The organism is Corynebacterium falsenii (genome assembly GCF_020099275.1).
GTDB classification, from domain to species: domain Bacteria; phylum Actinomycetota; class Actinomycetes; order Mycobacteriales; family Mycobacteriaceae; genus Corynebacterium; species Corynebacterium falsenii.
The window spans coordinates 2,592,216-2,648,652 of the sequence record NZ_CP083646.1 but is presented as its reverse complement, the minus strand read 5'-3'; the positions used below and the strand labels follow the sequence as shown (position 1 = coordinate 2,648,652).

Here is a 56,437-nt window from a genome sequence, read left to right as displayed (position 1 = left end):
GCTGTCGCTCCGCTCGGTGCCGCGTTCGGAGCCGTGCTGCAGGCCGTATCTCCGCTGCTCCCCGCGTTAGGGCAGGTTATTGCGGTATTGGGAACCGCGCTGGCTAGTGCACTTACTGCGGCAGCTCCGATGATCTCTAGCTTCGCAACCTCGCTATCCAACATCAGCCCAACGCTGCTGGCTGTAGGGGCAGCGATAGCCGGTGCGGTCGCTGTGTTCGGGTCGTTGGTGGGGCCGATCATGAGTGTGCTGAACGTGGTGCGCATGATCGGGCCAGTATTCGGATTGTTGTCCGGCCCCCTCGGGCTGGTCGTTGGAATAATTGGTCTGGTCATCGCCGCGTTTACGCAGGTGCCTGGTGTTATGGAGCCGTTGAAGGGCGCGTTCATGTCGATCGTGGAGTCTCTGAATCCGTTGATCACGATGCTTCAGACAGTGGCGCAGCAGTTGATGGCCGCGTTGATGCCAGTGATTGTCGCTATGGTACCGGTGATTATCCAGATTGCTGGCACGCTGGCTCAGGTCATTGCGGTGCTGACGCCGATTATTTCCACGATTGTTCAGTTGGCTGTGACCATCGTTAGCGCGCTTATGCCAGTGATCACTGCGCTGCTGCCGGTGATAGGCAGCCTGGTGAGCGTCTTCGGCTCGATCGTCACTGCTGTCGCTCCGGTGATCTCGATCATTGTGAGTGTCATTGCAGCTTTCGCGTCGCTGTTGGCGGGCATCATCGGCTTCGTCGCGTCGGCGTTGGCGTCGATTCTTGGCTTCGTGACGGGTGTGATCGCCGGGTTCGCCTCGATGATCGGCGGCGTGATTGGCATGGTCGCGGGTTGGATTTCAACGCTTATTGGGTTCTTCTCCCGATTGGTGATGACTGCCGTGAGCTTCATGAGCAATATGTGGGGCTCCATTGTCGGGGCGTTCAGCAGTGGTGTGTCCACTGCTGTCGCGGTGGTGTCGCAGATGCCGGGCCGGGCGCGGGCAGCACTGGGGAATGTGGGCTCGATTCTTGTGGAGTCCGGGCGTGCACTTATTCAGGGCTTCATTAATGGCATTAAGGCAATGATCGGTGCGGTGGCTAATGCCGCTAAGTCTGCTGTTCAGGCGGCGCGTGACTTCTTCCCGTTCTCCCCAGCGAAGCGCGGGCCGTTCTCTGGTCGCGGTTGGGTGCTGTATTCCGGCTTGTCGATCGGTGACGCTTTCGCGGAGGGCATTCTGCGGTCTGGTGGGGCTGCTGCGTCTGCGTCGCAGGCGTTGATGGACAGCGCTGCGGCGAACCTGTCTGGCTACCGGGCGGATGTGTCTGGCGTGGCCGGTGGCGCGTCGGGGCCTGGTGGCGGGGATTACTCGATCAACATTGGCACGATCGTCGCGGCTGATGAGACGCGCCCGCTGCGTGCAGCCGAGGAACTGCAGCTTAAGGCGGAGATTCGTGGAGGTAGGCGATAATGCAATCTGATGAGCGGTTGACGGTGGAGTGGCTGGATCGGAACGGTAAGACGTGGGATTTAACCGCGGGTACGGAGGGCGTTCTGCTCGACGTGGGACAGTCCGATTTCACCCTGTCCCCGATCGAGCACACCTATGTTCGCGGTGGTACGCAGTGGGCTGGTGCGCAGGTGCGCCGCGCGGAGCCGTCCCTAAAGTTGCTGGTTGCGGATGAGAAGACGGGCACGGAGTACTACCGCCTGGCCGATGAGTGGTGGTCGGAGGCCAATTCGCCTTTCGACACGGGCGTGCTACGTGTGACACGTCCCGATGGTGAGATCCGTGAGCTTGTCTGCAGGCTGCGGGACACACCCGGTACGACGTACCCCTATGATCCGGGTTCGGGTATTGACGAGAACCTCGGCGAAGCGTGGCTGCTCACGTCCCCGGATTCGTATTGGTCTGGCCCGGAGCAGTCGGTACGGTTCGCGTCGAACGCCGTGGCGGGCTCGGGCACCCCGTTCTACGGCCCTTCCGGTAAGGGCTGGCCACTGTACATCTCGTCCGCGTCGGCGGCTAAGGACCTTTTCATCTCGAATAACGGCCAGGGCCCGGTGTGGCTTACGTGGACGCTGGTGGGTCCGATGAGCACTGTCCGGTTCGGTGTGGAGGGCGGTCTGCTGGCCTATAGCGGGTCGATTCCAGCGGGTGAGCAGGTCGTGGTGTCCACGAAGCCTGGTAACCGCTTCGCCGTGGAGGCGGGCAGTGGGGAGAACCGGTACAGCAAGCTGAGTGGTACGTACGCGCCTATGCCAGTGGGGGATCGTCTTCCGCTGACGATTATCGCGGAGGGCATGACCACGGAGTCGGCCGTGATTGTCACTGCGCGTGAGCAGTTCGCCCGCCCGTTCTAGGAGGAAAGCTAGTGAGCACTGTGTATAACACGCCGCGTGGGCGGACGTACGATCCGATGCAGGTCGAGCTGTGGGAGTGGGATGGCACAGGACCCCTGGGGCGGGTGGAGCTGTCGGAGAAGATCGAGGTGACGTGGGCTGATCGCACGTCCGGGACGGTGGTGTTGGACACTCCGCTGACGTGGCTGACGCGGCAGTGCCTACCGGCTGACGGCCGGGTGCTGGTCGTGGTCACTCTGAACGGTAAGCGGCACATTTCCAGCGTTGTCGAGGCGCAGCCCTATGCTGACGCGGATAGCCGGAATGATCCGCGTATCCGTATCACCACGGCGTCATCGTGGTCGCTGCTCGATGGTGAGCTGATACCGCCGGTGCCAGACCAGCCCCTGAATTTGCAGCAGTCAGCGGAGGAATACGTACTGACCGACCGCCTAGAGACCGTCATCAAGCGCCTGGTTCAGATCGGCGCGGATCGGGTCGGGCACCCTATCGCGGTCATGCCGGATGCGCGCCGGGGTCCGCAGGTCACTATCCGCTCTCGCAATGACACCGTGGCTGACCTGGTGGAAAAAGCGCTGGTGGGTACCGGCTACCGGTTGAAGCTCGACGCGTGGTTGCCCGGCGACGATCCGATCGGGCAGCTGTCTCTGACGCGCCCCACGATTGTGGCGGATGTGGTGCCGTACCGGGAGCAGCCCGGCCTGGTGTGGTCTGGCCTGTCCGAGGACCTCGACCAGTGGAAACTCACGCATTCGAGGCCTACGAAGACACGCCTGATCGTTGGTGACAGGGGTGAGAAGACGGAGCAGAAATTCGTGCAGGTTGTGTCCAGCACGGAGCCTGTCAGCCCGTGGGCGCGGCGTGAGGGCTACGCGGGGGCGAGCTCGGAGGGTCAGATCCTGCAGGATGTGGGTGAGGCGGAGCTGGCACAGGCAGCGGGCTCGGTCGACCTGGACGCGACCGTGACGCCAGCCACGGCGTGGGAGTTCGGCACGGACGGCAAATTTCCACGCCAATATGACGTGGGGGACGTGGCCACTGTGGTGCTGCCAGGGGTGGGGGAGATCAGTCAGGTCATCACGGAGGTCACGGCGGTGCTCACGCCTGTGTCGATGACCGTCACACCAAAGGTCTCCACGCCTGATACTAAAGATCGATCGCTCTACACGACGGTGATGGAGCTGGACAAGAAGCTGGACGAGCAGTCCCGGAGGTAAAACCATGGCAATCACGGCACTGGCCACGTCGAATACGACGATCGGGCCCGCCCAGTTCGCGGATATGCAGGAGATTCTGTCGGCGCGGTTCAAGGTCGACTCTCCGACTGATCTGCGGCCGTCGACGGGCAGTAACCGGACTGTGAGCATTTCAGCGGGCGCTGGTTTTGCCGGTGGTAGCCGGATCCGCTCGACGGGTACGGAGACGGTGACGTGTGATGCACAGAGTTCTGGGTATCGGTACGACGCGATCTGCATCCGGATCGACTGGTCTACCGCGTCGCAGTCGCTGGTCGCTGTGAAAGGCAGCTCGACAAGCGTCCCGGTTAACCGCTCGTCTGCGCCGAACCAGTCGCAGATCAACCGGATTCCCGGCGTGATGTATGACGCGCTTATTGCCACGGTGCGTGTGTCTGCAGGCTCTACGACGGTATCGTCGCTCACTGATTATCGGCTGTGGGGCGGTGATGGCGGCCCGTATCGCACGAGCGCGGAGGCGCTGGCCTCTCCGAGCATGATCGACGCCCGTGTGGGCACACTGCTCACCGTGGATAAGCAGACATACACGAAGCGCCTGGATGACGACGGGGTGTGGCGCGATGTGTCCACGGCCTCGAACCCGTGGAAGACATGGAATCCGGTGCTTCGCTACTACGGATCGAATACCCCTAACGGGACGTCCGGTGGAACTGTCGCTGGCCTCGGTAATGGTGGCACCGCTAGCGGCCGCTACCGTGTAGTCGACGGCATGCTCGACGGCTACATCTACATCCAACCAGGGGCGACAGGTGCTACCTACGGTGACGGTCCAATGACCGTTGACCTGCCTGTGGCCTGCTCCGGGTGGCAACCGGATACCTGGTCGATGGGTCACCTTTTCACTTTCGGCTATGGCGGTGATGGCTCGTACGACTGGCATGCTGAGTGCTTGATCAAGGCGGGGTGGACGCGCGGCATGCTGTGGACAAATCGCAGGATCGATGATGCTCGACTGTGGCCGTATGTCTGTCAGACACCGAATGGCGGTCCGGGAACTGGCACGCCTTTTATCCTCGGCGGGTACCCGGTAGGTACATTTACGTTCCACATTAACTACCCGGTGGAGGGTTAGTCATGAGCGGTAGCCACCAATGGGAACCGTACAGCTGGGAACCAGTGCACTACGTAGGGCGGGATTTCCGGGTCACCTATGGATTCGCCGGGGACGTGCAAGAGCTCGTAGCGATCATCGGAGAGCAGCGCTATAGCTTCGAGGTGTCCAACGGCATAGCTGAGGTGATCATCCCCGCCACCGTGATGGACGCGGTACCGGATCGCACCGAAGCAAAAATCGAAATCAAGACCGGTGGCCAGTGGCACCTCATGTGTCTGGGCCACCTCACGCGGCGATAGGAGGCAGGGCAGTGGCTATACCAGTGTCGAGGTCAGAGCCCATGGTGGTGGGTGATGCGATGCTGTACCCGTCGCCGGGGCCAGCGGGTCCACGCGGCCCGGTGGGTCCGAAGGGTGAACCTGGCCCGGCGTCCTCTGGCCCCGTGATGTGGACGGGGCAGGGTACACCGCCGGATGTGATACCGGGCTCTAAGCCGGGCGACACCTGGCTGGATACCACGACGGGCGATATTTACGAGCTGGAAGAGGGATAAAACGATGGCATGGACGCAGAAGGGCAATCTTAGAGGCCCCAAGGGTGAGCCGGGGCCCCAGGGACTGCAGGGCCCTAAGGGCGATCGTGGTCCGCAAGGTCCTGCGGGCGTAGACGGTAAGTCTGTGTCTGTCGCTGGACAGGTTGACACGTATTCGCAGCTGCCGACCAATCTCACGCCAGAGGATGCAGGTAAGGGCTACATTGTCAACACCGACGGTGACCTCTACGTGTGGACAGGCACGGCGTTCCCACCGGAAGGGCGCGGCGTTGATTTCGTCGGCCCTGCAGGCCCGGCAGGCCCGGCGGGTCCAGCTGGTCAGCAGGGTATCCAAGGCCCCCAGGGTCCCGAGGGCCCGGCTGGTAGTGCTGGCCCTAAGGGCGAACCTGGTCAGCGTGGCTCGAAGTGGTTCACCGGCACGGGCACGCCTGGTTCCATTTCTGGTGCGCTCGCAGGGGATTTCTATCTAGATACCGCTAGCGGAACCGTGTACGAGCTGAGCTAGGGGGTTGGTATGGCATGGGTGAGTAAGGGCAACATCCAAGGCCCGCCCGGCCCGCGGGGAGCAGATGGGCCTCAGGGGCCCGCTGGCGTGATGAGCGATGACCAGAAGCTCGCGCTTTTCGGGTCTACGTCGTACACGAGGAAGCCTCACGGATCTTTGGTGTGGTCCGGGCCGTGGTACAACCCCCCGGGCAACGCGTTCACCCGGCTACGCGCCGGCGGCACTGAGCGGATGGTGGTGTCCCGGAACCAGAATGGCTGCGCTTTCGCACCGACGGGCGGTGACGCGTACCTGTATGCCCCTGTCAACGGCATCTACAACCTGTCAGCGGCGCAGACGTGGGGTAACGACCAGGGGGCTCGCGGTATCGGTTTGTCGACGTCCACGGCAGCGGGCGACCAGGGGGTGCTGTTGTGGCAGGACTTCGGATTTGGGCGTATCACGGTAACCTCCCGCTGCCTGTATCTGGCGGCTGGGACAAGGCTGTACCCGTGGGTGTGGGCGCCAACGAATGCTGGCATGTCGCCGCAAGACCGTGGTGTAGTCAGTGAGTACAGCATCAGCTTCATCGGCGGGTACTAGGGTCCGATTTTCGGCAATAGGAGCCGTCGAGAACAACCCCCAGGACTGCACCTGGGGGTTAACTCATGGGCATGGTTAACTACCCGCTCAAAGAGGGCACCTACACTCTCAGCTCCGGCTACGGGCCACGCTGGGGCGCATTCCACGCCGGGCTGGACTTCGCAGCACCACTCGGCACCCCGATCTACGCCGTGGCAGACGGGGTGATTGTCCAGGGCGCTGACCGTGCGCCGGGGAGCGTGTCCGGTTTCGGAAACTGGATCTGGCAGGACTCACAAGCCACCCATGGCGTGGACTTCATCTACGGCCACATGCGCCACCACGAGATCTACGTCCGTGCCGGGGATCGTGTCACAGCCGGGCAGCTTATCGCCCGCGTCGGCAGCGAAGGAGGCTCCACCGGCCCACACCTCCATTTCGAGGTGTGGGGACCACCGGGTCGCACGGGCGGCAAACACCAAGACCCCGCCACGTGGCTACACGCGCACACCCAGCAAACCCCACCCCAAGGAGGCACAGTGACGATCTTCGGCGTTGACGTATCCGAGCACCAGGACGGGATGAGCCTCGCCCGAGCCAAAGCGGAGGGGATTGACTTCGCGATTATCCGGCTGTGTGACGGCACCTACCGCGACCGGGTGTTTGCATCGCACCTCGCGGACGCGGAATCCGCAGGGCTGCTCACGGCTACCTATTGGTATCTACGAGCGCCCAGCGAGGGCACCAGCATCGCCCAGCAGGTCGATGTCATCGACCAACAAATGTCAGGTCGGCGCGATCTACCCGTGTGGATCGACGTGGAGTCCGTCGCCCCTGACGGGCGGAAGCTACTCACCAAAGATGACGTGTGGGCAGCGAAGCGCGAACTGGAAGCCCGTGGCTACCGCGTGCCGGGGATCTACTCCGGAGCGTGGTACTGGGAGCGGATGCCCGGAGGGGAGCCGTCGATGGACGGCCTCGGCGCACTCTGGGTATCCAACTACGGGAGGAACCGCACCGCACCCTACCGGGAGGCCTACGTCGGTGATGGTGGAGACCAACATCCCGGCTGGTCCTACCCGCTAGGCGACCGCAAGCCTGACATTCTGCAGTACGGATCCAACGGCCAGGTCGCTGGATTCATCGTAGATGTGAACGCCTATCGGGGCACCCGCGACCAACTCGCAGCGATTTTCAACGGAAATGCCGCACAACCACAACCACCTCAAGGAGGAAACATGACTGAACTATCCGGCGTATCCGCCGCAGCACTCAACGACGCGAAGCTCGCGGCTATTGAATCAGTTGATCGGCTACGCGCCCAGGACGCGCCGATCACCAGCATCGTCAACCCCGATGTGAAGTTCTCCCCGCGAGACCTCGCGGCGGTGCAAGACCTCAACGGCTGGTGTGCGCTGATCCTGGCGAAGGCCATTGCCCGGAAGCTGGGGCTTGACCCGGAGACGATCATCTCGACCGCGATTGCAGATGATCGTGCACGCACAGGAGGGAAGAAGTAAATGGAACCTCAGAGCGCTTTCAGCGTCGCCGTGTCCGAGTATCTGGCCACGCAGCCGTGGGCAGTGCGGCGCAAGGACACGATCGTGGCCGTGGCTGGCGGTGTCGCGCAGCTCGCGCAGATAGCTACCGTCCTGGCGGTCGGGGCGCCGGAGTGGGTGTCGCTGGTCATCGGTGCTGTGATCGTGCTCGCCCAGGCAGTGGTGCACGCGTTTACGCCTGGGGCTATCACTCCGTCTATGGCCCCACGCTTGGAGGCCGCGTACGTGGAGACCGCCCCGGCCCAGTTCAGTGACGATGCCCTACGGGACTCCGCTGCGTATGACGAGTCCGCGCGGTCGTACGGCAGGCACGCGGCTTAGGATGTGTAGTCATGGTCATGCACAGGATAAAGACCGCTAAGTCCAGTGATTGGGTGGGGCTGCTCATTGTCTCCCTGGCGTGCCTGCTCAAGGGGGTCACCTACTTGCCTTTCGCGGTGGATGATGGGCCGATACCGGCTGTGGAGCGGTGGATTCCCACGTGGATAGCAGCCGCGGTGTGGATCGGAGTGGGCCTGCTGGGGCTATTGGCTGTGTGGCGACGCCGTGGCGGGCCGTTGATGGTCGGCGCTGGTACGTCCCTGCACGTGCTGTGGGGGCTGCTGTATATGGGCGCGTGGCTGTCCGGTGCTAGTGAGCGCGGTTATGTCACATCCATCTTGTATTTCGCATTCGCGGCTATGGTGCTGTGGGGATATGGTCGCGGGCCGCAGGGGGTGAGCGCGTGAATTGGGATGTACTGTGGGTCCCGCTCGCTGGGGTTATCTCTGGCCTGATCGGCTACCAGGGGACGCGGTTGTCTGTCCGGTCTGATACGCAGGCGAAGCTGCATGCTGCGCGTGGCCCGGAGTGGCAGGCGATGTTTGACGAGATGCAGGAGTGGACGGAGACGCGGCTGAAGGAGCGCGACAAGGCTATCGGCCAGCTGGAGTCGAAGGTGTCAGTACTGGAGGATAGACTGGACTATTTGGGGCGAAAGTATCGGCATGCACTGGATCACATTCGGGCGTGGCGTCGGATGCATGGCTCGGGTCCGGCGGTGCCTGCATCAATCCGGGATGATTTGGAGTAGCACTGCACACCCAGCTGTGGTGTGTCATACTGTTTTCGCGCGGATCCCCCGCCGCGCACACGCCCCCACCGGGTTGAGCTTATCCCCCCGCTGCTCCCTGGTGGGGGCCTTTTCTTATTTCTCCCACGGCATCAGCTCGAAATCGTGTTCCTCGCGCAGCTCATTGACCTCCGATAGATGCTGCTCAAACCGCTTGATTGCTATCGCTACGCCACGGTAGGTGAGGTCGTACTCGCGGCCGAGCGCACTGTAGGACTCGCCGGCCGCGTGTTTGTCGCGCATTTCTTGTCCGCGTGGGCCTTTTCCGCTGACCCGGTAGGCGTGGATGCGGGTGCACCGCTCGTCACTACACCGATGGGCGAAGTGCGCGCCCTCGAACTCTCGTCCGCAGATGATGCAGGTGAACCGCTGGGTGGGCTTTGTTTTGCCGCCGAGGTTTTTCAGCGCACGATCAGATAGCTGCGCCCTCGATGCGCCGCGCATGGTCTCGAACTCGCGGGCGTGCGCCGCTTTGGTGGGGTCGCGCTTTTCCTCGAGCTTCTTCCACCCCGCCCCGCCGACACGTGCCCTCGCGCGGGCGGACATTTCCTCACGAGCCATCGCCGATGTCAGACCACGCGATAAGAGTAGGCCGTGCTTGATCTTGTACTCGCGGGGGCTGATGTCATGCGCCATGCGCACGTGCGCGCCCAGTCGGCGTTTCCACTCTCCGCACTCGTGGCACAAGACGGTGTGGCCGTCCTCGTCGAGGATGCCATACCGGCCATGGCCGGATGGGTCGCCGATCTCCGGCTCGACGATCAGATGCCCCGCCCGGGCTTGCCTGTAGTGGCGTAGGCAGTACCCCGTGGCCACGGCCTCGTGATGGCAGCGGGGGTGCATGCACATGGCCATGCTTACTGCTCCATGAGCTTGCGCACGCCGGTCTTGGAGAGGTGCCCGGCTGCTGCGACGTCGGCGACGGTCGCTCCCGCGCGGATAGCAGCGCGCACTGCCTGGTTCCGCTCGTCGCGGGCGGCGTCGTAGCTGTCTTTGAGATCGTCGGCGCGTTGGGCGAGTTCCTCGAGCTGGGCGAGTTCCTGCTCGCCGTAGTCCCCGGCGTTGTGGGCGGATTTGACGGATTCGATGAGGAAGTCGGCGTCTTCGTTGCTGATGTCGTCGCGGTCGATCGTGCGGTTTTCGAGGGTCTCGAGCTGACTGATGTAGGTGTCTAGTGCGTCGCCGATGGCGGCTTCGTCCATGTCGATGATGTGGGTGATGGTCTTGATGATCTGGGTGTCGGTGTAGGTGCTCATTGTCTAGTCTCCTTGGATGGTGGTGGGGGGTTAGGCGGCGAGGTTGTCGTAAGCGTCGAGGATCTCGTAGACGAAGGCGTCGCCGATGGTTTCGCGGGCGATGATCTCGGTGGGGAGGATGAGGGAGCAGCCGAGGTGTTCGTCTTCGTCTTCTTCGTCGGAGTAGGGGCCGTCGATTTCGAGTAGCTCCCAGTCGTCTTGGAAGGGGATTCCTGTCTGGGCGAGGTATTCGGCGAGTTCTTCGCGGGAGTTGCAGACCGAGACGCCGTGGCGGGTGTCCTCGAGGTCGTTCCAGGAGGTGCTGGTCTGGTTCTCGGGGTCGAGGATGTCGGGGCGGTCGGTGGGCTGGATGCGGAAGAAGCTCATTTTCTTTTCCTTGTCTCTCTTGCTTACACCCTAAGCATAGCGCACACCTAGTGTGTGTGACAACCTAGTGCGCAAAGAAACGTGGTGCTACGTCAATTTGGGGGTACCCAGTTCCGGTTCCTAACCCCTGGAAAGTCCGCAAAAAGTCCGCACGAGCGCCTATAGCCACCGAAATACCCGTAACTTCCGTATTCACCGCGTGGCCTTGACCAGCACAAACACAAACACCGCAGGTTACCGCCACGCCAGCAGAACATGGCGATGATGTTCCAACCCGGCACCAACGTGGATGAAATGCGGCGATCCTTCCACCGCCACATCGACGCGCTCGCGGACACCCTGCGGCGCAAGCGAGACCAGCAGCTGGACAGCATGCTGGCAGCACACCCGGCACCGGACACGCTATGGACACACATCGTGACCGGCACGGACGTGACCGCCGATCCCGGAGTGGTGCGCATTGGCACCGCCATCCAGGCCCCGGATGATCCGCTGGAAATCCCCGTCAGCGCTCCGCCCGAGGACCTCGAGCCGGTGAGCGCCATGAGCCTGCGCAGCCTGGCGATGACCTACGCCACGCTGGAAGCCCCCGTGTCCGTGGACCTCACCAGCTTCCACTGCGTGGTGATCGAAGGCGAGGGGGCTGCCGGCCTGGCCCGAGCCATGCAGGCACAACTGGTGATGCAGAGCCCCGAGGCGCTCACGATCGTGGGACCGCACGACGAATGGTTGCCCCACGACGGTCCGCGGAAAATCACGGTATGCACCGGAACCACGCCAGTCACCGCCGGTGCCGTGGTCACCGACCCCTCCCCAGAATGGGTTGATACCGCCCGCGGGCAGGGGCTGCACCTCTTAGTCGACGGGGTGGACGATGGCTTCCGCGTCAGCGCCTGGACAACCGACGGGTGGGCGCCGTTCGGCGTGGCCGACCAGCTCAGCGACGTGGAACTCGCGCGGATCTGCCGGGGTCGGTCCACGGTATCCAGCACCACCTCACTGCTGGAACTGCCCGGTGGAGACCTGCGGGCGCCCATCGGATTCTCGGGAAGTCCCGTTTATTTGGACATCAAGGAATCGGCCGAGGGCGGCATCGGGCCGCACGGGCTGTGCGTGGGTGCCACGGGTAGTGGCAAGTCGGAGCTGCTCAAGTCCGTCGTCATCAGCTTTGCGCACCAGCACAGCGCGAAGGAACTGAACTTCGTGCTCGTGGACTTCAAAGGCGGCGCGAGCTTTCTAGGCATGGAGCGGCTGCCGCACACCTCCGCGCTCATCACCAACCTCGCCGACGAAGCGGGCCTGGTGGATCGCATGCAGGACAGCCTGTTGGGAGAAATGCACCGCAGGCAGGAGAAACTGCGCCGCGCCGGGATGCGCACGGCCGCGGAATACAACGCCGCCCACCCCGGCGAGATGCCGGCGCTGTTCATCGTGGTGGACGAGTTCTCCGAACTGTTGCACGCCAGGCCCGAGTTTGCGGACGTGTTCGCCGCCATCGGCAGGTTGGGCCGAAGCCTGCGGATGCACCTGCTGCTGGCCACTCAGCGACTTGAGGAGGGGAGGCTGCGCGGGCTGGAATCGCACCTGAGCTATCGCATCGCGCTGCGCACCTTCTCCGCGTCCGAATCGCGCCAGCTCATCGGCTCGACCGCCGCCCACGAGCTTCCCGCCACACCGGGTGCGGCCATCCTGGCGGCGCACGACAAGGTCCGCTTCCAATCGGCTTACGTCTCCGGACCGGAATTGCCACGGGACCAGCGCCTCGTGCGCACCCTCGGGGCAGAGGTGACGGCGGAAACCACGACCCTGCAGATGGTCATCGACCGGCTGGAAGGGCCGAACCTCAACCCAGTGTGGCTACCGCCCCTGCCAGAGGTGCTCGCCGCCAGCGAGATCATGACACCCGTGCGCCCCGGCGTGGCACGGGTGGGGATGGAAGACCTGCCGTTTGAGGGCACTCAGGTGCCGCTGGACGTGGACATCAACCGCAAGCACTGGGCCATCGTGGGCCAACCAGGCACGGGAAAGACCACGCTGCTGCGCACCCTCGTGTTGGGCTTGGCGCTGAGCACCCCGGGCCTGGCGATCTACGTGTTCGACCCCGGCGGATCGCTTGCGGCGTTGACTCGCTTGCCGCAGGTCGCGGCCGTGGTCGACGAGGAGGGGCTGCCCCGCATGCTCGACGAGCTCGACAACACCACCGGGCCACGATTGCTCCTCCTCGACGGAGTGGACCAGCTCGGCGAACAGGAACAGCGCGTCATCCGGCTCACCACCACAGGCCTGGAACGCGGGCTTCACGTGGTGGTCACCGCGCTGCGCTGGAACTTCCGCCCCGCGTTGCGCGACGTGCTCACCGGGCACATGGAACTGCGCATGACCCCGCTGGATGCCCATTTCCGGGATGCACAGAAATCGCTGCCGGACCTGCCGGGCAGGGGAGTGTCCCCGCGTGGCAAGCACACCCAGTTCGCCCTGACCACCGCGCAGGACATCGAGCATGTTCGGTCTGTGTGCGCCAGCCGCGGCGAGGAGGTTCGCACGATGCGCGTGCTGCCCGATGTGCTCACCGCCGCCGAGCTTGCCAACCCCGCAGCGTTTGCGCTGGGCGGGCCGCAACTGGCGCCCGTGGTGTGGGACTACCGTGTCTTCCCGCACTTCGTGGTGGTTGGCCAGTCCGGCGCGGGCGCGACCACGGCCCTGCGCGCCCTCATCGGTGCCGTTCGGTCCGGGCAGTCCCGTGCCGCAGAACCGTCCGCAACGCCGTCCGCAGAGTGGTTGGTCACTGATACCCGCCGCGGGTTGTTGGACCAACCGGGCTACCGGGTGCCGGAGGATTTCCGCGCCGAGCTGCGCAGGTGGGCCGACGTGCTCCGCGAGCGCATTCCCGGCCCCGAGGTCACCCCGCAGCAGCTCAAGCAGCGCACCTGGTGGGAAGGACCGGAGCTGTTCGTGGTCATCGACGATGCCGACGCCGACCCCGGCCTCGACCCCCTTGTGCCGTTGCTGCCCTACGCTGCCGATATCGGCCTGCACGTGGTTATGGCCCGCCGGTCGGGCCCGTTCGCCCGCGCCGCCTATCACCCGGTGATGCAGGCCATCCGCGACCAGTCTGCGTGGCTGCTGCTCTCCGCTCCGCGCGAGGATGGCCCCATTGCGGGTCACAAACTTGTTCGACGCCAACCCGGGCGTGGCCTCTACGTTCATAAAGAACCGTGGGTGGTCCACGTCCTCGCGGCCACAGGGGACGACTCCCCTGACACGCCCGAAGGGCCAGGTGACGAGGGGGATTCTGGTGGCGCCGAGGCCAAAGACGCAGTGAACAACAGCGAGAGTGAGAAGTCAGAGACCACAGCAACAACAACCAAGGAGGGGACTAAATGACGGCGACAACGACGCAATCAATGGGGATGCTCGCTGACGCGGTGGCACTGCAGGAATCGGGGATCCTCGTGGCGGGGATGACAGTGACGGATCTGTCTTCCGGGTACGTCGCGGCGGGGGAGGCGGTGACGCAGCACCCGGATTACCTGCTGTACAACACCGATGCCGATGGCGGTGCCGATGGTGCCGGTGGTGCTGGTGCCGATGTGCGGTTTAAGCGCACGGACCTGAGCCTGGGGCGGCTGGAGGAACTGTACGAGCTGGTGGACGAGGTTGTGCAGCAGCGGTATGCAGACCCGGAGCCGTCGAGCATGAATCCGCGCGAGCCCCGGATGCGCTTTCCGTTTGGCGTGGGGATGCGGCATCCGGAGATTGTGATTGCGGGAGCGCACGCGGATGTGGTGGCGCGATACCTGCGGTTGATGGGGCTGCGGGCACGGCCGCTGGAGATGGAGCTGGTGTGGAAGGTGGCCGCGGAGCTGGAGGAGGCGCGTGCGGGGCTGGAGGAGTTGATGTACGGCGTCGTTGATGATGTGGACGGCGCTGCGATTGGCGCTGCGGAAGACGTTGCGGGGGATAGTGAGGACGGTGCTGCGGGCGAGAATGCGGCCGAGCCTTCGCGTGGGGAAACCGTGGCGCCCCGAGTGAGGTGGGTGAGGCCGGTGTTTGTCACCCTGGCCGTGCTGATCTGCCTCATGGGAGGGGCGATGGTCGGCTGGAGCCTGTTCAGCTCGGGCCGCGTGCAGCCAGAATCCGTAGCGCAGGCGGAAGCCACAACCGACCAACCGTCCGAGAAAGGGGAGACGATGGGGGAAACGCAGGTGGAAGAACCACCGGCTGAGTTCGATAACCACCGGCGCGCCGGGGAGGAACCGGAGGTCTCAGCCGAACGTGCCCAGATCCCCGTTGCGATCGCTGTCCCGGGGTGGGCGCGTGTGGCTGCCACACAGGGACAAGAGGAGTTCCGCAATGCCGATCCGGGAATGCGGGTGCTCGTTGCTGCGAAGCCCACGCCGCTGCTCAGCCAGGGAGAGCTCGACGCGGCGGTGCAGTCGGCCCTCACACAGCATCCAGATGTGCAGGTGGTGAGCACATCACCGGTCAGTTACGTGGAGCGCTTCCCGGAATCCACGACGGTGTGGCACGTGCGGTGGGTCAACGGGCACCAGATGTCGGTGGGGTGCCAGTACCGGCAGGTCACGGCAGAGCGCGAACGGGAGTGTGACGCCGTGGTGCGAACGGCACGGCCTGAGTAGGTGGGGCGCGAGGAAGAAGATGTGAACCTTCCGTGGCGGCTGGGGGTCTAATACCTGTGATGATCGCGGCTCGGGGATACGAACGAGCAGGTCATACTTTTTGAATCTGTTTCACCATCATTTTTCAAGGGAGGGGACTCGAAGATGAGTTTCAGAACAAATGTCGACACCATGAACCAGGCCGCAGGCAACGTGGACCGCGTGAACGGCGAAGTGCAGGGGGAGCTGAACCGACTGCGTGGAGTGGTTGAGGAAGTCTCCGGCGCATGGAAGGGCCAGGCCCAGGTCAGCTTCTACGGCCTGATGGAGCGGTGGAATGACAGCGCCAAGCAGCTCAACGAGGCTCTGGCCAGCATCTCGGAGAACATCCGCGCCAACGCCAGCGCCTTCGACCAGACGGAAATGGACAACGCCGCGGCATTCAACGGCTAGCGCTCAACCTTTGCGCATCCACACCTTTTTCAGACTCTTCAGAATCTAAGGAGAATCCACCGTGATCCAGTACAACTTTGCGAGCATTGACCAAGCCGCTGACGACATCAACCGCACCAGCGCATCCATCGATCAGCTCCTCGGCGACCTCAAGCGTGATCTGCAGCCGATGGTGTCCGAATGGGAAGGCAGCTCGGCGGATAGCTACAAGGCCGCCCAGCAGAAGTGGGACAACGCGGCCCAGGAAATTAACGAGATCCTCGCCCAGATCTCCGTTACCGTCCGCCAGGCCAACGACCGCATGAGCGAGATCAACACCAACGCGGCCAACAGCTGGGCATAGGAGCCTGGCGCTCGCAACAATCACAGCAAACCACAGCAAACCACAGCAAACCACAGCACCGAGACAAAGGGAGTTCTCGGTGCTTGTCCTATTTCGCTTGTCCTATTTCATCCTGTGCCTCAACCAGGGACGATTTTTGGCCTCAGCACAGGTCTGTAGTAAATTAACGCAGGTTGTAATAAATTCCGTGTGCCCACGGCCAGCTCAACGATGCTGACCGGCGCGCAGAATGATGAAAATGTCCGCGGGTCACAACCGGCCGCCGCGGACAGCCACCGCTTCGGCACCGATCGCGGACCTGTGGGTAACGGGAACGTGGTGGCGTCGAAGATAGAGGTCACAACGCTTGGCTGGCAGTTCCAAAGACGACATGTAAAGGGGTCCACAGTGACTACTTTCCACCCAAAGAGCGGTGACATCACTCGTAAGTGGTACGTCATCGACGCCACCGACGTGGTGCTGGGCCGTCTTGCCGTAACCGTAGCTGACCTGCTGCGCGGCAAGAAGAAGCCCTACTACGCACCCAACGTTGACTGCGGCGACAATGTCATCGTGATCAACGCCGACAAGGTTCACATCTCCTCCAACAAGCGTGAGCGTGAGATGCGCTACCGCCACTCCGGTTACCCGGGTGGCCTGAAGTCCATGACCCTCGGTCGCTCCCTGGAGCTGCACCCCGAGCGTGTTGTGGAAGAGGCAGTGAAGGGCATGATGCCGCACAACAAGCTGTCCCGCGCTTCCATCAAGAAGCTCCGCGTCTTCGCGGGCTCGGAGCACACCTTCGAGGCCCAGAAGCCTGAGACCTACGAGATCAAGCAGGTGGCACAGTAATGAGCGACTACAACGAGAACGTTGAGAACACCGAAGAGAACTTCGGCGAGTACACCGCAACCGACGCCGTGAACGAAGAGTTCGTGGCCACCATCGGTGACGCCATGGTGTCCGAGGAAGAGACCACCGAGGCTGCAGAGCCCGTGCTCTTCGAAGGAACCATCCAGACCGTCGGCCGCCGCAAGGAGGCCGTGGTTCGCGTGCGCATGGTGCCGGGCTCCGGCGAGTTCGTGTGCAACGGCCGCACCTTGGAAGACTACTTCCCGAACAAGCTGCACCAGCAGCTCATCAAGGCTCCGCTGGTCCTGCTGGACCGCGAGAACCAGTTCGACATCCAGGCTAACCTGACCGGTGGCGGCCCCTCCGGCCAGGCCGGCGCATTCCGCCTGGCTATCGCCCGCGCTCTGAACAAGTACAACCCCGAAGAGCGCACCGAGCTCAAGCGCGCAGGCTTCCTGACCCGCGACGCTCGTGCCGTGGAGCGCAAGAAGGCCGGTCTGCACAAGGCCCGTCGCGCACCGCAGTACTCCAAGCGCTAAACCCGCAAAGCCGCAGTATTCGAGCGGCTGGGCCCTGTGCCCGGGCGCTCAGAATCTGGCGAACATGGCCCACCCGATCGCGGTGGCGCAGAATCCTCATCTACGAGGTCTGCGCTGCTGGGACGGGTGGGTTTTTTCATGTGCAGCACACGCCCCACCGCACACGAGTGGTCGCGTGCCAACCTAGTAAGCTGGTTGGCCATGGGAAGATTGTTCGGAACAGATGGCGTACGTGGCCTAGCAAACAAGAAGCTGACCGCGCCGCTGGCACTGCGACTTGGAGCAGCCGCAGCACAGGTACTAGTGGACCAGGACAACGTCGGTGGCAGGCGCCCCACAGCAGTGGTCGGCCGCGACCCGCGCGTCTCCGGTGAAATGCTCACCGCAGCACTGTCCGCGGGCATGGCCTCGCAGGGCGTGGACGTGCTCAACGTGGGCGTGCTGCCCACCCCGGCAGTGGCGTTCCTCACCGACGACTTCGGCGCGGACATGGGGGTTATGATCTCCGCGTCGCACAACCCAATGCCGGATAACGGCATCAAGTTCTTCGCTGCAGGCGGGCACAAGCTCGACGATGAGATCGAAGACGCCATCGAGGAATCGATGTTGCAACTGCCCGAAACCGGCCCGACCGGCGCCGGTATTGGTCGGATTATTGAGGAATCCGAGGACGCGCTGGAGCGCTACCTGGCCCACCTGCGCACCGCGATTAACCACCCGCTCGATGGCATCCGCGTGGTCGTAGACTGCGCGAACGGTGCCGCCTTCCGCGCCGCTCCGGAGGCCTACCGCCAGGCCGGAGCCGAGGTGGTGGCCATCAACGACCACCCCAACAGCTTCAACATCAACGATGGTGTGGGCTCCACCCACATCGAGGTCATCCAGAAGGCCGTGCTGGAGCACCAGGCAGACCTGGGGCTCTCCCACGATGGCGACGCAGACCGCTGCCTCGCGGTGGATTCGGAAGGCAACGTGGTCGATGGCGACCAGATCATGGCCATCCTGGCGCTTGCCATGAAGGAAAACGGCGAGCTGAAGCAGAACACTCTGGTCGCCACCGTGATGTCCAACCTGGGCCTGAAGCTGGCGATGCGGGACAACGGCATCAAGGTGCTGGAGACCAAGGTGGGCGATCGCTACGTCCTCGCCGAGCTGCGCGCTTCCGACCTGTCTTTGGGCGGCGAGCAGTCCGGCCACGTGGTCATTCCTGAGCACGGCACCACCGGCGACGGCACTCTCACTGGTCTGAGCCTCATGGCGCGCATGGCGCAGACGGACAAGCCGCTGTCCGAGCTCGCCGCCGCGATGACTGTGCTGCCGCAGATCCTCATTAACGTGCCTGTCTCCGATAAGTCTGCGATCATGCACGATTCTCGAGTGGTAGCTGCCGTGGAGTCTGCCCGGGAGGATCTGGGCGATACCGGCCGTGTGCTGCTGCGCCCGTCTGGCACGGAAGAACTGTTCCGCGTGATGGTCGAAGCTGAGGATGCCGATACCGCTCGCCGAATCGCAGGCAAGCTCGCCGCGGTGGTTGCGGAGGTCTAGGGGTAGGTTTCCGCAAGCCTCGGTAGGCTTCCGCACGTTTCTGCGAACCATTTCATCGGCACTCCGGTCTAACGGAGTGTCGATTTTTTGTTGGTCGTCCGTTGTTGGGCGGGGAGGATGCCGTTTCTTCTGCGCTTCGTCCCTACAGCGAGGCAGACGGCACGGCAGGAACTACACGAAAGATGAGGGGGAAGCCATCCATGGCCATGTTTGTCGATCCGGATTCGGCGCGGGATCAGGCGCGGAACCTAGCTGAGTCACAGCAGAACTGGGAAAGCCATCTTGCCGCCAACCAACCGCACGTGCCCGTCGGGGCCTTCGGGGTGGGCCTGGCTGCACAGGCTCAGCAGTTGCAAGCGTTGGTCGAGCAGGCGCATCGGGTGCGGGTGAACCACGCCCGTCGCCTTCGGGAGGCAGGCTTGGCCGCAATGACTCTCGTGGACACCATCGTCAACGCGGATGACTCGAATGCGTCCTCGATGCGCGGCTCCACGAATCGCGGGAGGTCGTAGACCGTGAGCATGATGTCGCAATCCCGCCTCGATGCCGCCTTGGCAGGCATGGCCGCTCATGGTGCTCCTGTTGGTCCTGCGGTTACAGCCGCCGCGTTTACCAAGGGTTTTGATCTCGACGCCATCAGGGGCGCCCGGTCCCTGAGCGAGCTTGCTACCCAGTCTCCCGGTCGACGAGGGCAGCCGATGATCCCCGTGGGCAAGCCGCTGTCGAGCATCTGGGAGGCACTGTCTACCGCAGGTGGTGTGCTGAGTCTGTTTGATCAGCTGGCGGGTGGATCCCCAAACGGCTCCACGACTGATGCGTTCAATGACCAGTGCGAGCACGAGCGTGAGGTCGAGCGCGCTCGATGTGCGGAAGCCTCGGCGCTTGATGCGTTGGAGCGTGTCAACGATGCCTGCATTGTCACGGTTGTGGCAATCGCCGAGAAGATGCAAGGGGCGGCGAAAGCGGCGCTCAGCGTGCTGGGGGTATCCGCGGGGCCGCTGATCTCTGCCATGGGGTTGGCGGCGGTAACGTCTGTGACCGGGCTGTTGAGCATGCGTAACAGTGCGATGTCTGGGCTCTTGAGCAAGCTTCTGGTGGATATGGCCCCGCCTGCAGACCCGGGTTGCAGCGACGATCCCGTGTGCAAGAATCCACGGCCGGAGTGTGGGGAGGAGCCGAACAAGCCGGACGAGCCTAAGCAGGAGTGCCCGAAGCAAAATCCGGATGTGGAGGAACCCGGTACTCCGGCTCCGCAGCAGCCGCAGCCACAACAGCACGGACAGCTGCAGCAGCAGGGGCACTCGCAGGGGCAGCAGCAAGAACAGCAGCAAGAACAACCCAAGTGCCCGGATACGTCTCCTCCACAGACCGTGCCTTCACAGTCCACGCCCTCACAGTCCGCGCCCTCACAGTCCGCGCCCTCACAGGGGGCAATGGTGAATCCATCGTCATCGTGCCCGCCACCAAGCCCTCCCGGAGCGGGTGTGGTTCAGTCGCTCGTGGGAGAGATCTCAGCAGGCGTAACGGCAGGCATCTCCGCCGGCATTACTGCTGGGATCGAGGCCGCAGCTGGGACGTGGAACGAAGCCGTAACCACGGTGGAACAGGCGGTACAACACAGTGTGCCGGCTGGTGAATGCCCTCAGACACCGGCGTGCCCGGAGCAGCCTCCGGTAGAGGAGTGCGTGCCTTCTGCAGTTGCGGACGAGTGCCCACCTGAACCCGGGCCTGAGACAGAGCCCGAACCGGAATCCCCACAAGAGTGCCCACCAGAGACTCCTGAAACACCGGCGAATCCTGCGGTGCCTCCGGAGGAACCGCCAGCCGAACCACCAGCGGAGTCTTCAGCGGAGCCACCAGCGCCCGAAACGTACCACGGCTTCGACAAGACTCAGCACCCCTCATACCCAGGCGTGACGACTGCGGGGGAGGGGCCTGCAGATCAAGCACCCATCCCGGAGCCCCCTCAGGGCGGTGGTGACGATGTGTGGACGCCAGACATCTGGGTGGGGGCGTCCGCCTCAGCTTCGGTGGAGTGGTCTGCCTCGACGATACCCACGGCGGAGGCCAGCACGGCGGGGGCTGGTGGCGTCGACGTTAAAAGGAGCGACAGGTGGTAGAACACAATCGCGGTGGGGGCAGAGACCATGCAGGGCATGCAGCACACGCAGCTCATCCAGACGGTCTGGCCGCCGTGCAGGACAAATACCAGAACGTAATGGAGCAGTACTTGGCGGCGGTGGCGTCGGCAAGTGTGGAGTTCGATCAGGTTATCCGAGAGTCAATGCAGCAGATCGAGAAGCTCGCCAAGGAACTGGACCCCAACCCAGAGTCCGGCGATGACCCAACACATGGAGAAACCCACCACAGCACCCGCAAGCCCGCGGGTGGTGGTGGGCCGAGACTCTTCGATTAACGGCCGAGCAACCGGAGTGTGACTACAAGTCAATGTTGGACAGGAGCTCGTCCAAGTCCGCATTCTCCGGCAGAGCCTTGTAGAGCTCGTGCTGGGTGGCGGTGACAGTGTGCTTGAGCTCGGCGCTGTTGTTGCGGAACTCCTTGTACTTCTTGTCGTTCTCCGCGAGCACGAAGCCGGTCATGAGTGCGCGGGCGACTTCCTGCTGGGCGAACTCCGGGCGACCCATGCCAACCAGGAAATTGCGCAGGTACTTCTCGTGGAAGCCGGAAGAAGTGGCCTTGTCCAAGCGGCGGTAGATCGCATCGCCCTTCCACTGAGCGGCCATGCGGCGGGCATCGCCCTTGGCCAGCTCGCCGAACTTGCCAGCATCGAGGATGAGCCCTGGGGCGTCCACGTACTTTGCGGCCTCGTAGGCGCTCGGCGAAGTATCTGCGGGGTAGATGGCCATCACACCGGCGAGGGTCGGCTGGTTGGTGTTGCGCTCGGCTTCGGCGCGGGACACGCGGCCGGTAGCCGCCAACACGGCAGCGGAAGCACCCATGCCATGGCCAGCGAGGTAAAGGTCGTTCGGCTGAACAGTGATGTTGCCCTTACCAAGGCGCACACCGGCGAGGATCTGCAACGCGGACTCCAGGTCGGAGGCGAAGCCGCGGTGGTTGGGCATCATGCCCTTCTCGGTATCCGGGGCAGCGACGGCGAAACCCCAGCTCGCGAGGTGGCGCAGCGTGGCGTGGTAGTGCTCCACGCCGATGCGCCAATCGTGCCCGAAAGCGATGCCGGGGATGCCGGTGCCTTCAGCAGGGGTGTACACGCGGCCCGGCAGGCCAGCGAAATCAAGGTCGCCGGTGAGCACCCGGTGGGGGCCACGCTTGCCGAGTCGGGGAACGAGATTCTTCAACTTGTCAGCCACAAGTAATCAGCCTACAAGACTGGCAAGGCTCAGGAGAATATAAGCGACTAAAGAACACAAGCAACGACAACAAGACGGCAATGAGACGAAGATCGGCTGGGCAGAGCCGACAGCGCGTGCTGGTGAATGGGAACGAGGGGATGGTTGTGTATCGTTTTGTCTATGTGTGCAATCGTTGGCTACGTAGGTAAATCCGACGCCCTCCAGATCGGCTTGGATGCGCTGCAGCGGATGGAGTACCGGGGATACGACTCCGCCGGAATCGCTGTAGTGGAGCAAGGCTCCATCCAGATTGAGAAGAAGGAAGGCAAACTCGACAACCTTCTGAAGCAGATCGACGAAGTCGGTCGCGACAAGTTCCAGGGAACCACCTGCATCGGCCATACCCGCTGGGCCACCCACGGTCGACCCAACGACCTCAACGCCCACCCGCACAAGTCCTTCGACGGCAAGGTGGCCATCGTCCACAACGGCATCATCGAGAACTTCTCCAGCCTGCGTGACGAGATCGAGGCAAAGGGAATCGAGCTGACCTCCGAGACGGACTCCGAGGTTGCGGCTCACCTGCTGGCGCTGGCCTACAACGAAGGTGAGACCGCCGGGGACTTCGAGGCCTCCGCCCTGGGCGTGCTCAACCGCCTCGAGGGTGCGTTCACCGTGCTGTTCACCCACGCCGATCACCCGGACACCATCGTGGCCGGCCGTCATTCCACGCCGCTGATCGTGGGGGTGGGCGAGGGCGAGATGTTCCTCGGATCCGACGTGGCGGCGTTCATCGACCGCACCAAGAACGCCGTGGAGCTGGGCCAGGACAGCGCCGTCATCATCACCCCGGAGGGCTACACCCTCTGCGACTTCGACGGCAACGAGGTTGAAGGCAAGCCCTTCACCATCGACTGGGATCTTGAGGCGGCACAGAAGGACGGCTTCGATTCCTTCATGATGAAGGAGATCCACGAGCAGCCCTCTGCCGTGCGCGATACCCTTTCCGGCCACTTCGTGGATGGAAAGATCGTCCTCGACGAGCAGCGCATCTCCGACGATGACCTGCGCGGTGTGGAGAAGGTCTTCGTGGTTGCCTGTGGCTCCGCCTACCACTCTGGCCTGCTGGCCAAGTACGCCATCGAGCACTGGGTTCGCGTTCCCGTGGAAATCGAGGTTGCCTCCGAGTTCCGCTACCGCGACCCGGTGCTCGACCAACGCACCCTCGTGGTGGCCGTCTCCCAGTCCGGCGAAACCGCCGACACCCTCGAGGCCGTGCGCCACGCCAAGACCCAGGGTGCCCGCGTGCTCGCGGTGTGCAACACCAACGGCTCGCAGATCCCCCGCGAATCCGATGCAGTGCTCTACACCCACGCCGGTCCGGAGATCGGTGTGGCTTCCACCAAGGCGTTCCTCGCCCAGGTGGCGGCGAACTACCTGGTGGGCTTGGCCCTCGCCCAGGCTCGCGGCACCAAGTACCCCGATGAGATCGCGGACATCTTCGAAGCCCTCGAGGCCCTGCCGGAGAAGATCGAGAAGACCTTGGATCTGCGCGAGCAGATCTACGATCTCGCTCAGGAGCTCGGTGCCGTGCGCACCATGCTGTTCCTCGGCCGCCACGTGGGCTACCCCGTGGCCCTGGAGGGCGCACTGAAGCTCAAGGAGCTGGCCTACATCCACGCTGAGGGCTTCGCCGCCGGCGAACTCAAGCACGGCCCCATCGCCCTCATCGAGGACGATCTGCCCGTGGTCGTGGTCGTGCCGTCCCCGAAGGGTCGCCCGATTCTGCACTCCAAGATCGTGTCCAACATCCAGGAGATCCGTGCCCGTGGCGCCAAGACCATCGTCATCGCCGAGGAAGGCGATGAGGCCGTGCGCCCGTTCTCTAACTGGTTGCTGGAGATCCCGCGGACGTCGTCGCTGATGCAGCCGCTACTGTCCACCGTGCCGCTGCAGTTCCTGGCCGCGGACATCGCCCGCCAGTGTGGCAACGAGGACATTGACAAGCCGCGTAACCTCGCTAAGTCCGTGACGGTGGAGTAGCGCGCCCCGCGCTCTTCAATCCCAACCCCTACTCCTGTGCCGGAAAGCTCGTGAACATCCTTGGATAGCGAAATCCACTTGGCGGAACTCGTGGTCGATCTGGGCGCCATCGCCCACAATGTGCAAGAACTCGTGGCAGCCGCCACGCCTGCCGAGGTCATGGCGGTGGTCAAGGCCGATGGTTACAACCACGGCCTCCGCGAGGTCGTCGATACCGTCATCGCCGCAGGCGCCACCCACCTCGGTGTGGCCACGGTGGGGGAGGCCCTCGCCGTCCGCGCCGCCGGTGGCGCAGGTGCCACCGCGCCGGTGACCGCCTGGATGTGGTTCCCCGGGGAGGATCTTTCTGCAGCTCTAGCCCAGAACATCACCATCGGCATCCCGTCGCTGGCTCACGCTGAGTCGCTCATCGAGCAGGCAGGTTCCGGTGCCGGGCCCGTGCCGGCCACCCTCATGGTGGATACTGGTCTGTCGCGCTCCGGAGTGAGCCCGGCCGAGTGGGAAAGCACCGTGGAACTGCTGGCGCAGCACACCGACCTCGTGGACGTGCGCGGCCTCATGAGCCACCTGGCCACCGCGGATACTCCCAACGCCGATCCCGCCACCGACATGCAGGCGCAGCGTTTCCACCGCGCCATCGAATTCTGCCGCGCCCGTGGCCTGGACGTCCCTTGTAACCACCTTGCCAACACGCCCGCTACGTTGACCCGACCGGATACCCACCACGAGATGGTGCGTCCGGGCGTCGGGATCTATGGTGTGGATCCGGTCGAGCCGAAGGCGGGGGCAACGTTTCGCCCAGCGATGACCTTCCGAGCGCGAGTGATTACCACGCGCGTGGTCGCTGCGGGTGAGGCCGTGAGCTACGGCCACACGTGGCGTGCCGAGGTCGATACGCGCACCGCCGTGGTGGCGGTGGGGTACGCCGACGGCATCCCGCGGTCCGCCTCCGGACGCTTCGAGGTGTCGATCAACGGGCGGCGCTACCCGCAGATCGGGCGCGTGTGCATGGACCAGGTCGTGGTTAGCCTCGGCCCGGTCAGCGAGAATCCCACCGAATCCCCCGTCCGCCCCGGCGATTGGGCCATCATCTTCGGCCAAGACGGCCCCAGTGTGGACGAGTTCGCCGCCGCAGCGGGCACCATCGCCTACGAAATCCTCACCCTCCCGCGCGGTCCGCGGGTGAAGCGCCGCTTTCTTCAGTTCGACGCCACAACCCACCCCCAACCCCACAACGCTGCGGTAACTCCAGCGCCCGCTGCCTTGGATCTGTCGCAGGACTCTGGCTCGGCGGTGGCGCCTGATGCCGATGCCATGCGGGATCTCGGCCGCCAAGTGGGCGAACAACTGCTGAACCAGGAAACGGCTGGCGGTGCGGCGGGCACCGTGGTGGTGTTGACCGGCCCGCTGGGGGCGGGCAAGACCACCCTGACGCAGGGCATCGCTCAAGGCCTGGGGGTGCGGGGGCGCGTGCAGTCTCCGACCTTCACGATTGTGCGGACCCACAAGGGGACCGAGGGCAGGCCAGGGATGCTGCACATGGATGCCTACCGCCTGCTGGGTGCCGATGTGCAGGAGGGCATCGCCCCGGGTGAGCAGATGGACCGGAACGTGGTGCTCGATGCGCTGGAATCGCTGGATCTCGATGCGGATCTGGATTCGCACGTGGTGGTCGCCGAGTGGGGCCGTGGCGTGGTGGAGTTCCTCAGCGATTCGGTCCTAGACGTGAGCATTGAGCGTGCCGAATCGGAGGACTCTGAGGAACGCGTGGTGGCGTGGTCGTGGATTTCTCGGCGCCCGCATGAGCCCGCACAGGATGGCAAATAGGCGCTCTGAGCTGAGTGTTTACCGGGATTTGTTGAGGCGCTTGCGTGGAGTTCAAAAAATTTTTCACAACCAGTTGAAATGACCCTCAGCTTTTGTTTAAGATAGTAGGCGGAATACCGTGAGGGGTGTTTCAGCAAGACGCTGGCAACATGGGTCTGATCAACCCGCCAGTCGAAAAGGCCTCTGGGATGTTTACTGCGAGAGCATCCTAGAGGCTTCTTGTGTGTCTGGGGTACGTACGGCTTGGTGGCGCTGGGGAGCCAGCCAGTGAAGGTGCAGGGTAAAGGTCACTGGGATTGTGCAATGTGATCTAATGCACATTAGAAGTTTCGAACTCCCGCCTGTCCCACGGAGGCCCCATGAACTCCCTAACCCTCGCCATCATCGGCGTTGGCCTCATGGTCGCCGGATACTTCCTGTATTCGCGCTATCTGAGCCAACGCATCTTCAAGCTGAAGCAAGAGTTTCCCACGCCCGCCCACACGATGGAGGACGGCGTAGACTTCGTCCCCACCAACCGCCTAGTGCTGTGGGGCCATCACTTCACCTCGGTGGCCGGCGCCGCGCCGATCGTCGGACCGGCCATCGCCGTGATCTGGGGTTGGCTCCCCGCATTCCTGTGGGTGACGATCGGCACGATCTTCATCGCGGGTATGCACGACATGGGCGCACTGTGGGCGTCTGTGCGCAACAAGGGGCAGTCGATCGGCATCCTCTCCGGAAAGTACATCGGCAAGCACGGCCGCAACCTCTTCCTCGTGATCATCTTCCTGCTGTTGCTCATGGTCAATGCGGCCTTCGCCGTGGTGATCTCGAAGCTTCTTGTCTCCACCCCCTCGGCAGTTATCCCCACGTGGGGTGCGGTGGTCGTGGCGGTTCTGATCGGTCAGGCCATCTACAAGTTGAAGTGGAACCTGCCGCTGGTCTCGGTGGTGGGTGTTGTGGTGCTCTACGGCCTCATGGTGTTGGGCGACAAGTTCCCCGTGGTGCTGCCGGACTCGATCCTCGGGCTGAGCCCCAACGCCTTCTGGATCGTGGCGCTGTTCGCCTACGCAGGCATCGCCTCCCTGCTTCCCGTGTGGGTGCTGCTACAGCCCCGCGACTACATCAACGGCCTCCAGCTCTTCGTGGGCTTGATCATCCTCTACGGTTCCGTCCTGGTCTCGATGCCCACGGTCGTGGCTCCCGCGGTCAACGACATGTTGCCGGAGAAGACCCCATCCCTGGTTCCGCTGTTGTTCGTCACCATCGCGTGCGGCGCTATCTCCGGTTTCCACGGGATGGTGGCCACTGGTACGTCGTCGAAACAGCTGGATAAGGAACCGAATGCTCGTTTCGTGGGCTACTTCGGCGCCGTCGGCGAGGGGTTGCTGGCCCTGGGTGCCATCATCGCGACCACCGCCGGCTATCAGACCGTCGCACAGTGGCGCGAGATCTACTCGGAGTTCGGCCAGGGCGGCGTCAAGGCATTTGTCGACGGTGGCAGCAGCATCATGCAGGCGGGTCTGGGCATCCCGACCGGGCTGTCCGCGACGATCCTCGCCACGATGGCGGTGCTGTTCGCCGCCACCACGATGGATACCGGCGTGCGCCTGCAGCGCATCGTTGTCCAGGAGATCGGCGATGTCATCGGTGTGAAAATCTCTGCGGGTGTGGCTACCATCATCGTGCTGGCCGTTGCGCTGGGACTGACGTTCTCCGCAGGCGCGGACGGCTCCGGTGGCATGATCATCTGGCCGCTGTTCGGCACCACGAACCAGCTCATGGCCGCACTCACGCTGTCCATCATCTGCATCATCCTGGCCCGCCTGCGCCGCAACTTCTGGCCGCTGCTCATCCCGCTGGCCTTCGTGCTGGTCATGTCCGTGTGGGCGCTCGTGGTGCAGATGAAGGGATTCCTGGACACGGGCAATTGGCTGCTGCTGGTTCTGGACGTCATCATCCTCGTCGCCGCCATCTGGGTCACCATCGAAGCCGCGATGGCCTTGAAGCGCGCGAAGGACGAACCAGCCACGACGGATGCCGAATTCGATGAGGAATCCGTGCCCGCCGACTACCGCACCACGACGTCGGTCTGACGTCGGTTGAAGGTCGCGCTATCCCGCCATGCCCACCATGCCTATCATGCCCAATCCCACCGACAAGCCCCGCCCCACACCCCGCCCCACGCTGTGGTCCACCATCCGCTCCACGTTCCACGACGTGAGCGCCGGGCTCAGCGAGTTCTACCACGCCCCTTACCGCCGAACCATGGCCAAGGCTGCCCGCGATGAGGAGGATCTGTTTATGCTCATCATCGCCGGCGAGGCCCTCGGGGTACCGAACCCTGCTTCGTACTACACCCTGGAACTGCTGCCGCTGATGTACGAGCGATTCCACGACTGGCACCGCCGGATGGGCATGGAGCATTCCCCGATTGATGGGATCGCGTGTTGTTAGCGTCCGCAGCCCAGACCCCCGTCATGTTCTTCGGCGGCAAAGGAGGGGTTGGCAAGACGACCACTGCCGCCGCCACCGCCGTGGCCCTCGCCACCCACCCGCTGGCGGACAGGGGCCGCCGGGTCCTGCTGATCTCCACCGATCCCGCACACAATGTCGGGCACGTCCTCCACGCCGAGGTCGGCAACCAGATCACCACCGTTCCTCACGGTTCTGGAAGTGCCACGATCGACGCCCTAGAGATCAACCCGGACCAGGTGGCCAGCGAACACTTCGACGACATGGCCGATGTGATGCAGCGGATGCTCCCCGCCATCCAGGCCCGGCGCATCAAGCAGCACATCGCCATGGCCGCCACATCCCCCGGCGCGCACGAGGCAGCGTTGCTCGAACGCCTGGCCCGGGTGGTGCTCGAGGCCGTCGAAAAGTACGACCACGTGATCGTCGATACCGCCCCCTCTGGGCACACCTCCCGGCTGCTGGACCTTCCCACCCAGCTCACCCAGTGGATGGACGCCCTGCTAGGCCAGCGCGACCGCGCCGAGCGGTTCACGGACGCCGCCGAGCACCTCGACCACCGCGCCCGTTCTCAGTCTTCTTCCCGGCCTTCTTCCCGGCCTTCTTCCCGCAACCAGCGCATTCGCCAGATCATCACCGCCCGCCGCGACGTTTTCCAGCGTTTCGCCGCCCTGCTGACCGATCCCGAACGCTGCCAGTTCTTCCTGGTTCTCGCCCCGGAACGCATGCCGGTGCTGGAGACCATTGAACTGGCCCGCCAGCTCGGCACCACCGGTGTGCATGTGGGCGGTTGCGTGGTCAATCGCTGCTCGCCGACCGATGCTGGTGAGTTCTTGGCCGCCCGGGCACAGATGGAGCGGCAGTTCCTCGACCAGCTCCGCGCCGGGTTGCCGCAGGCCCCGGTATGGACAATCCCGTTGCTGCCCGGCGACGTCACGGGGCCACGGGCGCTGTGGGGCGTCGCCGAATATCTTGCGCGTGAGCCCTAAAGCCCCGCCCCACACTTCGTGGCACATGCTTGCCGGGGGTTATGGTTAAAGGCATGTTGCTGCTCACTGTGGATACGTCGACCTCCTATGTTGTCGCTGGTCTCGTTCGCCTTTCTTCTTCCGACGCCACCATGGATCTTCTCGCCTCGGTCGTCCACGATGAGCCGCGCGGGCACATGGAACTACTGACGCCCTCGATCATGCAGTGCTTGGCAGACGCTGGGCTGACAACGGGTGACGTGGATGCTGTCATCGTGGGGGAGGGGCCGGGGCCCTTCACCGGATTGCGTGTGGGCATGGCCACTGGTGCGGCGTTTGGACAGGCGCTGGGTATCCCCGTGCACGGGGTGCCGAGCTTGGCGGCGATCGCGGCGACGGTTCGGCGCGAGCACCCCGAGGCTATTGCTGAGCTGGGAGCGGGTGCTGAGCTCACGGTCATCACCGACGCGCGGCGCCGGGAGTGGTACCACGCGACCTACAGCTGGAGCGAGGGTGGCACGCTGCGCACGGTTAGTGATCCGGCGGTGAGTGCCCCAGCGGATGTTGATCTTGGGTCTGGGCACAGCGCGGCCGGTGGTGCCCGAGGCGTGGCCGCGGCGAAGGCGGTGGCCCCTGCCGTAGCCTCTGCTGGGGCCCTGCTCAGCGAGGACGCCTGGCCGAGCCCGCTGGGACTCGCGGACGCGGCCCTGTCTCTCGTGGGAAATGCAGCAGCGTTGCGCCAGCCGGGCGCGCCGTTGCGGGCACTGTACCTGCGGCGGCCCGATGCCGTGGAGCCGAAGAAGAAGGAGCGCCCGGCCGCGGTGGATTACTCTCGAGCGGAGCTGAAACCCGCCACGGAGGGAGGCGAGGGTACCCCGGCCGTCGTGCGGCTCGATGCCTCGGCAGCCCCCCGCCTGGCGGAGATCGAAGCTGTGCTGTTCGAAGGCGACTCCCCGTGGCCGGTCAACGGATTTATCTACGAGCTCACCCGCGACAACACCATCTACCTGGGGCTGGTGGATGATAACGGGCAGATCTTGGGATACGCTGGGCTGGCGCGCAACGGTGCCCCAGATGATCCGGAATGGGAGATCCACACCGTGGGCATCACCCCGGAACATCACGGAAAGGGGTGGGCACACCTGCTCATTCGGCCGCTCATGGAGGAAGTCGATCGCGTGGGTGGCCCGGTATTCCTCGAGGTGCGCACGGATAATGACCCGGCCATTGGCCTCTACACCACCTACGGCTTTGAGGTGACGGGGACGCGCAAGGGCTACTACCAGCCCTCCGGCGCGGATGCGTTCACCATGATGCGCGCCGACCGGCAGAGTATCGTGGGTGCTGAGAATACTGTTGAAAGCGCCGCTGGGGAACACCCCCGGCAGGATGGCTCCACCCTGGTCATGGGTGTGGAAAGCTCCTGCGATGAGACAGGTGTGGGCGTGGTTGAACTCCGCGCGGACGGTTCGGTGCGGACCATCGCCAACGCCGTGGCCAGCAGCATGGACCAGCACGCCCGGTTCGGCGGCGTGGTGCCGGAGATTGCCTCCCGCGCCCACCTGGAGGCAATGGGCCCCACGATGGATGCGGCTCTGGAGCAGATGCGCGAGGCGGGCGTTGGTGGCCGCCCCGACGCAGTGGCCGCAACGGTGGGGCCAGGCTTGGCGGGTGCGCTGCTCGTTGGCGCTGCCGCGGCGAAGGCCTACGCTGCTGCGTGGGGTGTGCCGTTCTATGGCGTTAATCACCTCGGCGGCCACGTCGCGGTGGAGTCGCTGGGCGAGAAGGGAGCGAAGGAGTCAGATACGGGCATGGATAACGCCATCGCCCTGCTGGTCTCCGGCGGCCACACCCAAATCCTCCACGTCCAGGGCCTCGGCAAGCCCATGACGGAACTCGGCAGCACGCTCGACGACGCTGCGGGCGAAGCCTACGACAAAGTCGCGCGCCTCCTCGGGCTCGGCTACCCGGGCGGGCCGGTCATCGACAAGCTCGCCGCCCAGGGTGATAGCTCAGCCATCGCCTTCCCCCGCGGCATGATGCGACAGCAAGACTCCCGCTACGACTTCAGCTTCTCCGGCCTCAAGACAGCCGTGGCGCGATACGTGGAGCAGGCGGGCAAAGACGGCGCACACGACGGCGCACACGATGGCACCGCCCGCATCCCCATCGAGGACGTCTGCGCTAGCTTCCAGGAGGCAGTGGTCGATGTGCTCACCGCCAAGGCCCTGCGCGCGTGCGAGGACACCGGCGCAAAGGTGCTGCTCCTCGGCGGCGGGGTGGCGGCCAACCGCCGACTGCGGGAACTCGCCGCCGAGCGGTGCGCTGCCGCTGGGGTGGAGCTGCGCATCCCCGATGTGGCGTTGTGCACGGACAACGGTGTGATGATCGCGGCGCTCACGGCGCAGCTCATTGCCGATGGCGCCCAGCCCAGCGGACTCGGTGTGGCTACCGATCCTGGCCTGGAGGTGGAGACCCCGCTGGTGGCGTCGAACGAAAAGAAGCCAAACTAGGAAAGAGCGAGCTTAAACGAAGTACACGCCCGTTCCATCCGGGTGCGGCTCGGCAGAATCGTAGGGCAGAGTGAGGCCATCGAAGGGGCCCAACTTGCTGATGCGGGCGCCGTCTTCAAACACGAGCAGCAGACCGTGCTCTTCTTCCCACTCGACCTCACCTTCGAGAGTGACGAAGAGGGTGGAGGATTCCTTGTTGTAGTGCACGGACGGCTCGGAATCGTCAATCGTGGCGTAATCCCACACCACGGATGCGGACGGGATCTCGGGAATGTAGTCCTCGTCCGGATCGAGATCCTGCTCCACATCCTTGAAGTAAGCGAATAGGTCTGGGGCCACGATATCGAGGACCGGCTGGGACGCATCGCGGAAATTATTGATGCATCGGGCCAAGTCCTCCGGGGTGATGTCCCCAGCGTCCAGAGCCTCGATGACGTTGTCCTCGATCGTGAACGGCGTATCCGAACCGAGGAAGACGACCGACAGGGGCTCGGTGACGTAGTCGCCGTTGTCGGTGGGGCGCGCGGTGCCAACGTTGGGGATGGTGATCTCAGTCATGGGACACAGGATACACAGACTGGGGTTGCACGACGGGGCGGTTGACGAAGGTGGGGCAAAGTTGCGCTGCGCGTTCGTGGTGGGGGTGGCAAGATGATGTGCGATCTGTAACTACACTCATTCACTTTTCAAGAGGAGTTTTTCATGCCCCGCAGCATGCTCGTTACCCCGGATCTTCGTACCGAAGAGATGGACGTTGATCTGTCCGACGCCCCCATGGTGCTGGGCGGAAACGAACACGACCGCCTTCATGTCGCGTTCGTCGATAGCGGAATGACCGTCGCCGCGTTGTATTCCTCCGACGCCAAAAAGGTCGAGGACCCCGAGCCCAACCCGTTGGCATCCATGGGGCGCAAGGAAGCGGAGACGGGGGATTCGCGCTTCCTGTCCGATCCCACCCGCGCGATCTTGGGACCCGTGCTGTTCGTGGGTGAAGAGGGCGAGGACCTCACGGATGAGGAAATCGAGTCCATCTACAAGGGCATTCGTGCTGTGGAGAACTACAAGAACGACTACGAGGAAGAGTTCACGCTGTGGCGTGACGCGGTCATTAACCTGACCAAGGGGCTGTAGGGGGCTGTAGAGCCCGCGTTGGCCCGGTGTTTGGCTCCGTGTTGTTGAGCGTTAGCACTTGCAGGGGTAGAGTGCTAGGAGGTTGTTTGACTCACAGTTGTTCACCCGCGACGACGGCTGTTAGCGGCAAAACCAACCAGTACAACAGTGAAAACACGGAAGGTATCTAATCGTGGCTAACGTCAACATCAAGCCGTTGGAGGATCGAGTCCTCGTCCAGATCGTCGAGGCAGAGACCACCACCGCATCAGGCCTGGTCATCCCAGACTCCGCTAAGGAAAAGCCCCAAGAGGCTACCGTGATCGCTGTCGGCCCCGGCCGTTGGGCAGACGACGATGACCGCATCCCCATGGACGTCAAGGAAGGCGACACCGTGGTGTTCTCCAAGTACGGCGGCACCGAGCTGAAGTACAACGGCGAAGAGTACCTGCTGCTCAGCCAGCGCGACATCCTCGCCGTCATCGAAAAGTAAGCGGGGAGCTCTATGTCAAAACTCATCGCATTTGATCAAGAGGCCCGCGAGGGTCTGCAGAAGGGCGTGGATGCCCTGGCTGACGCGGTGAAGGTGACCCTGGGCCCACGCGGACGCAACGTAGTTCTCGACAAGGCCTTCGGTGGCCCGACCGTGACCAACGATGGCGTGACCATCGCCCGCGACATCGACCTCGAGGACCCCTTCGAGAACCTGGGCGCGCAGCTGGTGAAGTCCGTGGCCATCAAGACCAACGACATCGCTGGCGACGGCACCACCACCGCCACCCTGCTGGCACAGGCTCTCATCAGTGAGGGATTGCGCACCGTTGCGGCTGGCGCCAATCCGATCGCTGTGAACCGCGGCATCCAGATCGGCACGGAGAAGGTCGTGGAGCTGCTGGCCGACCTGGCGCAGCCCGTGGCCGATACCGCTGCGATCTCCAACGTGGCGACCGTGTCCTCCCGCGATAAGAAGATCGGCGACATGGTTGCCGACGCCTTCGACAAGGTGGGCAAGGATGGCGTGGTGACCGTCGAGGAATCCCAGTCCATCGAGGACGAGTCCATCGTCACCGAGGGCGTGTCCTTCGACAAGGGCTACCTTTCTCCGTACTTCGTCACCGATCAGGAGACCGGCCACGCTGTGCTGGACGACGCACTGGTGCTGCTGGTGCGCGAGAAGATCTCCTCCCTGCCCGACTTCCTGCCGCTGCTGGAGCAGATTGCTAACTCCGGCAAGCAGGTACTCATCGTGGCTGAGGATGTGGAAGGCGAGCCGCTGCAGATGCTCGTGCTCAACGCCATCCGCAAGTCCCTCAAGGTCGTTGCCGTGAAGGCACCGTACTTCGGTGATCGCCGCAAGGCTTTCATGGACGACCTGGCTATCGTGACCGGCGGAACGGTCATCGACAAGGAGCTGGGTCAGAACCTCTCCGAGGCCACCCTGGACCAGCTGGGTTCTGCCCGCCGCATCACGGTGACCAAGGACGAAACGGTGATCGTGGACGGTGCCGGCACGGCCGAGGCCGTTGAGGAGCGCCGTCAGCAGATCCGCGCCGACATCGAGCGCACCGATTCCAACTGGGACCGCGAAAAGCTGGAGGAGCGCTTGGCTAAGCTCTCCGGCGGCGTGGCCGTGATCCGTGCCGGTGGCGCCACCGAGACCGAGGTTAACGAGCGCAAGCTGCGCATCGAGGATGCGATCAACGCTGCCCGCGCAGCCGCCCAGGAAGGCGTGATCGCCGGTGGCGGTTCCGTGCTGGTGCAGATCGCTGAAGAGGTGGAGAAGCTCGAGGCCGAGCACGATGGAGACGAGGCCATTGGCCTGCGCTCCCTGGCTCGTGCTCTTCGCCGCCCGACGTTCTGGATTGCCGACAATGCTGGTCTGGACGGTGCCGTTGTGGTTGCCCGCACGGCTGAGATGGATAACGGCTCCGGTTTCAACGCGGCAACCCTGGAATACGGAAACCTGCTGGATGAGGGCATCATCGACCCGGTGAAGGTCACTCACTCCGCAGTGATCAACGCAACGTCCGTGGCTCGGATGGTTCTGACCACCGAGACCGCCGTCGTCGATAAGCCGGAAAAGCCCGCTCCGGCAGCGGCTGGGCATCACCACCACTAAGAGTCATGGCTTGAGTGCCATGCCTCGTGGGGGCGCCTAGAGCGCAAGGAACCCCGAGATTTCGAATGCGAGATCTCGGGGTCTTTCGTTCGTGCGAGGAGGAGTGAGGGGGGCGGCAAGCAGTGGTGCGGCGCGGACTGACGCGCTCTGATGTAGTGTCTAGCCAGCGACGCGGCGGCCGCGGTTACGGGAGGTGGGGCGCAGGATGATGTCGCGCTCGGATTCGCTGAGGCCTCCCCAGATGCCGTAGGGCTCGGCAACCTCGAGGGCGTGTGCACGGCATTGCTCCATCACGGGGCAGCGACGGCAGATCGCCTTCGCGCGCTGTTCACGGTTGGAGCGGGCGCGGCCTCGCTCGCCATCCGGGTGGAAAAAGACCGAGGAATCAACGCCACGGCAGGAGCCATGAAGCTGCCATTCCCATTTCGATGCTGCAGGACCGGGAAGCTGGCTGGGCTGAGGCATGTAAATGGTTCTCCTTGAACGAAACGCACAACAAGTGACAGGTAAGAGGGTTCCGGTTGGAAGTGAACGGCAGGTAAAGAGCCGGTGCCCCCTGGGTGTACCGCATGGTTTTGCTGCAGAGAAGGAAACGTGGAAGAGTGCCCTGGCCTGCTAGGACTCGAAGAGTTTGAACGTTAGGTTAATTCATTTCAGGAGTGGGCATCCTGCCCCCAAAGAGGGCTACAGGGCAGTATGGTCACCTATATTTTTCGCAAAATGGCAATGCGACCTCGGGGTGGGGCGCTGGCCGTATACGAGCCGTGTGAGCTGGCGGAGATTGGCTCTGCAACAGTCTCTGACCTTGGTGTGAATAGCGTGTGCGCCGGGAGCGTGGTGTGGATAGCGAGGCCCATTGTGGCGATCGAGAAGATGGTGGCCCACGATGAACTGTTCGAATTTTCCCCGATTTTCCTTCGCAACGGACCCTCGAAGTATGTGGATGTCTCTATGGCCGTTAAAATGATTGCCTACAGTAAAACTGGTCAGAACGTAGACTGCGTACATGTTGTCCTGATCTTGTACTAGATCGTGTGCTGAGCGAACGCTGAGTGCTTAGGCAGTCGATCCAGTCTCGCCAGTCTTGCAGTTCCGCAAATGTGCGCGCCGCCGTTGAGGCGGAGCGGGTGACACCCGGCCGTTGGAGAAGAGTATGACAGTATCTGCAGATGTGGACACAGCCATTCAGGCTGTCGTACCTGCAGCTGCTGCGGGCGACCGGCACGCTTTGCAGGAACTTATCAACCTCATTTATCCCGCGATTCTCCGCTATTGCCGAGCCCGGGTAATTGGGCACCGCTATCCCACCGCAGAAGATGTGGCCCAAGAGGTCTGTCTTGCAATCGCCCGAGCGATGCCGACGTTCGAGGAAAAGGGGCTGCCGTTTATGGCTTTTGCCTATCGAATTGCCTCGAACAAGGTGGTCGACGCGCGCCGAGTCCACTCGCGCGATATGTCGCAGCCGACCGATGAGATGCCCGATGAAGAGATTTCTCCGGATACGCCGGAATCGGAACTTTTAAGTCTGGATTCGTGTAACGAAGTGGCGCTGCTGCTCGATGACTTAAATGAGAGATCCCGAGAGATAATTACTTTGCGGGTTTTCGGCGGATATTCCGCTGAAGAAACCGCACAGATGCTAGGACTCACATCCGGCGCTGTTCGGGTCGCTCAGCACAGAGCTTTAGCGAAGTTGAGGGAGCTTGTAGAAGAAACTCGACGGAGAGCAACTGGATAGGGAAGTGATGAAGATCACAACCCCGGGAGCTTGCGACAAATTCCGGTCACCGCGTTACTTTTATAAACTCATAGAAAACCTCAATGTCATGCAGAAATGCCTTAGTTAGAGCCTATGCTTTCAATGACACACTGCATTGACATCTCCAACTCACACCGCCCATCCGTCCACCAGCCAGCAACCCGGTTCGAACCCCGCGGAACCCACACGCCGCAGGTGATCACGAACCACCAAGGTGATAGCACCGTCCACTCCCACAAAGAAAGACCGAAAGTAATGACCAAGCGACATGAGTCCACAGGAAGCGGAGATTCGTTCTCCGAAATTCTGGCTGCCGACCGTGCCCTTGATGCTATCGGTCGCGGTGAACTATCAGCTGCTCAGACGGATGATCCCATTCTCGCGCTCCTGGCTGACGCTCGCAGTCAGTCGGAGCGCTCCATGCCACCGGCTCCGGATCTGGCAACTCTTCTCGGTGATGACTGGACTGACACGACTGATCCGATAACCCCCATGCATTCCGGATACAGTGCGTATCTCGTGTCTGCGGAGGAAAACTCGTTGACCGAGGACCCGGGTCAGAATCGCGCTCTCCGCCGCGGCGTCTCCGCATTGGCGGCAGGTAGTGCTTCTGCATCAGCGATGCTCATCGCCGGTGGCGTGGCCGCTGCCTTGGCCGTGGGTGGTCTCGGCTACGCTGCTTACACCACCACGCAGGAGAAGCTGACCAAGGACACCCCCGGGGTGAACTCCGATGATGGAGATTCCTCCCGGGCATTGTCCAGCCGAAACAGTAGGACCACGTCCACCGACGGGTCCACCACCCGTTCCACGTCGGAGCCCAACGTTGCTCCCGCTGATCCGACCACAGCAAGCACGGCTGCGCCCTCGGAACGTGATGCTGCCCCCACCGAGTCCAAGGCTGTGGAGACTACGGTGACGGGACAGGATGCCCTCCCGACCATGCCGAGCGAGTCGACTGCGGCCACCGAATCGGTTGCTCCGTCCGAACAGCCCGGGGACGGCAGCGAGGCTATCGACGCGCCAAAGTCCACCGATACCACCGATGGCACCTCCGCGGCTCGGTCCGGCGCAACCGATGCGAGCGGACGTTCCCCCAAGCCGACCTCCACGACGGCTCCCAAGCGTCCCGCCCCCGGTATCAACGGGGACGTACCTGAAGCTGCCGATGCCCAAGGGCTTCTCGGACCATTGACTCAAGCCGCTGAAGCTGCCCGGCTTCGCAACCAGGCCGACTAGGCCAATCCCCTCCGCGCGCTGAAGCCCCCGAGCAACGGCGCCGGAGGGTTTTTGTGCTGTCTAAACCCCCGCCCGGCCTAGAATCCGAACAGGAAGGGCGGACGCATGCCGTTAAATGCAAAGTCGATGGCGTCGGCGTAGCCCAGGCAATAATCCCACGTCACGTATTCATCCGGATTCGGCTTCGCGGAGGGCTCGTGCACGGGCACTGTCTCGTTGCTCAACATCGTGGTGATGTTGGATTCGATGATTGACCAGTCGTAATAGTGCGTGTCCTCACAGTCCTCGCACACCATAGAGATTCCCCGAATGCCGCGAGGCTGCAGCAGTTTGCGGAAATCACGCACGTTCCGCAAGTCTTCGTGCAACGCCTGCTTCTCGTCCTCGGTCAGCGGCGGATAGTCTTCATCGGGCTCGAGGAATGACGCAGGATCGTTGGGATCGTCAGCGAACGGATCCGGCGGCATCTGGTCATTGTTGAAATTCACACCATTTACCGTACCTTCTGCACACCCCGGAGCACACAATATTGCCAGTAAAGGCTATTGTGAGAACATCGGCTCACGAGGAATCACGCGCTAGGGAAGCACTTAGCGAAGCACCCTGCGGGCGAGCCTAGGGATGAACAGTCACACACTCAGGCACACACAAGGAAGGTCGCGCACTTCATGACTAGCCAGCAACCAGTACCCACCGGAGGAGACGATCCTAACAAGGTGTCCAACATCGGGCTGACCTTCGACGACGTTCTTCTGCTCCCTGACGCATCAGACGTGATTCCCTCCGAGGTCAACACGTCCACGAAGCTGACGCGCAACATCGAGCTGAACATCCCCATCGCTTCCGCCGCCATGGATACGGTGACCGAGGCTCGCATGGCCGTTGCCATGGCTCGCCAGGGCGGCATCGGCGTGCTCCACCGCAACCTCTCCATCGAGGATCAGGCTCAGCAGGTGGAAATCGTGAAGCGCTCCGAGGCGGGCATGGTGACCAACCCCGTCACGGCCTCCCCAGACATGACCATCCGGGAGGTCGATGACCTCTGCGCGCGCTACCGCATCTCCGGCCTTCCCGTCGTCGACGACGAGGGCACGCTGGTGGGCATCCTCACCAACCGCGACATGCGCTTTGAGTCTGACTTCTCCCGCAGGGTCTCCGAAGCCATGACCCCCATGCCGCTCGTCGTCGCCCAGGAGGGCGTGTCCACCGAGGCCGCCCTGCGCCTCCTGTCCGAGCACAAGGTGGAAAAGCTGCCCATCGTCGATGGAGCGGGCAAGCTCACCGGCCTCATCACCGTCAAGGACTTCGCTAAGCGCGAGCAGTACCCGCTGTCCGCGAAGGACTCCTCCGGACGCCTCCTCGCAGCAGCGGGCATCGGTACGGGCGAGGATGCCTGGAAGCGCGCCGGCGCCCTCGTCGATGCCGGCGTGGACGCCCTCGTGGTGGATACCGCGCATGCCCACAACCGTGGCGTGTTGGATATGGTCTCCCGCGTGAAGAAGGAATTCGGCGATCGCGTGGATGTCATCGGCGGTAACCTCGCCACCCGCTCCGCTGCCCAGGCCATGATCGATGCCGGTGCAGACGGCATTAAGGTCGGCATCGGCCCGGGCTCGATCTGCACGACCCGCGTCGTCGCAGGTGTGGGTGCCCCGCAGATCACCGCCATCATGGAGGCGTCCGTCCCGGCTCACAAGGCTGGCGTGCCGATCATCGCCGATGGTGGCATGCAGTACTCCGGCGACATCGCCAAGGCCCTTGCCGCCGGTGCTTCCACCGTCATGCTGGGCTCCATGCTTGCCGGTTCCTCCGAGACCCCAGGCGAGGTCGTGACGATCAACGGCAAGCAGTACAAGCGCTACCGCGGCATGGGCTCCATGGGCGCCATGCAGGGCCGCGGCCTGACTGGCGAGAAGCGCTCCTACTCCAAGGACCGCTACTTCCAGGCAGACGTCAATTCCGAGGAGAAGCTGGTCCCCGAGGGCATTGAGGGCCGCGTTCCCTTCCGCGGTTCCATCGAGGCCATTTTGCACCAGCACGTCGGCGGACTCCGCGCGGCCATGGGCTACACCGGCGCGGCCACGATCACGGACCTGCACAAGGCTCGGTTCGTCCAGATCACCGGTGCCGGTTTGCGTGAATCCCATCCCCATGATGTTCAGGGCATCATGGAAGCCCCGAATTACAATCCCAACGGCAGGTAGAGGCTAGTTTTCGTGATGCAGCAAGTTCAAGACATCGGTCGTTCTCGTCGCGCCCGTCGCGTGTTCGGCCTGAACCAGGTAGACATCGTCCCGTCCCGTCGTACGCGCAGCTCCCACGATGTTGATACGTCGTGGAAGATCGATGCGTACTCCTTCGACATCCCGGTGATGACGCACCCCACCGATGCTGTGGTCTCTCCGGCGTTCGCCATCGAGTTCGGCCGCTTGGGTGGTCTACCCGTGATCAATGCCGAGGGCCTGTGGGGTCGTGTCGATGATCTCGACGCCGCCCTCCAGGGCGTGGTGTCCGCAGCCAGCGAAGGGGACATCCAGCTCACCCCGCCGATCGCGGGCAACACGGAGCTGCAGCGCCTCCACTCCCTGCCCCTCGACCAGGATCTGCTGGCCGAGCGCCTCCAGGAGGTGCGCGATTCCGGCGTGCGCTTCGCCGTGCGCGTTTCCCCGCAGAACGCCCGCGAGCTGGCTCCGGCGCTGATCAAGTCCGGCCTGGACATGCTGGTGATCCAGGGCACCCTGATCTCGGCGGAGCATGTGCACCGCAGCGGTGAGCCACTGAACCTCAAGGAGTTCATCTCTAGCCTGGACGTGCCGGTCATCGCCGGTGGCGTGGTGGATTACACCACCGCGTTGCACCTCATGCGCACGGGCGCGGCGGGTGTGATCGTGGGCTCGGGCTCCACCACCAACGATCAGTCCTTGGGCATCGACGTGCCCATGGCCACCGCCATCGACGATGCGGCCGCTGCCCGCCGCGATTACCTCGACGAGACCGGCGGCCGCTACGTGCACGTTATTGCGGACTCCGAGCTGCAGACCTCTGGTGACGTCGCCAAGGCCATCGCCTGTGGCGCGGATGCCGTAGCACTCGGTGCTCCGCTGGCCACCGCGGATTGCGCGGGTGCTCCAGAGTGGTACTGGCCGGCTACCGCCGCGCACCCGAAGCTGCCCCGCGGCACCGTGGAACGCGTGGGTGCGGGCGCTCCGATTTCGCTGGAGCAGCTGCTGTTCGGGCCCACATCGTCCCCGTGGGGCGACGAGAACATCGTCGGTGGCTTGCGCCGTTCCATGGCGAAGTGTGGTTACACGGATGTCAAGAGCTTCCAGAAGGTGGATCTCGTTGTTCGCTAGGCACGTCAACTGTGCCCAACTATCCGTACACAGGGGTACTCCACGAAGGAGCGATGCACGATGAGTAAGAAGGCCCGCAAGCCTGTCGCCGTCCCAGACAGTGATCCGACCGGCTCGATGCTGCCGAAGCAGCTTCAGATTTTGTCGAAGTTGTCCATGACCTTGGGCGTGCTCGGCATCATCGCTGCGGTCATCATCTATTCGGGCTATTCCCCGGTGAAGGGTGACGAGACCGTGGAGATGAACGTGGCAGTCACCGGCGTGATGGTGGCGCTGTATTTCTTCACGTTCGCCCTGTTTGGCTGGGCGATCACGAAGGGTAAGACGTGGGGGCTGTCCGGTCTGATCCTCACCCACGTCATCTTGCTGATCATCACCTACACCGTGATCCAGTCCGGCCAGTGGTGGTTGGCGATCATCTTCGGCGTGCTCGCCGTGGGTTCGCTCTACCTGGCGTTTTCCCGCCCGTCGATGGAGTGGTACAAGAAACGCTATAGTCTGCGCCGCTAGGTGTTAGGTCCTGCGCTCCACTGTCGGCCTGCGTGGTACGGATCGGGTTCTTTTTACTCGACGCTCACCCGCAGGCCGATTACTCATTGTGGTGCCGATAGAGGCACAGACCACGAGGGCGATGGCCGCCGTGGGCAACGCGCCGAGCTCTTGGCCGAGGAAGAGAAGCCCGGCCAGTGCCGCGAAGACCGGCTCGAGGCTGAGGAGGATGCCGAAGATCGCCGGCGGCAGGCTGCGCAGGGCTGCGAGCTCCAGTGAATATGGCAGCACTGAGGCCAGCAGGGCGGTGCCGAGGGCGAGCGCGGCCGTTGTGGCGTCGGAAAAAAGAACGAGGGAGCGCGGCGCACCGACAGGGGCGATGACGAGCGCGCCGACCACCATGGCCACCGCCAGGCCCGAGGCGCCGGGGACGGTGGAGCCGACGCGCTTGCTGGCGAGGATGTAGACCGCCCAGAAAGCTGCGGCGACGAGCGCGCAGGCCACGCCGATCGGGTCGAGGGAGGTGGCGGCGCCGCCGGGGTGCGAGGTGGCGGCCGTGGTCAGGGAGTTGAGCCCGAGCAGGCCCATCCCGGCGACGGCGAGTCCGACCCACAGGTAGTCGCGGGCGTTTTTCGACAGCGCAGCGGAGAGCAGGAGCGGGCCGAGGAACTCGATGGTGACGGCCACACCGAGGGGGATGCGGGCGATGGAGGCGTAGAAAAACGCGTTCATGAGGCCGAGGGACGCACCGTAGACGGCGACGGAGCGCCAGGTGCGCGCCGACCAGGAACGTGCCTTGGTGGGCGGGGCGACGACCACGAGGAAGACGGCGGCGATGGCGAGGCGGACGAAGGTGACGCCCCACGAACCGGCGTACGGAAACAGTTGCGTGGCCAAGGCAGCACCGGCCTGGAGGGAGGCGCAGGAGCCGAGGACGAGGGCGACGGCGGGCAGCGGTGCGCTGGCGGGGGCGGGGGTGGACATGGATGCGATTGTGCCTGGCCAAAATAGGTTACGTCTAGCGACGGTTTATGGATTGCGTCTGTAAGACTTGCTTACGCATAGGGAGGTGGGGGACGCTAGAGGGGAAGAACAACGCAAGCGAGCGACACACACTGAGCTGGAGAAGTGAGAGGGGCGACGAGCTGTGCTGAACCTGGCGCGGTTAGCCATGTTGAGGGAGCTGCAACGCACGGGGACGATGACCGCGGCGGCGGAATCGCTGCACTACACGCACTCGGCGATCTCGCAGCAACTGGCGCAGCTCGAGCGGGAAACCGGGTACACGCTGTTCGAGAAGGTCGGGCGGCGCGTGGAGCTCACCGAGCAGGGGGCGATCCTGGCGGACTACGCTGTGCAGATGCTTGCGCTCTCGGAGGAGGCCGAGGCGGCGCTGGCCGGGTCGCATAGGCAGGTGCGTGGGGTGCTGCGGGTGGCGTCGTTCCAAACGATGGTGGCTACGGTGGTGCCACAGGCGCTGAATATGCTGCAGGAGCGGCACCCGGACCTCACGGTGGAGATTACCCAGGACGAAGGCGCGCGGGCGACCGAGAAGCTGTTCAGCAAGCAATTCGACGTGGTGCTGGACGAGGACTACCCGGGGGTATCGCTGCCGCTGCGCCCAGGCGTGCACCGGGAGAACATCTTTGAGGACCCCATGCGGCTGGTCACCCCGGCGACGGGACCGTGGAGCGAGGTGGAGTCACTGGAAGAGCTCAGCGATGCCGCATGGGTGCTGGACCCCGCCGATGGCGCGCCGGGAATCTGGGCGCGGGCGATGTGCCGCCAGGCGGGATTTGAGCCGAAGGTGCAATTCGAATCCGTGGACGCGCTGCTGTTTAAACACCTTGTGCGCGAGGGGCACGCGGTGGCGTTCCTGCCGGATCTGCTGCTGGTCGATGAGGTGGGCACGGCCGGTGGGGGACATGCCGGTGGTTCGCAGTCCGGTGGCTATGACGCTCGGGGTGCGACGATGCGGGTGCTGTCCCTGCCGAACAACCCAATCCGGTCGCTCTACACGACGGTGCTTGAAGGGCGGCAGCATCACCCGGCGATCAAGGCATTCCGAGCTGCGATTTTCGAGGCGGCTCATGGGGCTGCCCAGGAGGTATCGCACAGTGCAGCGCCGGAGGCGGATGCGGGGCTGGGGCCTGTTTCCGGCGCACAGGCCAAAAGGTAAGGTAAGTAGGCGTGACACAAACTGATAATCACCAACATCCACGTCCTGTTCTGGTGGTGGACTTCGGCGCCCAGTACGCGCAGCTCATTGCGCGCCGAGTGCGCGAGGTCAACCTGTACTCGGAGGTCGTTTCGCACACGATGAGTGCGGACGAGGTGGCCGCGAAGAACCCGGCAGCGTTGATCCTGTCGGGCGGCCCGTCCTCGGTGTACGAGTCCGGCGCCCCGGCGCTGCAGGAAGGCCTGCTGGAGCTCGGCGTGCCCGTATTCGGCATCTGCTATGGTTTCCAGGCCATGACGAACGCCCTGGGCGGCAAGGTCGAGAAGACCGGCCTGCGCGAGTACGGCCGCACCGACCTGACCATCACGGGCGGCGATCTGCACGCGGGCATGGGTGAGACCCAGCCGGTGTGGATGAGCCACGGTGACTCGGTCTCCGAGGCCCCGGAGGGCTTTAGCGTGACCGCCACGACCGCCGGTGCTCCGGTGGCGGCGTTTGAGTGCCCCGCCAAGAAGATGGCGGGTGTGCAGTACCACCCGGAGGTGCTGCATTCGGTGAAGGGCCAGGAGGTGCTGCGCCGCTTCCTGCTGGATTTCGCTGGCCTGGAGCCCACGTGGACCCCCGGCAACATTGCCGACCAGTTGGTGGAGGACGTTCGCGCCCAGGTGGGCGAGGAAGGCCGCGCCATCTGTGGCCTGTCCGGCGGCGTGGACTCTGCCGTGGCGGCGGCCCTGGTGCAGCGGGCGATCGGTGATCGCCTGACCTGTGTGTTCGTCGATCATGGCCTGCTGCGTCAAGGTGAGCGCGAGCAGGTGGAAAAGGACTTCGTGGCAGCCACCGGCGCCAGGTTGGTGACGGTCGATGAGCGCGAGGCATTCCTGAATAAGCTCGCCGGCGTGTCCGAGCCGGAGGCGAAGCGCAAGGCGATTGGCGCGGAGTTCATCCGCTCCTTCGAACGCGCGGTGGCCGGCGTGCTCGAATCCGCTCCGGAAGGCTCCAGCGTGGACTTCCTCGTGCAGGGCACGCTGTACCCGGACGTCGTGGAATCCGGCGGCGGCAGCGGTACCGCGAACATCAAGAGTCACCACAACGTGGGCGGCCTGCCGGACGACGTGGAGTTTGAGCTCGTTGAGCCGCTGCGCCTGCTGTTCAAGGACGAGGTTCGCGCGGTGGGTCGCGAGCTGGGTCTGCCTGAGGAGATTGTTGCTCGCCAGCCTTTCCCGGGCCCCGGCCTGGGCATCCGCATCATCGGCGAGGTGACCGAGGAGCGGTTGGAGACGCTGCGCAAGGCCGATGCCATTGCCCGCGCCGAGCTGACTGCCGCTGGACTGGACAACGTGATCTGGCAGTGCCCGGTGGTTCTCTTGGCCGATGTGCGCTCGGTGGGTGTGCAGGGCGACGGTCGCACGTATGGTCACCCGATCGTGCTGCGCCCGGTGTCTTCTGAAGACGCCATGACGGCGGACTGGACCCGAGTTCCCTACGACGTGCTGGAGCGCATCTCGACCCGCATCACGAATGAGGTTGATGAAGTCAACCGCGTGGTCGTGGACATTACGTCCAAGCCGCCGGGAACCATCGAGTGGGAGTAATACACGCATGAGGGAGGAGCACGCAGTGTGCTCCTCCCTCATGGCGTTGGTGGGGATGGGGGTGCGCTAGTGCTTGGTGTTTCCCGTGCTGGTGCGCTGGGGCTTGATGTGCGCTGTGCCGTCGATCTGCGGGTAAACGAACCATGCGTAGGCGCTGGCAACGACCCAGATGATGACCATGAGTACCCAAGAACGGGTGCTCATGAGGGGCAGGACCATGAGTGCCAACCAAAGGGGGAAGAGGGGCATCACCTGCGCGGCGCTCGTGCGGTAGCGCTCACCGCGCTTTTCCACTTCTGCTCGCACCTGTTTGCGGTAGGGGTGGCTAAACGTCATCAGCAGTGCGATGCCCACGCTCGCGATCAGCACGATTGCCTGGAAACCGGGGGCCAGGGGAGCGATCATGATGCCCACGGCGAGGCCGAAGAACAGGGACCCGACCGCGCGGACTGTTGTGGGTGGTTGGATCACGGGTGCTGAAGCATTCATGGGTATCTAGTGTAGCGGGGCTGGGTGCGGTGCTGGTGGAGGCGCTGGTGAAGCTGTGGGTAGAGCTGGGCGTTTGACGGTCGGGTTGGGTGGGGATAATCTTTGCTTGTGTCGAAACTGTGTTCTAAAAAAGTTTTCACTGCGTGGAGCACTGTCGTTCTCGACCGGTACACCTAGATATCAACAGTGCACTGGAAGACTGGAAGGAGGTGAGGACGATGGAGCCGGTACGGTTACAGTCCATTGCGAACGAGGCTACCCGTTCCGATAACACTATCGATACAACGATCTCGCTGCTACGAGAAAAGATGCAGCGCATCGAGGGGCGTGGGCCTGCGACAGCACTCCAGCACTCGGCGCAGGGCCGCGTTGAGGGTGGCGCGAGTCGGGCACACGCAGGTGTGGCACCGGCCCCGTCGTGGTTGGCGCCGCACCTAGCGAGCGGTGGCTTTCCCCGTGGTACAGCCACCCAGATTTCCGCCTGCCCGGCGGCTCTCGTGGATATCCTCGCTGGGCTCACCGCCCAGGGCGGGTGCGCGGCCGTGGTCAATCATCCGCGCCTTGCCCTTGCCGCCGTGGAGGCGGCCGGTGGTGATCTGGAACGTTTGGTGATCGTCCCCGATGCCTCACCGCATGCCGCTGCTGTGGTGGCGACATTGGCTGAGGGCATGGACATGGTGGTGTTTTCTGCCGCCTCGGATGCCAATGCGCGCGGTGAGCTCCACTCCGGGTTTGTCCGCCCCGTGGATGCGCGCGTGAATAAGAGCACGTGCGCGCTGCTCGTCAGCGGTGCCACGTGGCCGTCCGCCCGGCACCATGTGGAAGTAGATGTGTACGCCGTGCACGGTTTGGGGCGCGGCAGCGGTCGGGTACGCGGCATCGAATTGGTCGGCAAGACGTGGGGCAAGGCGCAACCCCCGCAGCGCTTCCAGGCCACAATTGGTGCCCCGGAAACCCACGCACCCGCACATCTCGCACATCCTACACATCCCGCACAGCATGAACGGGCGGCGCAATGAGTGCGCCCTTGCGTGCGGGCACCGCTCATACCACCGTGCACCGCCGCGTGGCGGTGCTGTGGTTCCCGGATTGGCCGGTGTACGCCATCGGGCAGGCTCAAGGGTGGAACGTCCTCGAACCCGCAGCCGTCATCAGCGAGTACCGGATCCTGGCCTGCAACGCGGTGGCCCGCAGGGCCGGGGTGAAAGCGGGCATGAAGCAGCGTCACGCCCTGGCCACGTGCCCCGGGCTGAACGTCGCTGCCGATGACCCCGCCCAACAAGCAGCAGTGCACGAGGATGTACTGACCGCGCTCGATGCCGTGGCCGCCGGTGTGGAAACGATCAGGCCGGGATTGCTCGCGTTCCCCATGCACTCACTGGCCCGTTTCTACGGCAGTGAGGACATCGCCGGGCAGAAGCTCCTCGATGCCGCCGCACGCATGCAGGCCGATTGCCTGCTGGGCACAGCTGATGACCTCATCACCGCCGTGTGGGCCGCGCGTGTGGGCAGGAACATCGGCCCCGGCGAGGCCCAACCGTTCATTTCCGCGCTGCCGATTACCGCCCTGACGATCGAGCCGTCCCTGCATGGTCCCACCGGGCTCGTCACCACGTTGAACCAGCTGGGAGTGCGCACCCTCCGCGATTTCGCGGCCCTGCCCGTGGCGGAGGTGGCCGCGCGGTTCGGTCAAGAAGCCGTGGTGTGGCATCGGGTTGCCTGCGGGGATGCCGACCGAGACGTCTCCCCACGCCGCGTGGCCGAGCCCCTCGAGGTGAGCTACGAGGCCCCGGATCCGATCAGTCGCACGGAGACGGCGGCGTTCGTGGCTCGCCACGTCGCGGCTCAGCTGCATGCTTTATTGTTCGACGCCAACAAGTCCTGCACCCGCTTGGCAGTCCGTGCGCATCTGCAACCGCCAGAAGGTTACGAGGGGCCCACCACGATTGAGCGCGTCTGGCGCTGCCGCGAGCCCCTCACCGAGGAGGAGACAGCTCAGCGCATCCGCTGGCAGTTGGATGGGTGGATCACCCGGCTGCGGGGTGACGATGCGCAGTCGCGCTCGGATCAGCGGTCGGCTATGCCGGATACCTCCGAGTGGACAGACCACACCGTGGGCGTGAGCGCCATCGAGCTCTGCCCAGTGGAGGTCATCACGGCGGGCAGCGTGAAGGTCCCGCTGTGGGGCGGGCCGGATGATGGCATCCGCGCCGCCCGCGCGGCCGCTGGCCGGGCGCAGGCGCTCATTGGCACGCACGCGGTGCGTCGAGCGGTGCACCGTGGTGGGCGTGCCGTGGCGGGGCGCATCCGCACCGTGCCGTATGGAGAAGACGACCCCGAGGAATTGTCGCAGCTACCAACTACCCGGTGGGAAGGGGAGCTGCAGGCACCACTACCGGGGTTGATCGGGGCGCCCGCAGGGGGAGCGGACACGAGTGCCTCCTCGGCTCGACACCCGGCAGCTGCCATTGGACTGCGCGATGCCTACGGCCAGCCCGTCTACGTCACCGGCCGTGGCCTCATGAGCTCCCCGCCCGAGACAATGACGTGGGGCAGGGCGACTTACCGGGTCACTGGGTGGGCGGGTCCGTGGCCCGTCGACGAAGACTGGTGGGCGGCAGGCAAGCGCTACGCGCGGCTGCAGGTCGCTATAGAAAACAACCCCGGCGATGCAACGGGCACGGGCCAGTCCTCGAGTGCTTTCTTGCTGGTGTGTAAAGGGACGCGGTGGCGGATCGAGGCCACGTACTAGAACTCGCACTAAAAAACCGCTTCCCCAAGCCCAGCGCGGCACAGTATCGAATCACTACCGAATCACTACCGAATCACTACCGATTCGTTGACACCCACTCAGTGATAGCCTGAGGGGCATGTCAACGCGACGAAACCCCAACGCAGGAGCCCCCAGCCATCCCGATGTTGTGGGTGGCTGTTCCTCCATCACCACCGAAGCCCTCCCCGGCACTGCCAAGCAGGCCAGGGTCGTCATCGCCCTCGAGTACTTCACCAACTGGGGCCACGACATTCTCGACGGCGAAGCCCTCGGAAAAGAACTCGCAGGCAAGATCAAAAAGTTCCTCAAAGACAACGGCGCTGCGCTGCACTTCATCCGCAAACCCGGTCGCGATGGGCAAGAGCGAGTGGAGCGCCCCACGCGCGCCCTCTACATCGCCTGGGCCGACGGCCGCTCCGGCACCTCCACCGAGGAGCCGACGGATCCTGTGCTCGAATACATGGAAGTCGCTGGCCCGGAAAGCATCCTGGACCTCGACCTCACCACGCCGGGGCACACCCCGGGGGCCACGGTCATGAGCAACCCCATCCTGCTGGTCTGCACGCACGGCAAGCGAGACACCTGCTGCGCCGTGTTCGGCCGACCCCTCGCCGACAAACTAGCAACGATCTATCCCGCCAACGTGTGGGAATCCTCCCACACCAAGGGTCACCGCTTCGCCCCGTCGATGATCCTGCTGCCCTCGAACTACTCCTATGGCCGAGTGACGGAAGACCAAGGCGCGGCACTCCTCGATGCCGCCGCGAGCGGTCGTTTATCTCTCGACGCCAACCGCGGCAGAGGCGTCTGGGACGTTATTGGTCAGGTCGCGGAGCTGGCTGCAGCGCAGTACATGGTGGATGCTGGGGCGCCAGTTGCGCCCGCACAGTTGCAGGTCAGCGAGCCAGAAAAAGCACCAAAGAAGTCCGAGCACGCCGTGCGTCTCGTGCACGATCCCCGCGGCGGCGTCACCTACGAGGTGCGCCTCGAGAAGCGCCACACGGGCACGGCGGTGTCATCGTGTGGGGATAAGCCGAAAGATGCTTACGGCTGGGTCGCAGAAAGCGTTGAGCCCCACACATCCGCCTAAAAAGGGGGAAGGGTGGGGCGTCGCCGCTGAAGAAAAACTAGCGGCGCATAACCTTCTTGGCCAGCAGGTTGCCGCCGATCTGCGCGATCTGGACGATCACGATGATGACGGCCACGGTGGTCCACGTGACGGCGTCGTTGAAGGAACGGTAACCGTAGACAATGGCGAAGTCACCCAGGCCGCCAGCGCCGATGTAGCCCGCCATGGCGGACATATCCACGATGGCGATGAACATGAACGTGAAGCCCAGGATCAGCGGGCCGAGCGCCTCGGGGACGATCACCGTGAGGATGATCTTCCACGGCGAGGCGCCCATGGACTTGGCCGCCTCAATCACGCCGGGATCGATGGTGACGAGGTTCTGCTCCACGATGCGCGCGGCGCCGAATGTCGCGGCCACGACCATGCCCACGATCGCGGCTTGGATGCCGATACGGGTGTGAACCAGCAAGTCAGTCAGCGGGCCGATGGCACTGATCAAGATGATGAACGGGATCGGTCGAATCACGTTCACCACAATGTTGGCCACCCAGTACACCGGCTTGTTGGCCAACAGGCCGCCCTCGCGGGTGGTGTAGAGGACCATGCCGATGAGCAGGCCGAGCACACCGGAGATCACCAGGGTGACCGCGACCATGTACAGCGTCTCGTAAATGGCCTTTTCGAACGTGCCGCCCAGGCGGTCCCAATCCATCTGGGCCAGGATCATCGTGGTCATTTGATCTCCTCAATTTCCGTGGAGCCGTGCAGGGACTGGTAGAACTCGTCGATGGCCTTCTCGCCGTCGGGGGTGTGAGCCGTGAGGCGGAGTGTCAGGCGGCCGAAGCTGTGGTGCTGCAGGGTGGTCACGCCGCCGTGGACGATGTTTACGCTCACGCCGGCTTCGGACACGCGCGATACGGCGTCGAAAATTCCGATGCCCTCGGCCATGGTGATCGTGAACAACCGGCCGGTGCCCTGCTGGAGCTCATCGGCCTCGATCTGATCCGGGGTGTTGCGCAGAGACGTTGCCACGAAGTTCGCGGCCGTGGCGGTTTGCGGGTTGGAGAAGACCTCGTAGACGCTGCCCTGCTCCACGATCTCGCCGTTTTGCATCACCACCACGTTGTCGGCGATGGAGCGAACAACCTCCATCTCGTGGGTGATGACCACAATCGTGATGCCGAACTCGCGGTTTACCTTGCGCAGCAGCTCCAGCACGTCGCGCGTGGTGGAGGGGTCGAGGGCGCTCGTGGCCTCGTCGGCGAGGAGCAGGCTGGGGTTCGTGGCCAGAGCGCGGGCGATACCCACGCGCTGCTTCTGGCCGCCAGAGAGCTGCTCCGGGTAGGACTTGCCCTTATCGGCCAGGCCGACGAACTCGAGGAGCTCCTGCACGCGCTTGTCGCGCTCGCTCTTGCTCATGCCCTGCAGCTTCAACGGGTAGGCCACGTTGCCCGCGACATTGCGGGAGCTGAACAGGTTGAACTGCTGGAAGATCATGCCAATGTCCGTGCGCAGCTTGCGCATGCGAGACTCCGGCAGCGGCACGATGTCTTGACCATCGAGGAGGATCTGCCCGCTGGTCGGACGGTCCAGGCCGTTGATCTGGCGCACGAGGGTGGATTTACCAGCACCGGAGTAACCGATGATGCCCACGATGGTGCCACCGGGGATGGTGGTGGTCACGTTTTTCAGGGCGTGAACTTCCTTCTTGCCCTGCTTGAAGACTTTGGTGACGTCTTTGAATTCGATGGTGGTGCCAACGCGACGTTCGGCGACGTCCGCAGTGTTGTCGGCCATGAAAACCCCTAGTGTGTGACGGGTTGAAAAGGTTAAGCGTGATGGGTGGTGCCATGGGTGGTACCTAGCCGGGCGGCAATGACCGCTGACGGCACACGGCCACCGGCAATAGCTGAACCCGCGAGGGTCAGTTGTTGCACGGTGGCCCGGGTGGCGCTGACGAGGTGATTAACCCTGCTGGCGGATCTTCTCCTCGATGCCCTTGAGGATCTTTTCCAGCTCGGGCTCACCCATGGTCACGGATACGGACGTGCCCTTGGACTGCTCCTCAATAGCCTTCTGCACCTCGGGGGAGTGCCAGACGTCCACGAGCTTGAGTAGCTGCGGATCGTCCTTGCGCTCGGCGGTGGTCACGAAGGCGTTGATGAACGGCTGCGCGGACGGGGACTTCGGATCATCCTTGGCGACGGCGCTGCGGGGGTCGATGCCACCGCGGTCGAGGAAGGAGTTGTTGATCACGGCCGGGGTGCCGTCCTTGTAGGCGGTTACGGTCTGAGCTGCGTCGACCGGGGTGATCTTCACCTTGGATTTGTCGGTATCCAGGTCAGCCGGGGTGGGGGTCAGCAGATTGTCATCCTTGAGCTTGACCAGGCCGTTGGAGGCCAGCATGTGCAGAGCGCGGCCCTGGTTGGTCGGGTCGTTGGGGATGGCGACCTCGCCCTTTTCCTCCACGGACTTCACGTTGTCGTGGTCCTTGTAGTACAGCGCGAGCGGGATGATCTCCGTGGCGCCGATGGGCGTGAGGTTGCTGTTGTTCTTGACGTTGTAGTCGGCCAGGAACATCAGGTGCTGGAAGTTGTTGACGTCAATCTGGCCATCCTGCAGTGCGCGGTTGGGCAGGTTGTAGTCGCTGAAGGGCACGAGTTCCACGTTCAGACCGTCAGTCTTGGCCTGCTCCTGGAATACCTGCCACTGCTTCTGGCCTTGGTCGGTGGTGCCGACCTTGATGGTGTCTCCGTCATCTCCGCCGCCGCAGGCAGCGAGGGAGAACGCGGCGGCCACGGCGGTGATTCCCGCGAGGGTCTTGCGTCGAAGGGACATGGGGCCTCCTAGGGCTTGGGGATTGCGTTGCCGCAGCCATAGGTGGGCAGCGGCGTGGACATTCTTAGTTGTGGTAAACCTAGCACCCGCCGCGAATGTGAACAACTTAGTCTATATTCACCAGAATGATTACCCCCACTAGGGCGGTGAGCACGATATTTAGCTCCCGCCCCGCCCAAATTTATGCGAACTGCTTGGTCTGTTGGACTCTTCGCGGGCAATGCCACCGCCGCGCCTACACATGCCCCAGCATCTGCGGCCCGCGCTCCACACCGGCCTTCCGCGCCTCGTACCCATCGAGGAACCGGTACGTTCCCAGCTTCACAACATCCATCACGACCATCCACACCAAGTTGTAGATCCACACGAAGCCCACGAGCGCCCACGGCAGCGCCGGGATGCCCAGGAACCCGGAACCGATGCCGCACAGCATGAGGTGCCCGCCGACCACGAGCTGCAGGAACATCGCCGTTTGGATATGCGGCCCGTCGAGCAGCCCACCCCACAGCGTGGTGCCTTCGCGGTCGATGAAGAACACGAGCAAGCCGAAGGTCTGGATCACTGCCACGAGCCCCAGGATCGTGGAGATGGACAGCACCCGCGGCATGTTCCACCGCACCGGGGTGGGGGAGATGCGCGTGTTGTCGTAGGCGATCGTCATGATCGGGATGTCATCGAGCAGCGCCAGCAGAATCATCATCACCGGCGTCAGTGGCACGAACGACCCGCTGATGCCCTCCACGTGCTGGAAGCAGATGATTGCGGCGACCACGAACAGCATCACGTCCATCGTCATGGCGATGCGGTAGATGGTGTAGGACATCATGCGTTCGAAGATCTTGCGCGCCGCCTCGATGGCGTTGATGATCACGCTCAGTCCCGGCGCGGTGAGTACGAGGTCGGCGGCGGCGCGCGCGGCATCGGTGGCTCCTTGCACGGCCACGCCGGCGTCGGCCTGTTTGAGTGCCGGGGCGTCGTTGACACCGTCGCCGGTCATCGCCACGATGTGCCCACGCGATTGCAGGGCCTTGACGATGCCGTACTTGTGCTCGGGGAACACGCGGGCGAACCCATCTGCCCGGTCGATGCGTTCGGCCAGGTCGGGGCCGATGTGGTCGGGGTCAACCCCCTCAAACATCTCGGAGGCCGGCCGGATGCTCGTGCCCATCCCCAGCTGCCCGGATATCTCGGAGGCGATGGCCGTGTCGTCGCCGGTCACCATCTTCACGCGCAGCCCGTATTTCTTCGCCGCCGCGATGGTCTCGGCCGAGTCCTCGCGCGGTGGATCGGATAGCGGCAGGATACCCATGAACTCCCAGGTTGCCTTTGCGGCGACGCCACCAGCCCCCGCAGTGTCGAGGGCGGCCGAGGTATCGTCGCCGCGCAGCGGCTGGGATTTCGCCACGGCGAGGGTCCGATAGCCGTGTGCAGCGAGGTCGTGCACTGTGGCGTCGATAGCCTTGGCATCGTCGGGCGAGAGATCGCAGAGGTCTGTCACGACCTGTGGCGCACCCTTGGTGACGAGGAACGTGGTGCCTTCGGCGTCGGTGATGGTGGCCTGCGTGCGCTTGGAGACGGGGTCGAAGGGGACGAATAGGCGCGTGGTGAAGCGGTTGGTGGCGTGGGGGTCGCTGAGCGTGGCGAGTGTGGCGAGCACGGCGTTGTCGATGGCGTCGTTGCTGTCGGCGTTGCAGGCTAGCGCGGCGGCTAGCGTGCAGTCCTCGGCGGTGACGGCGCTCGGGACCAGACGGGGGCGTCCACGCTCAAGCGGTTTTGGGTGAGCGTGCCGGTCTTATCGGAGCACAAGACGTCCACACCGGCCATTTCCTCGATGGCTTGCAGGCGCGAGACAATGGCCTTCGCTTTGGATAGCGCCAGCGCGCCCAGGGCCATGGTGATGGATAGCACCGCGGGCATGGCCACCGGGATGGCGGCCACGGCGAGGACGAGTACGAATTTGCTGAGCCCCAGGACACCGTCGAGTGTGAGCCGGTCTCCGGAGATGAGGCGCTGCAGCAGCACGACGGTCAGCACGGTGCACAGTCCGAGGGCAACGAGGATGAGGAAGTTGCCGATCTTCATCACGGCCTGTTGGAAGTGCGAGGTCGTGGATGCGTTGGCCACGAGGCTGGCGGTCTTGCCGAAGAAGGTGTGGGAGCCGGTGCAGCAGACAATGCCGACCATCTCGCCCTGCTTGGCGACCGACCCGGAGTAGGCGACGTTGCCTACTTTCTTGCTCACCGGCAGCGATTCGCCCGTGAGCGCGGCCTGGTCGATGGAGAGGTAATCGCCGCTGATGAGCACGCAATCGGCGGGGATAACATCGCCCAGCCGGAGGCGGACCACGTCGCCGGGAACCAGCGAATCCGCGGGGACTTCTCCCCACTGGCCGTCGCGCTTGGCGCGTGCCGTGAGGGCGAGGCCCTTCTTCAGCGCATCGAGCGCGTTGGCGGCGCGGTGTTCCTCCCAGAAACCAATGCCGGCGTTGAACAGCAGCAACGCGGTAATGATGATGAAGTCGTTGTAGTCCTGGGCGATGGCCGACATGATGGCGGCGATCTCGATCATCCAGGGAATGGGACCCCAGAAGTAGCGCAGGAATTGCTTGAGGGCGCTGTCCTTCTTCTCCTCCAGCGCATTCGGCCCGGCGCTGGCTAGGCGACGCTTCGCTTCGTCACTGCTCAGGCCGTCCTCTGTGCAGTTGAGGGTCTGCAGCAGTTCGGGAATGGGGGTGGAATCTATCTTTTCGCTGTCCGGCTGGGTGAACCCGCCGGTGGTGGGTTGGGGATCGGTTGTGAGATCTTTCGTGGGCCGCATGGTGCCTTCTTTCAACGTGATCCAATAAAGATCCAGGTCATCACGTCGCTGTCACCGGGCTGGCGGTGACGACCGGGGTGTGTGCGCGGTGGCAGTGTTCGCATCTGGCCTTCACTTTTCATGGTAGCGCGCCGGGGCGGCCTGCATCCTTATATCCTTAGCCCATGGATAACGCTGAACTCGCTCGGCTGAAGGCCGAAGCCGCTGCTGCCGCTGCCCGCGCGGCTCGCGCCGAAGCAGAGGCCGCCGAAGCTGCCCTGCAGGCGGCACTGCTCGCTGGGGGAGAGAATCCGTCGGCAGAAGACACTACACCGGCCGAACCGGCCCCCAGCGGCTACGCCGCCACCGTTGCCGAGGCCTACCGCGTGGGTGCCGACCCCCGCACCGGCGTGCAGCTGGGAGCCATGATTGATGACAATGATGCACCCCTGTCCCGCGTCCAGGTCGGTATCCCCCTGGCGACGTTGAACCGGCACGGCCTGATCGCGGGCGCAACCGGCACGGGTAAGACGCGTACTCTCCAGCTCGTCGCGGAGAATCTGTCCACCGCGGGTGTGCCTGTCTTCCTCACCGACGTGAAAGGCGATCTCACG

General features: G+C 63.9%; 56 protein-coding genes (2 of these 56 only partly in view). 42 read left to right on the top strand and 14 right to left on the bottom strand.

Annotated features, from left to right (window positions below):
* The 12 genes from LA343_RS11495 to LA343_RS11440 form a co-directional block, all read left to right on the top strand.
* On the top strand, nt 1-1,452 hold the final stretch of the coding sequence (locus LA343_RS11495) for a phage tail protein (protein ID WP_025403481.1). The gene continues 1,461 nt to the left of window position 1, outside the view; the window shows 1,452 of its 2,913 coding nt (coding positions 1,462-2,913); the start codon falls outside the window, past its left edge; its stop codon occupies nt 1,450-1,452.
* Nucleotides 1,452-2,345 (top strand): hypothetical protein, encoded by an 894-nt coding sequence (locus tag LA343_RS11490; RefSeq protein WP_025403480.1) that lies wholly within the window; start codon nt 1,452-1,454, stop codon nt 2,343-2,345. Before LA343_RS11495 ends, LA343_RS11490 begins: the two co-directional genes overlap by 1 nt.
* Before the next feature lie 11 nt (nt 2,346-2,356).
* Nucleotides 2,357-3,562 (top strand): Gp37-like protein, encoded by a 1,206-nt coding sequence (locus LA343_RS11485; RefSeq protein WP_025403479.1) that lies wholly within the window; start codon nt 2,357-2,359, stop codon nt 3,560-3,562.
* A 4-nt stretch (nt 3,563-3,566) separates the two neighbouring features.
* Nucleotides 3,567-4,673 carry a hypothetical protein gene (locus LA343_RS11480; RefSeq protein WP_025403478.1) on the top strand — a complete coding sequence of 369 codons (1,107 nt, stop codon included), beginning with the start codon at nt 3,567-3,569 and terminating at the stop codon, nt 4,671-4,673.
* 2 nt (nt 4,674-4,675) lie between these two features.
* Nucleotides 4,676-4,954, top strand: a complete 279-nt coding sequence (locus LA343_RS11475) for a hypothetical protein (protein ID WP_025403477.1) — start codon at nt 4,676-4,678, stop codon at nt 4,952-4,954.
* Between the two features lie 11 nt (nt 4,955-4,965).
* Entirely contained in the window at nt 4,966-5,208 is a 243-nt protein-coding gene (locus tag LA343_RS11470) for a hypothetical protein (RefSeq protein ID WP_144084517.1), read from the top strand.
* Nucleotides 5,209-5,212: 4 nt separating this feature from the next.
* A complete protein-coding gene (locus LA343_RS11465) occupies nt 5,213-5,713 on the top strand; it encodes a collagen-like domain-containing protein (protein ID WP_025403886.1) in 501 nt (166 codons plus the stop codon).
* Nucleotides 5,714-5,722: 9 nt separating this feature from the next.
* On the top strand, nt 5,723-6,295 hold the full coding sequence (locus LA343_RS11460; protein ID WP_144084516.1) for a hypothetical protein: 573 nt from the start codon (nt 5,723-5,725) through the stop codon (nt 6,293-6,295).
* Nucleotides 6,296-6,366: 71 nt separating this feature from the next.
* Nucleotides 6,367-7,794: a peptidoglycan DD-metalloendopeptidase family protein gene (locus LA343_RS11455; RefSeq protein ID WP_025403473.1), complete on the top strand. Its 1,428-nt coding sequence runs from the start codon at nt 6,367-6,369 to the stop codon at nt 7,792-7,794.
* A complete protein-coding gene (locus LA343_RS11450) occupies nt 7,795-8,154 on the top strand; it encodes a hypothetical protein (RefSeq protein ID WP_025403472.1) in 360 nt (119 codons plus the stop codon).
* A gap of 11 nt (nt 8,155-8,165) precedes the next feature.
* Entirely contained in the window at nt 8,166-8,561 is a 396-nt protein-coding gene (locus LA343_RS11445) for a hypothetical protein (RefSeq protein WP_025403471.1), read from the top strand.
* Complete coding sequence (locus LA343_RS11440) at nt 8,558-8,905, top strand: hypothetical protein (protein ID WP_025403470.1); 348 nt, start codon at nt 8,558-8,560, stop codon at nt 8,903-8,905. Before LA343_RS11445 ends, LA343_RS11440 begins: the two co-directional genes overlap by 4 nt.
* Nucleotides 8,906-9,019: 114 nt before the next feature.
* Here LA343_RS11440 and LA343_RS11435 read toward each other — a convergent pair whose 3' ends face one another.
* From LA343_RS11435 to LA343_RS11425, 3 genes are read right to left on the bottom strand one after another with little or no spacing between them, the layout of a single operon-like run.
* Nucleotides 9,020-9,799, bottom strand: a complete 780-nt coding sequence (locus LA343_RS11435) for a hypothetical protein (RefSeq protein ID WP_025403469.1) — start codon at nt 9,797-9,799, stop codon at nt 9,020-9,022.
* A gap of 2 nt (nt 9,800-9,801) precedes the next feature.
* Nucleotides 9,802-10,200: a hypothetical protein gene (locus LA343_RS11430; protein WP_025403468.1), complete on the bottom strand. Its 399-nt coding sequence runs from the start codon at nt 10,198-10,200 to the stop codon at nt 9,802-9,804.
* Between the two features lie 30 nt (nt 10,201-10,230).
* Entirely contained in the window at nt 10,231-10,566 is a 336-nt protein-coding gene (locus tag LA343_RS11425; RefSeq protein ID WP_025403467.1) for a hypothetical protein, read from the bottom strand.
* A gap of 261 nt (nt 10,567-10,827) precedes the next feature.
* On the opposite strand from LA343_RS11425, the gene LA343_RS11420 reads away from it, so the two are divergent.
* From LA343_RS11420 to LA343_RS11375, 10 genes are all read left to right on the top strand, one after another.
* Nucleotides 10,828-13,950, top strand: a complete 3,123-nt coding sequence (locus LA343_RS11420; protein ID WP_224209172.1) for an FtsK/SpoIIIE domain-containing protein — start codon at nt 10,828-10,830, stop codon at nt 13,948-13,950.
* On the top strand, nt 13,947-15,206 hold the full coding sequence (locus tag LA343_RS11415) for a type VII secretion-associated protein (RefSeq protein WP_025403465.1): 1,260 nt from the start codon (nt 13,947-13,949) through the stop codon (nt 15,204-15,206). The genes LA343_RS11420 and LA343_RS11415 overlap by 4 nt, the downstream gene beginning before the upstream one ends.
* A 144-nt stretch (nt 15,207-15,350) precedes the next feature.
* Complete coding sequence (locus tag LA343_RS11410) at nt 15,351-15,638, top strand: WXG100 family type VII secretion target (protein ID WP_025403464.1); 288 nt, start codon at nt 15,351-15,353, stop codon at nt 15,636-15,638.
* A gap of 61 nt (nt 15,639-15,699) precedes the next feature.
* Nucleotides 15,700-15,981 carry a WXG100 family type VII secretion target gene (locus tag LA343_RS11405; protein WP_025403463.1) on the top strand — a complete coding sequence of 94 codons (282 nt, stop codon included), beginning with the start codon at nt 15,700-15,702 and terminating at the stop codon, nt 15,979-15,981.
* Nucleotides 15,982-16,368: 387 nt separating this feature from the next.
* Nucleotides 16,369-16,812 carry a 50S ribosomal protein L13 gene (rplM, locus tag LA343_RS11400; protein ID WP_025403462.1) on the top strand — a complete coding sequence of 148 codons (444 nt, stop codon included), beginning with the start codon at nt 16,369-16,371 and terminating at the stop codon, nt 16,810-16,812.
* A complete protein-coding gene (gene rpsI, locus LA343_RS11395) occupies nt 16,812-17,351 on the top strand; it encodes a 30S ribosomal protein S9 (protein WP_025403461.1) in 540 nt (179 codons plus the stop codon). The genes rplM and rpsI overlap by 1 nt, the downstream gene beginning before the upstream one ends.
* Before the next feature lie 201 nt (nt 17,352-17,552).
* Nucleotides 17,553-18,896 carry a phosphoglucosamine mutase gene (glmM, locus tag LA343_RS11390; RefSeq protein ID WP_025403460.1) on the top strand — a complete coding sequence of 448 codons (1,344 nt, stop codon included), beginning with the start codon at nt 17,553-17,555 and terminating at the stop codon, nt 18,894-18,896.
* 200 nt (nt 18,897-19,096) lie between these two features.
* Complete coding sequence (locus LA343_RS11385) at nt 19,097-19,408, top strand: hypothetical protein (RefSeq protein WP_039911612.1); 312 nt, start codon at nt 19,097-19,099, stop codon at nt 19,406-19,408.
* A gap of 3 nt (nt 19,409-19,411) precedes the next feature.
* Nucleotides 19,412-21,016, top strand: coding sequence for a hypothetical protein (locus LA343_RS11380; protein WP_025403458.1), 1,605 nt, complete (start codon nt 19,412-19,414; stop codon nt 21,014-21,016).
* A complete protein-coding gene (locus LA343_RS11375; RefSeq protein ID WP_025403457.1) occupies nt 21,010-21,312 on the top strand; it encodes a hypothetical protein in 303 nt (100 codons plus the stop codon). Before LA343_RS11380 ends, LA343_RS11375 begins: the two co-directional genes overlap by 7 nt.
* 22 nt (nt 21,313-21,334) lie before the next feature.
* Here the strand turns inward: LA343_RS11375 and LA343_RS11370 are convergent, their stop codons facing one another.
* A complete protein-coding gene (locus LA343_RS11370) occupies nt 21,335-22,225 on the bottom strand; it encodes a dienelactone hydrolase family protein (RefSeq protein WP_224209171.1) in 891 nt (296 codons plus the stop codon).
* Nucleotides 22,226-22,387: 162 nt separating this feature from the next.
* Between LA343_RS11370 and glmS the strand changes: the two genes are divergently transcribed.
* From glmS to tsaD, 6 genes are all read left to right on the top strand, one after another.
* The gene (gene glmS / locus LA343_RS11365; protein WP_025403455.1) at nt 22,388-24,250 is read left to right on the top strand and encodes a glutamine--fructose-6-phosphate transaminase (isomerizing); all 1,863 of its coding nucleotides are present in this window, start codon (nt 22,388-22,390) and stop codon (nt 24,248-24,250) included.
* A 60-nt stretch (nt 24,251-24,310) separates the two neighbouring features.
* Nucleotides 24,311-26,077, top strand: a complete 1,767-nt coding sequence (locus LA343_RS11360; RefSeq protein ID WP_052337585.1) for a bifunctional alanine racemase/tRNA (adenosine(37)-N6)-threonylcarbamoyltransferase complex ATPase subunit type 1 TsaE — start codon at nt 24,311-24,313, stop codon at nt 26,075-26,077.
* A 359-nt stretch (nt 26,078-26,436) separates the two neighbouring features.
* Nucleotides 26,437-28,155, top strand: coding sequence for a carbon starvation CstA family protein (locus LA343_RS11355; RefSeq protein WP_025403453.1), 1,719 nt, complete (start codon nt 26,437-26,439; stop codon nt 28,153-28,155).
* Nucleotides 28,156-28,201: 46 nt separating this feature from the next.
* Nucleotides 28,202-28,516 carry a cory-CC-star protein gene (locus tag LA343_RS11815; protein WP_310648491.1) on the top strand — a complete coding sequence of 105 codons (315 nt, stop codon included), beginning with the start codon at nt 28,202-28,204 and terminating at the stop codon, nt 28,514-28,516.
* On the top strand, nt 28,507-29,523 hold the full coding sequence (locus LA343_RS11345) for an ArsA family ATPase (protein ID WP_025403451.1): 1,017 nt from the start codon (nt 28,507-28,509) through the stop codon (nt 29,521-29,523). Before LA343_RS11815 ends, LA343_RS11345 begins: the two co-directional genes overlap by 10 nt.
* Nucleotides 29,524-29,576: 53 nt before the next feature.
* A complete protein-coding gene (tsaD, locus tag LA343_RS11340; RefSeq protein WP_025403450.1) occupies nt 29,577-32,015 on the top strand; it encodes a tRNA (adenosine(37)-N6)-threonylcarbamoyltransferase complex transferase subunit TsaD in 2,439 nt (812 codons plus the stop codon).
* Between the two features lie 12 nt (nt 32,016-32,027).
* Here the strand turns inward: tsaD and LA343_RS11335 are convergent, their stop codons facing one another.
* Nucleotides 32,028-32,573 (bottom strand): DUF6985 domain-containing protein, encoded by a 546-nt coding sequence (locus tag LA343_RS11335; RefSeq protein WP_025403449.1) that lies wholly within the window; start codon nt 32,571-32,573, stop codon nt 32,028-32,030.
* Nucleotides 32,574-32,717: 144 nt separating this feature from the next.
* Here LA343_RS11335 and LA343_RS11330 point away from each other — a divergent pair, with 144 nt between their 5' ends.
* The 3 genes from LA343_RS11330 to groL all read left to right on the top strand — a co-directional run bounded on the left by LA343_RS11330 (nt 32,718) and on the right by groL (nt 35,244).
* On the top strand, nt 32,718-33,146 hold the full coding sequence (locus LA343_RS11330; RefSeq protein WP_025403448.1) for a hypothetical protein: 429 nt from the start codon (nt 32,718-32,720) through the stop codon (nt 33,144-33,146).
* A gap of 172 nt (nt 33,147-33,318) precedes the next feature.
* Nucleotides 33,319-33,618 (top strand): co-chaperone GroES, encoded by a 300-nt coding sequence (groES, locus tag LA343_RS11325; RefSeq protein ID WP_013889160.1) that lies wholly within the window; start codon nt 33,319-33,321, stop codon nt 33,616-33,618.
* 12 nt (nt 33,619-33,630) lie between these two features.
* Nucleotides 33,631-35,244, top strand: coding sequence for a chaperonin GroEL (groL, locus tag LA343_RS11320; protein ID WP_025403447.1), 1,614 nt, complete (start codon nt 33,631-33,633; stop codon nt 35,242-35,244).
* Nucleotides 35,245-35,403: 159 nt separating this feature from the next.
* On the opposite strand, the gene LA343_RS11315 is transcribed toward groL, so the two are convergent.
* Entirely contained in the window at nt 35,404-35,709 is a 306-nt protein-coding gene (locus tag LA343_RS11315) for a WhiB family transcriptional regulator (RefSeq protein ID WP_025403446.1), read from the bottom strand.
* 688 nt (nt 35,710-36,397) lie between these two features.
* Here LA343_RS11315 and shbA point away from each other — a divergent pair.
* Together shbA and LA343_RS11305 are read left to right on the top strand one after the other, a co-directional pair.
* Nucleotides 36,398-36,982 carry an RNA polymerase sigma factor ShbA gene (shbA, locus tag LA343_RS11310; protein ID WP_025403444.1) on the top strand — a complete coding sequence of 195 codons (585 nt, stop codon included), beginning with the start codon at nt 36,398-36,400 and terminating at the stop codon, nt 36,980-36,982.
* 276 nt (nt 36,983-37,258) lie between these two features.
* The gene (locus LA343_RS11305; protein ID WP_025403443.1) at nt 37,259-38,242 is read left to right on the top strand and encodes a hypothetical protein; all 984 of its coding nucleotides are present in this window, start codon (nt 37,259-37,261) and stop codon (nt 38,240-38,242) included.
* 77 nt (nt 38,243-38,319) lie between these two features.
* On the opposite strand, the gene LA343_RS11300 is transcribed toward LA343_RS11305, so the two are convergent.
* Nucleotides 38,320-38,709 (bottom strand): DUF5319 domain-containing protein, encoded by a 390-nt coding sequence (locus tag LA343_RS11300; protein WP_039911606.1) that lies wholly within the window; start codon nt 38,707-38,709, stop codon nt 38,320-38,322.
* A gap of 201 nt (nt 38,710-38,910) precedes the next feature.
* Here LA343_RS11300 and guaB point away from each other — a divergent pair, with 201 nt between their 5' ends.
* The 3 genes from guaB to LA343_RS11285 are packed head-to-tail and all read left to right on the top strand — an operon-like array spanning nt 38,911 to nt 42,105.
* The gene (gene guaB, locus LA343_RS11295) at nt 38,911-40,446 is read left to right on the top strand and encodes an IMP dehydrogenase (protein ID WP_025403441.1); all 1,536 of its coding nucleotides are present in this window, start codon (nt 38,911-38,913) and stop codon (nt 40,444-40,446) included.
* Nucleotides 40,447-40,461: 15 nt separating this feature from the next.
* Nucleotides 40,462-41,595 carry a GuaB3 family IMP dehydrogenase-related protein gene (locus tag LA343_RS11290; RefSeq protein WP_025403440.1) on the top strand — a complete coding sequence of 378 codons (1,134 nt, stop codon included), beginning with the start codon at nt 40,462-40,464 and terminating at the stop codon, nt 41,593-41,595.
* Between the two features lie 60 nt (nt 41,596-41,655).
* Nucleotides 41,656-42,105, top strand: a complete 450-nt coding sequence (locus LA343_RS11285; RefSeq protein WP_025403439.1) for a hypothetical protein — start codon at nt 41,656-41,658, stop codon at nt 42,103-42,105.
* Between the two features lie 3 nt (nt 42,106-42,108).
* Here the strand turns inward: LA343_RS11285 and LA343_RS11280 are convergent, their stop codons facing one another.
* Complete coding sequence (locus tag LA343_RS11280; protein ID WP_025403438.1) at nt 42,109-43,068, bottom strand: EamA family transporter; 960 nt, start codon at nt 43,066-43,068, stop codon at nt 42,109-42,111.
* A 187-nt stretch (nt 43,069-43,255) separates the two neighbouring features.
* Here LA343_RS11280 and LA343_RS11275 point away from each other — a divergent pair, with 187 nt between their 5' ends.
* Together LA343_RS11275 and guaA are read left to right on the top strand one after the other, a co-directional pair.
* The gene (locus LA343_RS11275; RefSeq protein ID WP_317986478.1) at nt 43,256-44,263 is read left to right on the top strand and encodes a LysR family transcriptional regulator; all 1,008 of its coding nucleotides are present in this window, start codon (nt 43,256-43,258) and stop codon (nt 44,261-44,263) included.
* 11 nt (nt 44,264-44,274) lie between these two features.
* Nucleotides 44,275-45,855: a glutamine-hydrolyzing GMP synthase gene (gene guaA, locus LA343_RS11270; protein ID WP_025403436.1), complete on the top strand. Its 1,581-nt coding sequence runs from the start codon at nt 44,275-44,277 to the stop codon at nt 45,853-45,855.
* 66 nt (nt 45,856-45,921) lie between these two features.
* On the opposite strand, the gene LA343_RS11265 is transcribed toward guaA, so the two are convergent.
* On the bottom strand, nt 45,922-46,344 hold the full coding sequence (locus LA343_RS11265) for a hypothetical protein (protein WP_039910974.1): 423 nt from the start codon (nt 46,342-46,344) through the stop codon (nt 45,922-45,924).
* A gap of 218 nt (nt 46,345-46,562) precedes the next feature.
* Between LA343_RS11265 and LA343_RS11260 the strand changes: the two genes are divergently transcribed.
* The 3 genes from LA343_RS11260 (at nt 46,563) to LA343_RS11250 (ending at nt 50,207) form a co-directional block, all read left to right on the top strand.
* Nucleotides 46,563-47,363, top strand: a complete 801-nt coding sequence (locus LA343_RS11260; protein WP_025403434.1) for a hypothetical protein — start codon at nt 46,563-46,565, stop codon at nt 47,361-47,363.
* Nucleotides 47,360-49,096, top strand: a complete 1,737-nt coding sequence (locus LA343_RS11255) for a Y-family DNA polymerase (protein ID WP_052337583.1) — start codon at nt 47,360-47,362, stop codon at nt 49,094-49,096. The genes LA343_RS11260 and LA343_RS11255 overlap by 4 nt, the downstream gene beginning before the upstream one ends.
* 118 nt (nt 49,097-49,214) lie before the next feature.
* Nucleotides 49,215-50,207 (top strand): sucrase ferredoxin, encoded by a 993-nt coding sequence (locus tag LA343_RS11250; RefSeq protein ID WP_025403432.1) that lies wholly within the window; start codon nt 49,215-49,217, stop codon nt 50,205-50,207.
* Between the two features lie 37 nt (nt 50,208-50,244).
* Here LA343_RS11250 and LA343_RS11245 read toward each other — a convergent pair whose 3' ends face one another.
* The 5 genes from LA343_RS11245 to LA343_RS11225 form a co-directional block, all read right to left on the bottom strand.
* Nucleotides 50,245-50,925 (bottom strand): methionine ABC transporter permease, encoded by a 681-nt coding sequence (locus LA343_RS11245; protein ID WP_025403431.1) that lies wholly within the window; start codon nt 50,923-50,925, stop codon nt 50,245-50,247.
* Nucleotides 50,922-51,986 (bottom strand): methionine ABC transporter ATP-binding protein, encoded by a 1,065-nt coding sequence (locus tag LA343_RS11240; RefSeq protein ID WP_025403430.1) that lies wholly within the window; start codon nt 51,984-51,986, stop codon nt 50,922-50,924. Before LA343_RS11240 ends, LA343_RS11245 begins: the two co-directional genes overlap by 4 nt.
* 168 nt (nt 51,987-52,154) lie before the next feature.
* The gene (locus tag LA343_RS11235; protein WP_025403429.1) at nt 52,155-53,027 is read right to left on the bottom strand and encodes a MetQ/NlpA family ABC transporter substrate-binding protein; all 873 of its coding nucleotides are present in this window, start codon (nt 53,025-53,027) and stop codon (nt 52,155-52,157) included.
* A gap of 235 nt (nt 53,028-53,262) precedes the next feature.
* Nucleotides 53,263-54,684, bottom strand: a complete 1,422-nt coding sequence (locus tag LA343_RS11230) for an HAD-IC family P-type ATPase (protein WP_396021865.1) — start codon at nt 54,682-54,684, stop codon at nt 53,263-53,265.
* 50 nt (nt 54,685-54,734) lie between these two features.
* Nucleotides 54,735-55,844 (bottom strand): HAD-IC family P-type ATPase, encoded by a 1,110-nt coding sequence (locus tag LA343_RS11225; RefSeq protein WP_224209170.1) that lies wholly within the window; start codon nt 55,842-55,844, stop codon nt 54,735-54,737.
* A gap of 164 nt (nt 55,845-56,008) precedes the next feature.
* Here LA343_RS11225 and LA343_RS11220 point away from each other — a divergent pair, with 164 nt between their 5' ends.
* Nucleotides 56,009-56,437, top strand: partial view of a helicase HerA-like domain-containing protein gene (locus LA343_RS11220; RefSeq protein ID WP_025403428.1) — the beginning only. Its footprint extends 1,335 nt past the window's final position; 429 of the gene's 1,764 nt are visible here — the first part of the coding sequence; its start codon is at nt 56,009-56,011; its stop codon lies off the right edge, out of view.

What these genes read in the sequence shown, in the direction of transcription:
- LA343_RS11460 (WP_144084516.1), top strand. Translation starts at nt 5,723, where the DNA reads ATGGCATGGGTGAGTAAGGGCAACATCCAAGGCCCGCCCGGCCCGCGG.
- glmM (WP_025403460.1), top strand. Translation starts at nt 17,553, where the DNA reads ATGGGAAGATTGTTCGGAACAGATGGCGTACGTGGCCTAGCAAACAAG.
- LA343_RS11435 (WP_025403469.1), bottom strand. Translation starts at nt 9,799, where the DNA reads ATGGCCATGTGCATGCACCCCCGCTGCCATCACGAGGCCGTGGCCACG.
- LA343_RS11290 (WP_025403440.1), top strand. Translation starts at nt 40,462, where the DNA reads ATGCAGCAAGTTCAAGACATCGGTCGTTCTCGTCGCGCCCGTCGCGTG.
- LA343_RS11240 (WP_025403430.1), bottom strand. Translation starts at nt 51,986, where the DNA reads ATGGCCGACAACACTGCGGACGTCGCCGAACGTCGCGTTGGCACCACC.
- LA343_RS11445 (WP_025403471.1), top strand. Translation starts at nt 8,166, where the DNA reads ATGGTCATGCACAGGATAAAGACCGCTAAGTCCAGTGATTGGGTGGGG.
- guaB (WP_025403441.1), top strand. Translation starts at nt 38,911, where the DNA reads ATGACTAGCCAGCAACCAGTACCCACCGGAGGAGACGATCCTAACAAG.
- tsaD (WP_025403450.1), top strand. Translation starts at nt 29,577, where the DNA reads ATGTTGCTGCTCACTGTGGATACGTCGACCTCCTATGTTGTCGCTGGT.
- LA343_RS11275 (WP_317986478.1), top strand. Translation starts at nt 43,256, where the DNA reads ATGTTGAGGGAGCTGCAACGCACGGGGACGATGACCGCGGCGGCGGAA.
- LA343_RS11265 (WP_039910974.1), bottom strand. Translation starts at nt 46,344, where the DNA reads ATGAATGCTTCAGCACCCGTGATCCAACCACCCACAACAGTCCGCGCG.
- LA343_RS11490 (WP_025403480.1), top strand. Translation starts at nt 1,452, where the DNA reads ATGCAATCTGATGAGCGGTTGACGGTGGAGTGGCTGGATCGGAACGGT.
- glmS (WP_025403455.1), top strand. Translation starts at nt 22,388, where the DNA reads ATGTGTGCAATCGTTGGCTACGTAGGTAAATCCGACGCCCTCCAGATC.
- LA343_RS11225 (WP_224209170.1), bottom strand. Translation starts at nt 55,844, where the DNA reads ATGCGGCCCACGAAAGATCTCACAACCGATCCCCAACCCACCACCGGC.
- LA343_RS11235 (WP_025403429.1), bottom strand. Translation starts at nt 53,027, where the DNA reads ATGTCCCTTCGACGCAAGACCCTCGCGGGAATCACCGCCGTGGCCGCC.
- LA343_RS11465 (WP_025403886.1), top strand. Translation starts at nt 5,213, where the DNA reads ATGGCATGGACGCAGAAGGGCAATCTTAGAGGCCCCAAGGGTGAGCCG.
- LA343_RS11815 (WP_310648491.1), top strand. Translation starts at nt 28,202, where the DNA reads ATGCCCAATCCCACCGACAAGCCCCGCCCCACACCCCGCCCCACGCTG.
- LA343_RS11255 (WP_052337583.1), top strand. Translation starts at nt 47,360, where the DNA reads ATGAGTGCGCCCTTGCGTGCGGGCACCGCTCATACCACCGTGCACCGC.
- LA343_RS11315 (WP_025403446.1), bottom strand. Translation starts at nt 35,709, where the DNA reads ATGCCTCAGCCCAGCCAGCTTCCCGGTCCTGCAGCATCGAAATGGGAA.
- shbA (WP_025403444.1), top strand. Translation starts at nt 36,398, where the DNA reads ATGACAGTATCTGCAGATGTGGACACAGCCATTCAGGCTGTCGTACCT.
- LA343_RS11385 (WP_039911612.1), top strand. Translation starts at nt 19,097, where the DNA reads ATGGCCATGTTTGTCGATCCGGATTCGGCGCGGGATCAGGCGCGGAAC.
- LA343_RS11480 (WP_025403478.1), top strand. Translation starts at nt 3,567, where the DNA reads ATGGCAATCACGGCACTGGCCACGTCGAATACGACGATCGGGCCCGCC.
- LA343_RS11335 (WP_025403449.1), bottom strand. Translation starts at nt 32,573, where the DNA reads ATGACTGAGATCACCATCCCCAACGTTGGCACCGCGCGCCCCACCGAC.
- LA343_RS11450 (WP_025403472.1), top strand. Translation starts at nt 7,795, where the DNA reads ATGGAACCTCAGAGCGCTTTCAGCGTCGCCGTGTCCGAGTATCTGGCC.
- rpsI (WP_025403461.1), top strand. Translation starts at nt 16,812, where the DNA reads ATGAGCGACTACAACGAGAACGTTGAGAACACCGAAGAGAACTTCGGC.
- LA343_RS11330 (WP_025403448.1), top strand. Translation starts at nt 32,718, where the DNA reads ATGCCCCGCAGCATGCTCGTTACCCCGGATCTTCGTACCGAAGAGATG.
- LA343_RS11425 (WP_025403467.1), bottom strand. Translation starts at nt 10,566, where the DNA reads ATGAGCTTCTTCCGCATCCAGCCCACCGACCGCCCCGACATCCTCGAC.
- LA343_RS11250 (WP_025403432.1), top strand. Translation starts at nt 49,215, where the DNA reads ATGTCAACGCGACGAAACCCCAACGCAGGAGCCCCCAGCCATCCCGAT.
- LA343_RS11355 (WP_025403453.1), top strand. Translation starts at nt 26,437, where the DNA reads ATGAACTCCCTAACCCTCGCCATCATCGGCGTTGGCCTCATGGTCGCC.
- LA343_RS11260 (WP_025403434.1), top strand. Translation starts at nt 46,563, where the DNA reads ATGGAGCCGGTACGGTTACAGTCCATTGCGAACGAGGCTACCCGTTCC.
- LA343_RS11280 (WP_025403438.1), bottom strand. Translation starts at nt 43,068, where the DNA reads ATGTCCACCCCCGCCCCCGCCAGCGCACCGCTGCCCGCCGTCGCCCTC.
- LA343_RS11300 (WP_039911606.1), bottom strand. Translation starts at nt 38,709, where the DNA reads ATGCCGCCGGATCCGTTCGCTGACGATCCCAACGATCCTGCGTCATTC.
- groL (WP_025403447.1), top strand. Translation starts at nt 33,631, where the DNA reads ATGTCAAAACTCATCGCATTTGATCAAGAGGCCCGCGAGGGTCTGCAG.
- LA343_RS11455 (WP_025403473.1), top strand. Translation starts at nt 6,367, where the DNA reads ATGGTTAACTACCCGCTCAAAGAGGGCACCTACACTCTCAGCTCCGGC.
- LA343_RS11420 (WP_224209172.1), top strand. Translation starts at nt 10,828, where the DNA reads ATGATGTTCCAACCCGGCACCAACGTGGATGAAATGCGGCGATCCTTC.
- LA343_RS11430 (WP_025403468.1), bottom strand. Translation starts at nt 10,200, where the DNA reads ATGAGCACCTACACCGACACCCAGATCATCAAGACCATCACCCACATC.
- LA343_RS11285 (WP_025403439.1), top strand. Translation starts at nt 41,656, where the DNA reads ATGAGTAAGAAGGCCCGCAAGCCTGTCGCCGTCCCAGACAGTGATCCG.
- LA343_RS11415 (WP_025403465.1), top strand. Translation starts at nt 13,947, where the DNA reads ATGACGGCGACAACGACGCAATCAATGGGGATGCTCGCTGACGCGGTG.
- LA343_RS11475 (WP_025403477.1), top strand. Translation starts at nt 4,676, where the DNA reads ATGAGCGGTAGCCACCAATGGGAACCGTACAGCTGGGAACCAGTGCAC.
- LA343_RS11245 (WP_025403431.1), bottom strand. Translation starts at nt 50,925, where the DNA reads ATGACCACGATGATCCTGGCCCAGATGGATTGGGACCGCCTGGGCGGC.
- LA343_RS11410 (WP_025403464.1), top strand. Translation starts at nt 15,351, where the DNA reads ATGAGTTTCAGAACAAATGTCGACACCATGAACCAGGCCGCAGGCAAC.
- LA343_RS11305 (WP_025403443.1), top strand. Translation starts at nt 37,259, where the DNA reads ATGACCAAGCGACATGAGTCCACAGGAAGCGGAGATTCGTTCTCCGAA.